Origin of the sequence: Alteromonas sp. B31-7, from assembly GCF_015767655.1 — a bacterium.
GTDB lineage: Bacteria > Pseudomonadota > Gammaproteobacteria > Enterobacterales > Alteromonadaceae > Alteromonas > Alteromonas australica.
The window spans coordinates 3,056,585-3,114,255 of sequence record NZ_CP065233.1; the positions used below are offsets into that span (position 1 = coordinate 3,056,585).

Annotated in this window: 59 protein-coding genes and 1 pseudogene (2 of these 60 running past the window's edge); 29 read left to right on the top strand and 31 right to left on the bottom strand. The window is 43.4% G+C overall.

What is annotated here, in order from left to right:
* A protein-coding gene (nth, locus tag IUA53_RS13185; protein WP_196897244.1) for an endonuclease III crosses the window boundary here: on the top strand, positions 1-365 show its 3' portion. It extends 268 nt beyond the left edge of the window; the window shows 365 of its 633 coding nt (coding positions 269-633); its start codon lies beyond the left edge, outside the window; it ends in the stop codon at positions 363-365.
* Between the two features lie 260 nt (positions 366-625).
* On the opposite strand, the gene IUA53_RS13190 is transcribed toward nth, so the two are convergent.
* On the bottom strand, positions 626-2,641 hold the full coding sequence (locus IUA53_RS13190; protein WP_196897245.1) for a serine hydrolase domain-containing protein: 2,016 nt from the start codon (positions 2,639-2,641) through the stop codon (positions 626-628).
* Positions 2,642-2,987: 346 nt separating this feature from the next.
* Here IUA53_RS13190 and IUA53_RS13195 point away from each other — a divergent pair.
* Positions 2,988-3,239 (top strand): annotated as a pseudogene (locus IUA53_RS13195) (endonuclease III); the annotation flags it as partial.
* A 67-nt stretch (positions 3,240-3,306) separates the two neighbouring features.
* Here IUA53_RS13195 and IUA53_RS13200 read toward each other — a convergent pair.
* Positions 3,307-3,963 (bottom strand): LysR family substrate-binding domain-containing protein, encoded by a 657-nt coding sequence (locus IUA53_RS13200; RefSeq protein ID WP_196897246.1) that lies wholly within the window; start codon positions 3,961-3,963, stop codon positions 3,307-3,309.
* 512 nt (positions 3,964-4,475) lie between these two features.
* On the opposite strand from IUA53_RS13200, the gene IUA53_RS13205 reads away from it, so the two are divergent.
* The 5 genes from IUA53_RS13205 (at position 4,476) to IUA53_RS13225 (ending at position 6,717) form a co-directional block, all read left to right on the top strand.
* The gene (locus IUA53_RS13205; RefSeq protein ID WP_196897247.1) at positions 4,476-4,862 is read left to right on the top strand and encodes a hypothetical protein; all 387 of its coding nucleotides are present in this window, start codon (positions 4,476-4,478) and stop codon (positions 4,860-4,862) included.
* Between the two features lie 171 nt (positions 4,863-5,033).
* Complete coding sequence (locus IUA53_RS13210; protein WP_012517125.1) at positions 5,034-5,291, top strand: DUF4160 domain-containing protein; 258 nt, start codon at positions 5,034-5,036, stop codon at positions 5,289-5,291.
* A 4-nt stretch (positions 5,292-5,295) separates the two neighbouring features.
* Positions 5,296-5,535, top strand: a complete 240-nt coding sequence (locus IUA53_RS13215) for a DUF2442 domain-containing protein (protein WP_196897248.1) — start codon at positions 5,296-5,298, stop codon at positions 5,533-5,535.
* Between the two features lie 532 nt (positions 5,536-6,067).
* Positions 6,068-6,457 carry a hypothetical protein gene (locus tag IUA53_RS13220; protein WP_196897249.1) on the top strand — a complete coding sequence of 130 codons (390 nt, stop codon included), beginning with the start codon at positions 6,068-6,070 and terminating at the stop codon, positions 6,455-6,457.
* 2 nt (positions 6,458-6,459) lie between these two features.
* A complete protein-coding gene (locus IUA53_RS13225) occupies positions 6,460-6,717 on the top strand; it encodes a DUF6429 family protein (protein WP_231401152.1) in 258 nt (85 codons plus the stop codon).
* A gap of 518 nt (positions 6,718-7,235) precedes the next feature.
* Here IUA53_RS13225 and IUA53_RS13230 read toward each other — a convergent pair.
* Positions 7,236-8,282: an IS110 family transposase gene (locus IUA53_RS13230; protein ID WP_196897250.1), complete on the bottom strand. Its 1,047-nt coding sequence runs from the start codon at positions 8,280-8,282 to the stop codon at positions 7,236-7,238.
* A 217-nt stretch (positions 8,283-8,499) separates the two neighbouring features.
* Here IUA53_RS13230 and IUA53_RS13235 point away from each other — a divergent pair, with 217 nt between their 5' ends.
* Positions 8,500-8,706, top strand: a complete 207-nt coding sequence (locus tag IUA53_RS13235; protein ID WP_073325472.1) for a hypothetical protein — start codon at positions 8,500-8,502, stop codon at positions 8,704-8,706.
* A gap of 423 nt (positions 8,707-9,129) precedes the next feature.
* On the opposite strand, the gene IUA53_RS13240 is transcribed toward IUA53_RS13235, so the two are convergent.
* Positions 9,130-10,284 carry an IS110 family transposase gene (locus IUA53_RS13240; protein ID WP_196897251.1) on the bottom strand — a complete coding sequence of 385 codons (1,155 nt, stop codon included), beginning with the start codon at positions 10,282-10,284 and terminating at the stop codon, positions 9,130-9,132.
* A gap of 128 nt (positions 10,285-10,412) precedes the next feature.
* Here IUA53_RS13240 and IUA53_RS13245 point away from each other — a divergent pair, with 128 nt between their 5' ends.
* Both IUA53_RS13245 and IUA53_RS13250 read left to right on the top strand, forming a co-directional pair.
* Complete coding sequence (locus IUA53_RS13245; RefSeq protein ID WP_044446579.1) at positions 10,413-10,607, top strand: hypothetical protein; 195 nt, start codon at positions 10,413-10,415, stop codon at positions 10,605-10,607.
* 115 nt (positions 10,608-10,722) lie between these two features.
* Positions 10,723-11,145: a GNAT family N-acetyltransferase gene (locus tag IUA53_RS13250; protein ID WP_044446581.1), complete on the top strand. Its 423-nt coding sequence runs from the start codon at positions 10,723-10,725 to the stop codon at positions 11,143-11,145.
* 108 nt (positions 11,146-11,253) lie between these two features.
* On the opposite strand, the gene IUA53_RS13255 is transcribed toward IUA53_RS13250, so the two are convergent.
* Both IUA53_RS13255 and IUA53_RS13260 read right to left on the bottom strand, forming a co-directional pair.
* On the bottom strand, positions 11,254-11,535 hold the full coding sequence (locus IUA53_RS13255; RefSeq protein WP_044056520.1) for a type II toxin-antitoxin system RelE/ParE family toxin: 282 nt from the start codon (positions 11,533-11,535) through the stop codon (positions 11,254-11,256).
* On the bottom strand, positions 11,532-11,816 hold the full coding sequence (locus IUA53_RS13260; protein ID WP_044056519.1) for a type II toxin-antitoxin system RelB/DinJ family antitoxin: 285 nt from the start codon (positions 11,814-11,816) through the stop codon (positions 11,532-11,534). Before IUA53_RS13260 ends, IUA53_RS13255 begins: the two co-directional genes overlap by 4 nt.
* A gap of 195 nt (positions 11,817-12,011) precedes the next feature.
* On the opposite strand from IUA53_RS13260, the gene IUA53_RS13265 reads away from it, so the two are divergent.
* The 6 genes from IUA53_RS13265 to IUA53_RS13285 all read left to right on the top strand — a co-directional run bounded on the left by IUA53_RS13265 (position 12,012) and on the right by IUA53_RS13285 (position 15,876).
* Entirely contained in the window at positions 12,012-12,608 is a 597-nt protein-coding gene (locus tag IUA53_RS13265; protein ID WP_044446622.1) for a DUF998 domain-containing protein, read from the top strand.
* A gap of 97 nt (positions 12,609-12,705) precedes the next feature.
* Positions 12,706-12,873, top strand: a complete 168-nt coding sequence (locus tag IUA53_RS20475) for a PLDc N-terminal domain-containing protein (RefSeq protein ID WP_420535573.1) — start codon at positions 12,706-12,708, stop codon at positions 12,871-12,873.
* 224 nt (positions 12,874-13,097) lie between these two features.
* Positions 13,098-13,547: an MBOAT family O-acyltransferase gene (locus IUA53_RS13270; protein WP_044449356.1), complete on the top strand. Its 450-nt coding sequence runs from the start codon at positions 13,098-13,100 to the stop codon at positions 13,545-13,547.
* Positions 13,548-13,584: 37 nt separating this feature from the next.
* The gene (locus tag IUA53_RS20480; protein WP_052806609.1) at positions 13,585-13,800 is read left to right on the top strand and encodes a GNAT family N-acetyltransferase; all 216 of its coding nucleotides are present in this window, start codon (positions 13,585-13,587) and stop codon (positions 13,798-13,800) included.
* Positions 13,801-14,036: 236 nt separating this feature from the next.
* Positions 14,037-15,446: a serine hydrolase domain-containing protein gene (locus IUA53_RS13280; protein ID WP_196897252.1), complete on the top strand. Its 1,410-nt coding sequence runs from the start codon at positions 14,037-14,039 to the stop codon at positions 15,444-15,446.
* Positions 15,447-15,546: 100 nt separating this feature from the next.
* Positions 15,547-15,876, top strand: a complete 330-nt coding sequence (locus IUA53_RS13285) for a CPCC family cysteine-rich protein (protein ID WP_196897253.1) — start codon at positions 15,547-15,549, stop codon at positions 15,874-15,876.
* Positions 15,877-16,007: 131 nt separating this feature from the next.
* Here IUA53_RS13285 and IUA53_RS13290 read toward each other — a convergent pair whose 3' ends face one another.
* Complete coding sequence (locus tag IUA53_RS13290; protein ID WP_196897254.1) at positions 16,008-16,541, bottom strand: hypothetical protein; 534 nt, start codon at positions 16,539-16,541, stop codon at positions 16,008-16,010.
* Here IUA53_RS13290 and IUA53_RS13295 point away from each other — a divergent pair.
* Complete coding sequence (locus IUA53_RS13295) at positions 16,495-16,830, top strand: glutaminase (RefSeq protein WP_231401153.1); 336 nt, start codon at positions 16,495-16,497, stop codon at positions 16,828-16,830. The genes IUA53_RS13290 and IUA53_RS13295 overlap by 47 nt on opposite strands.
* Here the strand turns inward: IUA53_RS13295 and IUA53_RS13300 are convergent.
* Positions 16,811-17,968 carry an acyltransferase family protein gene (locus IUA53_RS13300; RefSeq protein WP_196897255.1) on the bottom strand — a complete coding sequence of 386 codons (1,158 nt, stop codon included), beginning with the start codon at positions 17,966-17,968 and terminating at the stop codon, positions 16,811-16,813. The two genes, IUA53_RS13295 and IUA53_RS13300, sit on opposite strands and share 20 nt — an antisense overlap.
* 325 nt (positions 17,969-18,293) lie before the next feature.
* Entirely contained in the window at positions 18,294-18,833 is a 540-nt protein-coding gene (locus IUA53_RS13305; protein WP_414631092.1) for a transposase, read from the bottom strand.
* Between the two features lie 134 nt (positions 18,834-18,967).
* Here IUA53_RS13305 and IUA53_RS13310 point away from each other — a divergent pair, with 134 nt between their 5' ends.
* On the top strand, positions 18,968-19,312 hold the full coding sequence (locus IUA53_RS13310; protein ID WP_231401154.1) for a GNAT family N-acetyltransferase: 345 nt from the start codon (positions 18,968-18,970) through the stop codon (positions 19,310-19,312).
* Positions 19,313-19,457: 145 nt separating this feature from the next.
* Here the strand turns inward: IUA53_RS13310 and IUA53_RS13315 are convergent, their stop codons facing one another.
* The 3 genes from IUA53_RS13315 to IUA53_RS13325 all read right to left on the bottom strand — a co-directional run bounded on the left by IUA53_RS13315 (position 19,458) and on the right by IUA53_RS13325 (position 23,164).
* Positions 19,458-20,114, bottom strand: coding sequence for a hypothetical protein (locus tag IUA53_RS13315; RefSeq protein ID WP_044449352.1), 657 nt, complete (start codon positions 20,112-20,114; stop codon positions 19,458-19,460).
* A 1-nt stretch (position 20,115) separates the two neighbouring features.
* On the bottom strand, positions 20,116-20,622 hold the full coding sequence (locus tag IUA53_RS13320) for an RNA polymerase sigma factor (RefSeq protein ID WP_196897256.1): 507 nt from the start codon (positions 20,620-20,622) through the stop codon (positions 20,116-20,118).
* Positions 20,623-20,830: 208 nt separating this feature from the next.
* Positions 20,831-23,164, bottom strand: coding sequence for a CocE/NonD family hydrolase (locus IUA53_RS13325; RefSeq protein ID WP_196897257.1), 2,334 nt, complete (start codon positions 23,162-23,164; stop codon positions 20,831-20,833).
* Positions 23,165-23,248: 84 nt separating this feature from the next.
* Between IUA53_RS13325 and IUA53_RS13330 the strand changes: the two genes are divergently transcribed.
* Complete coding sequence (locus IUA53_RS13330) at positions 23,249-24,919, top strand: winged helix-turn-helix domain-containing protein (RefSeq protein ID WP_196897258.1); 1,671 nt, start codon at positions 23,249-23,251, stop codon at positions 24,917-24,919.
* Here the strand turns inward: IUA53_RS13330 and IUA53_RS13335 are convergent.
* Positions 24,916-26,084 (bottom strand): IS3 family transposase gene (locus tag IUA53_RS13335; RefSeq protein WP_196897259.1). Its coding sequence is split into 2 segments (ribosomal slippage): positions 24,916-25,832 and positions 25,832-26,084, totalling 1,170 coding nucleotides; the frame shifts between segments, so codons are not numbered across the junction. The genes IUA53_RS13330 and IUA53_RS13335 overlap by 4 nt on opposite strands.
* A gap of 63 nt (positions 26,085-26,147) precedes the next feature.
* Between IUA53_RS13335 and IUA53_RS13340 the strand changes: the two genes are divergently transcribed.
* A complete protein-coding gene (locus IUA53_RS13340; protein WP_196897260.1) occupies positions 26,148-26,609 on the top strand; it encodes a hypothetical protein in 462 nt (153 codons plus the stop codon).
* Between the two features lie 27 nt (positions 26,610-26,636).
* On the opposite strand, the gene IUA53_RS13345 is transcribed toward IUA53_RS13340, so the two are convergent.
* A complete protein-coding gene (locus IUA53_RS13345) occupies positions 26,637-28,295 on the bottom strand; it encodes a GGDEF domain-containing protein (protein WP_231401155.1) in 1,659 nt (552 codons plus the stop codon).
* 546 nt (positions 28,296-28,841) lie between these two features.
* Positions 28,842-29,054, bottom strand: a complete 213-nt coding sequence (gene cspE / locus IUA53_RS13350; protein ID WP_044056510.1) for a transcription antiterminator/RNA stability regulator CspE — start codon at positions 29,052-29,054, stop codon at positions 28,842-28,844.
* 440 nt (positions 29,055-29,494) lie between these two features.
* On the opposite strand from cspE, the gene gloA reads away from it, so the two are divergent.
* Both gloA and glpQ read left to right on the top strand, forming a co-directional pair.
* Positions 29,495-29,878 carry a lactoylglutathione lyase gene (gene gloA, locus IUA53_RS13355; protein WP_044056509.1) on the top strand — a complete coding sequence of 128 codons (384 nt, stop codon included), beginning with the start codon at positions 29,495-29,497 and terminating at the stop codon, positions 29,876-29,878.
* 18 nt (positions 29,879-29,896) lie between these two features.
* Positions 29,897-30,904 (top strand): glycerophosphodiester phosphodiesterase, encoded by a 1,008-nt coding sequence (gene glpQ, locus IUA53_RS13360; RefSeq protein WP_044446612.1) that lies wholly within the window; start codon positions 29,897-29,899, stop codon positions 30,902-30,904.
* Here glpQ and IUA53_RS13365 read toward each other — a convergent pair.
* The gene (locus tag IUA53_RS13365; RefSeq protein WP_052364303.1) at positions 30,901-31,773 is read right to left on the bottom strand and encodes a flagellar protein MotY; all 873 of its coding nucleotides are present in this window, start codon (positions 31,771-31,773) and stop codon (positions 30,901-30,903) included. The two genes, glpQ and IUA53_RS13365, sit on opposite strands and share 4 nt — an antisense overlap.
* Before the next feature lie 244 nt (positions 31,774-32,017).
* Here IUA53_RS13365 and rnt point away from each other — a divergent pair, with 244 nt between their 5' ends.
* The gene (rnt, locus tag IUA53_RS13370) at positions 32,018-32,653 is read left to right on the top strand and encodes a ribonuclease T (protein WP_044056506.1); all 636 of its coding nucleotides are present in this window, start codon (positions 32,018-32,020) and stop codon (positions 32,651-32,653) included.
* 166 nt (positions 32,654-32,819) lie between these two features.
* Positions 32,820-33,014 carry a bacterioferritin-associated ferredoxin gene (locus IUA53_RS13375; RefSeq protein ID WP_044056505.1) on the top strand — a complete coding sequence of 65 codons (195 nt, stop codon included), beginning with the start codon at positions 32,820-32,822 and terminating at the stop codon, positions 33,012-33,014.
* Between the two features lie 114 nt (positions 33,015-33,128).
* Here IUA53_RS13375 and IUA53_RS13380 read toward each other — a convergent pair whose 3' ends face one another.
* From IUA53_RS13380 to IUA53_RS13400, 5 genes are all read right to left on the bottom strand, one after another.
* A complete protein-coding gene (locus IUA53_RS13380) occupies positions 33,129-35,990 on the bottom strand; it encodes a TonB-dependent receptor (protein ID WP_231401156.1) in 2,862 nt (953 codons plus the stop codon).
* Positions 35,991-36,167: 177 nt separating this feature from the next.
* Positions 36,168-37,232: a FecR family protein gene (locus IUA53_RS13385; RefSeq protein ID WP_044056504.1), complete on the bottom strand. Its 1,065-nt coding sequence runs from the start codon at positions 37,230-37,232 to the stop codon at positions 36,168-36,170.
* A 1-nt stretch (position 37,233) separates the two neighbouring features.
* Positions 37,234-37,794: an RNA polymerase sigma factor gene (locus IUA53_RS13390; RefSeq protein ID WP_081869562.1), complete on the bottom strand. Its 561-nt coding sequence runs from the start codon at positions 37,792-37,794 to the stop codon at positions 37,234-37,236.
* A gap of 138 nt (positions 37,795-37,932) precedes the next feature.
* Positions 37,933-40,539, bottom strand: a complete 2,607-nt coding sequence (locus IUA53_RS13395; RefSeq protein ID WP_196897261.1) for a TonB-dependent receptor plug domain-containing protein — start codon at positions 40,537-40,539, stop codon at positions 37,933-37,935.
* Between the two features lie 315 nt (positions 40,540-40,854).
* Positions 40,855-41,205, bottom strand: coding sequence for a Grx4 family monothiol glutaredoxin (locus IUA53_RS13400; protein ID WP_044056502.1), 351 nt, complete (start codon positions 41,203-41,205; stop codon positions 40,855-40,857).
* A gap of 407 nt (positions 41,206-41,612) precedes the next feature.
* Here IUA53_RS13400 and sodB point away from each other — a divergent pair, with 407 nt between their 5' ends.
* The 4 genes from sodB to IUA53_RS13420 all read left to right on the top strand — a co-directional run bounded on the left by sodB (position 41,613) and on the right by IUA53_RS13420 (position 47,168).
* The gene (gene sodB, locus IUA53_RS13405; RefSeq protein WP_044056501.1) at positions 41,613-42,197 is read left to right on the top strand and encodes a superoxide dismutase [Fe]; all 585 of its coding nucleotides are present in this window, start codon (positions 41,613-41,615) and stop codon (positions 42,195-42,197) included.
* A gap of 153 nt (positions 42,198-42,350) precedes the next feature.
* Positions 42,351-44,273 (top strand): PrkA family serine protein kinase, encoded by a 1,923-nt coding sequence (locus IUA53_RS13410; protein WP_044056500.1) that lies wholly within the window; start codon positions 42,351-42,353, stop codon positions 44,271-44,273.
* A 56-nt stretch (positions 44,274-44,329) separates the two neighbouring features.
* Entirely contained in the window at positions 44,330-45,616 is a 1,287-nt protein-coding gene (locus IUA53_RS13415; protein ID WP_196897262.1) for a YeaH/YhbH family protein, read from the top strand.
* 1 nt (position 45,617) lies between these two features.
* The gene (locus IUA53_RS13420) at positions 45,618-47,168 is read left to right on the top strand and encodes a SpoVR family protein (RefSeq protein ID WP_196897263.1); all 1,551 of its coding nucleotides are present in this window, start codon (positions 45,618-45,620) and stop codon (positions 47,166-47,168) included.
* Here IUA53_RS13420 and IUA53_RS13425 read toward each other — a convergent pair whose 3' ends face one another.
* The 4 genes from IUA53_RS13425 to prmB all read right to left on the bottom strand — a co-directional run bounded on the left by IUA53_RS13425 (position 47,169) and on the right by prmB (position 50,967).
* On the bottom strand, positions 47,169-47,618 hold the full coding sequence (locus IUA53_RS13425) for a hypothetical protein (RefSeq protein WP_044056497.1): 450 nt from the start codon (positions 47,616-47,618) through the stop codon (positions 47,169-47,171).
* Between the two features lie 65 nt (positions 47,619-47,683).
* Positions 47,684-48,856, bottom strand: coding sequence for an MFS transporter (locus IUA53_RS13430; protein ID WP_231401157.1), 1,173 nt, complete (start codon positions 48,854-48,856; stop codon positions 47,684-47,686).
* A 68-nt stretch (positions 48,857-48,924) separates the two neighbouring features.
* Positions 48,925-50,022 (bottom strand): chorismate synthase, encoded by a 1,098-nt coding sequence (gene aroC, locus IUA53_RS13435; RefSeq protein ID WP_196897264.1) that lies wholly within the window; start codon positions 50,020-50,022, stop codon positions 48,925-48,927.
* A 9-nt stretch (positions 50,023-50,031) separates the two neighbouring features.
* Positions 50,032-50,967, bottom strand: a complete 936-nt coding sequence (prmB, locus tag IUA53_RS13440; RefSeq protein ID WP_044058775.1) for a 50S ribosomal protein L3 N(5)-glutamine methyltransferase — start codon at positions 50,965-50,967, stop codon at positions 50,032-50,034.
* Positions 50,968-51,109: 142 nt separating this feature from the next.
* Here prmB and smrB point away from each other — a divergent pair, with 142 nt between their 5' ends.
* Entirely contained in the window at positions 51,110-51,727 is a 618-nt protein-coding gene (gene smrB, locus IUA53_RS13445; protein WP_052364302.1) for an endonuclease SmrB, read from the top strand.
* A 35-nt stretch (positions 51,728-51,762) separates the two neighbouring features.
* Here the strand turns inward: smrB and IUA53_RS13450 are convergent, their stop codons facing one another.
* From IUA53_RS13450 to IUA53_RS13475, 6 genes are all read right to left on the bottom strand, one after another.
* The gene (locus IUA53_RS13450; protein WP_081869453.1) at positions 51,763-51,888 is read right to left on the bottom strand and encodes a DUF3149 domain-containing protein; all 126 of its coding nucleotides are present in this window, start codon (positions 51,886-51,888) and stop codon (positions 51,763-51,765) included.
* Between the two features lie 403 nt (positions 51,889-52,291).
* Positions 52,292-53,593, bottom strand: a complete 1,302-nt coding sequence (locus IUA53_RS13455; RefSeq protein ID WP_231401158.1) for a sensor histidine kinase — start codon at positions 53,591-53,593, stop codon at positions 52,292-52,294.
* A complete protein-coding gene (locus tag IUA53_RS13460; RefSeq protein WP_044056494.1) occupies positions 53,590-54,933 on the bottom strand; it encodes a sigma-54-dependent transcriptional regulator in 1,344 nt (447 codons plus the stop codon). The genes IUA53_RS13455 and IUA53_RS13460 overlap by 4 nt, the downstream gene beginning before the upstream one ends.
* Before the next feature lie 12 nt (positions 54,934-54,945).
* On the bottom strand, positions 54,946-56,154 hold the full coding sequence (locus IUA53_RS13465) for an ABC transporter permease (RefSeq protein WP_196897265.1): 1,209 nt from the start codon (positions 56,152-56,154) through the stop codon (positions 54,946-54,948).
* A gap of 9 nt (positions 56,155-56,163) precedes the next feature.
* Positions 56,164-57,477 (bottom strand): ABC transporter permease, encoded by a 1,314-nt coding sequence (locus IUA53_RS13470; protein ID WP_196897266.1) that lies wholly within the window; start codon positions 57,475-57,477, stop codon positions 56,164-56,166.
* 1 nt (position 57,478) lies between these two features.
* Positions 57,479-57,671, bottom strand: partial view of an ABC transporter ATP-binding protein gene (locus IUA53_RS13475; RefSeq protein WP_044056491.1) — the 3' end only. The gene runs 548 nt beyond the window's last position; 193 of the gene's 741 nt are visible here — the last part of the coding sequence; its start codon lies beyond the right edge, outside the window — the gene reads right to left on this strand; it ends in the stop codon at positions 57,479-57,481.

A 57,671-nucleotide genomic window follows, 5' to 3' on the forward strand; every position in this document is an offset into this window, starting at 1 on the left:
ATCGGCTGAGTGAGATTTTGGTTGAAAAACACAACGGTGAAGTACCGGAAAGCCGTGAAGCGCTAGAAGCCTTACCCGGCGTGGGAAGAAAAACAGCGAACGTGGTTTTAAATACCGCCTTCGGCTGGCCTACCATAGCGGTAGACACCCACATCTATCGCGTAAGCAACCGCACAAAATTCGCCATGGGTAAGACCGTCGAAAAAGTAGAAGAAAAGCTGCTAAAAGTGGTGCCTAAAGAATTTAAAGTGGATGTGCACCACTGGCTGATTTTGCACGGACGTTACACCTGTATTGCCCGTAAACCAAGATGTGGTTCTTGTATTATCGAAGATTTGTGTGAGTTTAAAGATAAAACTGAATAATAAAGATAGTTGAATAATATTCAAATGGCTTATTTGCATCAATTTACCGTAGCTTTTAACTAATACTTTTGCTCTTAAACATTTTCTGCCATGTTCTTGGAGCGAAGCCATACTTTTGTAAAAAGTGATTACGATAAATTTGCTCCGAACTAAAGCCGCGCTGTCGCTATTGTATCATTGAAGATTTGTGTGAGTTTAGGAGATCACTGCTTCCGCCGCGAAAATGAGGTAGCTAAGTCCTCTCTTGCCTGATACCACGGTTAGGGCATTCGCTCAAAGACCACGCCTTGCGTGCGACCATTACTTAATTCAAGCTTAGTCACCTTACCGATTTCGTTGCGAATAAAAATTAGATCAGTGTTAATCATGCTTGTTTCACTAAAGGTGTCTTGTTCCAAAGGTACTAATTCTAGGGTTGGTGACGTGTATAGTTTAACAGTCAGCTTATTTTTTTCATTGATGGCTATTGTATATAGCACCTCTAGTTCACTGGAAAAGTATCTACCTGTATATTCATTTAGTTGCTCATGCGTTGGGTCAAACGGTTCCAACTTTTTAAACTCATAGTCATCTGAGCTGGTCTTTATTGTCAGTGCGCTTGCACTTGCTTCGTTATTGTTCATTAAAAAGGTTAATTTGTACTGGCCGTCGTTAAAGCCAAATTCCTTCTCTGAATATGTAGTTAAAGGTTGAGCATCTCCATCGTCAAATGCGATTTTCAACTGCTCTTCGGTGGCTTTTATGTCTGCAACTACTCCAAGTAATTCTGACTTATACTTACCTGTTAATTTAGCCAAATAATTAGCAGGTAAATCAATGATCTTTGTCTCTCCTTCTTCAGCATTGCCTTCCGTTGATTCGACAAAATCTTTGCCAACAACCTCGTCAACAAACCTATTCCAAATACTCATATTAAACGCTGTATTATTGGTATTTAAAAACAGACCTTTGTCAATCTCTGGAAAGAATACATAGTTGGTATAATGCGCCATATCGGCTCCACTATGCATATACCGTAGCAGACCTCTGTAATCGTTTACGGATAAGCCCAATGCATACGTTTGCTCTTCACCATTATTAAGCACGCCTCGTGTTGTTAACTTGGTTATGACATTTTTTCCACCCAACTTACCCGTGATATAATTTTGTGACCACTTAGCCATATCCTCGACTGTAGTATAAATAGCGCCGGCCCCCACTGCGGAGTACAAATCGCCAACCTCTCTAAAGCCATTTTCATCGACGCCATAGCCCTGCGTTGCCCTGGGAATAATGTGGCCGGGGTCTCGTCTTACATAGGTATTGTTCATGTCGAGCGGTTCAAAAATATTTTCTTTCATCCACTTTGAAAATGTTTGCTCTGTAACTCGCTCAACAATGATGGATAATAAGGTGAACCCTGTATTGTTGTAATTCATCTTTTCACCAGGTTTGACTTGCAGCTCTACTTGTTTCTTTACAACCTCTAAGGCTTGATTTTTTTCAATAAACTCCTCGCCTGTCCAACCACGCATACCTAACAAATTGAAAATTTCTCGTAAGCCTGTGGTGTGTGTAAGCACATGTTTGATGGTAATTTTATCACTAAATTCTGGCAATTCAGGCAAGTGCTTTCTAAGATCATCAGTCAAGCTTAGCTTTCCTTGCTTCTCAAGGAGTAATATAGCCATTGCGGTGAACTGTTTAGAGACTGACCCTATATTAGTGGGCATATCAACTTCAAATGGAATAGTATGTGCGAGATTTGCCATACCTACCGATTGAATATGGGTAACGTTTCCCTTCTCAAAGACACCAAAAACCGCACCTGGCGTAGTTTGTTTATCATAAGGACTCAAGAGCTGTTCTAAGCGTTTATTAAGATCAGAGGCTATGACTTCATTGCGGATAAGCCTAATTGAGTACATACCGCTAGAATCTTTTTCGGACGCGCTCAGCAATATCTTATATTGTCCACTCATTTGGGTATCAATGATGAAGGGTTCATAACCAACTTTAGTTTCATTAAAGGCGTTGATTTCTAAACCATTGGGTGCAAATACCTGAATTTTAACGTCAATGCTGTCTTGCTCCACTTCACCGAAAATAAAGTGACTACCCTTTGTCTCTATTAAGTAACTGTGCGACTCACCATATTTTATACTTCTTTCAACAGAAGAGAGTTGTTGCAGGACTTGAGGTGGCTTAGAATTTAGGTTTGAATTAGTCTGATCGTTAATTTGATTGGCATAGGCCGATAGCGAGATTAAAGCGGTAAAAACGATGATAAGTTTCATTGAATAGTCCCTTACATTATATGACATCCGTGAGCGGCAATTAAATCAGACCTAGTAAAATTTACTCTAATCATGGTAGCACAATATTTAAACAGCTCAATGTGAGGAGAGTATTCTTATTTGTATAATATTACTCAGTGTTTTGCTGTTAGTAATGAGCGGTAGCATTAAATCTTTTATTAACCGGAAGTTGCTACTCATATATTTGGACCGCAATTGAGGTTGGTAAAACTAGAAACTTTTAGGCGTCAATAAACGTAAATATACTCCTACATTGTTAGCATTCAAAACTCATTTTGAGCAGTTCCTCACGCCAAAGGGCAGGTATTTCTATCTATCACCAATGTCTTTAGGCTGGCCCACCATAGCGGTAGACACCCACATCTATCGCGTAAGTAACCGCACAAAATTCGCCATGGGTAAGACCGTCGAAAAAGTAGAAGAAAAGCTGCTAAAAGTGGTGCCTAAAGAATTTAAAGTGGATGTGCACCACTGGCTGATTTTGCACGGACGTTACACCTGTATTGCCCGTAAACCAAGATGTGGTTCTTGTATTATCGAAGATTTGTGTGAGTTCAAAGACAAGACAGAGTATTGAGAGCCTACCTATAAGCCTATTACAGGCATTTATTTAAAATAAAGAAGCATCACTAAGATATCCGGCATTAACTCAAGTCGTTGATTAGCTTTTTATTTTGAATAGTCATTTTCACAAACTCCTCAACAATGATGCTGGTATTGTTTGTCATATATTGAATTTCAAGCGGAACTTTAATCTCTGCCCCCATCAATGGCACGAGTAGACACCCTTTTGTATAGAGGTTTGCAAAACAGGAAGGCGCAATGGCTATTCCCAACTCAGCCGAGACTTCCGTTAACAAAGTTTGCATATTAGAAGGTTGGCTAATGATGTTAGGGTTTATTTTTTCTTGATGAAATATTCCACTTATTTTATTGAAAAGCCCTACTGCGCTCATCCGGTTGAGTAATATTATGTTTTCATCTTTTAAATCAGATATCGCGATGTGTTCATATGTCGATAATGCATGCAGTTCAGGAACAACTACAACTAATCGGTCATTATAGATATTGAGACAATCTAGCCGCGTATTCATATTGCTAGGGATAGGGCGAGAAAATCCAACATCTATTTCATGCTTATCGAATGCGTTAATTTGCTCTTGTGAGGTCATCTCTACAAGCTGGACACGCACATTTGGAAATTGTGTGGAGAACAACCTAACCAATTTCCCTATAAAGCTAAAACACGCCGATGCTAAGTAGCCTATACGTATATGCCATATTTCGCATTCGTATTTCAATCAAACCAAAAATCGTCATGCTTAATAATCAACAAATAACGTTTTGCAACGTTGAATATTAATGGGTGGCTCGTAACAGAGTTTTTCAGTAGACCTGAGCGAATGGGCATACTCGAGCTTCTATCAAGCTTAGGCTTAACAACGTCAATAGGCCTACTCGCTATGATGTGCCAAGACTTAACCTTAGGTAACGCGCCGAGAAAGTAGAAAAAAGTGACTGAAAGTGAAGCGAAAAAATTTTAAGTCATCGTGAACACACTGCCTTAATATGCATGGCAGCTATACGTGCTTTACTGAATACCTATGTCAGGTTAACGCAAGAGTCGGGCTGCCTACTAAAATAAACAAGAAACTTTCCGTATTTAAATTTAATGACTTCAGTACGTGTGAATAATGATGTTGATCCCAAAACTTTTTAATGCAAAAGTGGGACTAATCATAAGGGTAATAGGTGGATATATTCCATCTTACCTAAAGGATTTTTTCCGCACATTAAGTTGTTAGGTGCCATCTTGGAAACAAGTTTAGATATTCACAATTATCAGAGTTGGTATTTGGAAAACCTTCAATATCAAGATAGGCTCTTGACTCTTACGCTAGGTGAGAGCTCTGGGGTTTCTGAAATGCATATGGAACCTAGGAAGTTTCTTGTCGTTTTTTCAGACACGATTCAATATCAAGTTTACGATGAATGTGATCATTCAAAAGATTTTCACGCTAACAGGGAAAGCGGCGTAGTTGGAGAATATCAAAGCTCCAGCCTTATAGAATATTTAAAGTCAGAAACAATAATCTATGACACTACGCCTGGTGAACTAAGACACTTTTCAGTTATGACTGGCAATGAGTTCATCCATGTAATAACAAGACAAGAGCCGGTAGTTTTGAATGTCACCTAACAAAAAAATCAAGTCACTCACTTCGTTCGCTGGGACGCAGACATGTGGGCTGCTTCGCATTATAGCCCACATGTCTGCGCCCCTTATTTAAAAGTTATGTGACTCACTTTTTCATTTCACGATAAACCGTATAGAATAGTACTTACGCCGTTTAAAGGAGCCTAACAAACGATGCCCGTAATTAGCCGGTTCTATGGGATTATAATCGCAATGTATTTTAACGACCATAATCCTCCCCATTTTCATGCTAAATATTCTGGTTACGAGGCACTCTTTGCCTTTGACGGTTCAATACTTGAAGGAGAGCTTCCTAACAGAGCCACGAAATTTGTTCAGGAATGGCTTTCAGAGCATCGAGCCGAACTAGAAGAGAATTGGCATAAGGCTCAAAATGGCGAACCGTTAAACTACATTGCACCATTGGAGTAAAACTATGCTTCACGTTAGAAACGCAAAATATCTCGACGGCTTTAAACTATGGGTAACATTTGACGATGGTACAGCTGGCGAAGTCAATTTAGAAAACAAACTATCTGGCAGTGTCTTTGAACCGCTAAAGGACTCTTCTTTTTTCTCTAAAGTTGCTGTTGACCCAGAATTAGAGACAGTGGTTTGGCCGAATGGTGCCGACCTGGCACCTGAGTTCCTGAAACGTCACATAACAAAGCGCTAAAGTTCACTCCCTCCGGTCGCTGGGACGCTAACATGTGGGCTGACTCACTTCGTTCGGATTTTAGCCCACATGCTAGCGCCCCTTAGCTTAAAGTTAGGCGTCATTCACTTACAGCATTAAAATGTGGGTTCAGACGTAACATTTCAGCATCAAGGTTGTTTCGCTAGGTTGTCTTTACGGCTTGCTTTTCGGTAGTTTCAACGGCTTTGGCAACGCGCCTTTCATCAACATCGCAACGCTAACATTCAACATCACCAGTTTTCTAAACTCGCTCTTTTATCCAGCAATGTCGTTAACATCTGGCTTTTCGCACAGGGTTGTTTTATCTTAAATTCAATAATTTAACAACGCGGTCTATTTGGCTAGTGGTGGCAGCAAAGCTGCGTACTTTCAGTTGTACGCCTAACAAAACGCTCAAGCCACTCCCTTCGGTCGCTGGGACGCTAACATGTGGGCTGACTCACTTCGTTCGGATTTTAGCCCACATGCTAGCGCCCCTTAGCTTAAAGTTAGCCTTCAATCGAGTGAAGCCATGAAATCAATATTAATTTTTGTGATTTTTAGTTTTATATCTGGGCTAGCTCTAGCTGGTTCATTTAAGTTTGGTGTTACGAAAGAATTTTGTGAGTTACATTTTAATGGTGATATGGCATTTGCTGGTGAGCCTTATAATGCAACGGATGTGATAGAAAGCGAATTACCCTTTAGGCGTGTAATATCTGAACTTGTCACAAGTGATATTGCCTATATTTGGTATGAGCATGGTGGTCGTGGCTACCACCAACATCTTGTGCGGTACAATGTTCTTAAGCCAAGTGAATTGCTAGAGAACTACACATTTTACGAAACAAAATATAGAAGTATACAAGAAATTATTGCAGACAAGGGGCAACTTAAAATTGGCTCTGAAAAAGAGCTGTGAAAATGGAAACAGCAGTGGAGACAGCAGTGGAAATAGATGAAGATAAAATCGATGAAGCAGCACTTGCTCTGTTTTACCTTACTCTGCACGACAAGTTTGGTAGGGCTTGGAAGCAAATAGATTGGAGTATCACCGACCGGCTTTATGAAAAAGGTTATATTCACGACCCTGTTGGCAAATCAAAGTCTGTTGTTTTAACTGAAGAAGGGCTCGCCAAATCAGAAGAGCTATTCAAAAAGTTATTCGTCAAAAGTGAGTGAGTATTGTGCGCATAGCTCAGCTGTTACTCTAGGATGTATCGGCGTGGCAACTAACACATATGAGCCTAGCTCGCGTCAATAAGTAATAGTATTTCTCTGGCTGCGTTAGCAGCCAGTCCAAATCTCTGCGCTAAACCTCCTAGCTTCATCTGTCATGGTCATCGTCAGGCATCGCCTGCGGCAAACACATATAGAGGCTCTCTTAGTGCGATCTCATCGCTGCCTGTTGCGATGTATTCCATTACGGGCACAGGGGCACTAGACATTCATCGGTTAACCTGATGCTGGCACTATTCAAACGTAGTGGCTGATTACTATTGCCAGTTAGGGGCAGGCTCAGCTCAGGTGCAAGCGATTTAGCACAGAGTATTGATGCGCAACAGGCGGATGTCTAATCAAAACGTGATGGCTGTGGACATTGGTATAGTTCATGCCTTACAGGTTATTCCCCTAAATAACCATGAACACCATACTCACCATTCGACCAGTTAGATGTTCAGCTCATCCGCCTGTGCGACTTACCCTGCTAAAAATCGTTCACTGTCGAATACCGTTTGATTCTTCAACATAAAGTACATACAACGACCGAGTTTATGCGCCAAAGCCGATAGTGCTTTTGCCTTGCTCATTCGCTTTTGTAACTTAGCTAAATAAGCCTGCGCAGGCGGATTACCCTTTAGAAAAAGTACCGCTGCTTCAGAAAACGCCCACTTAAGATGCGCATTACCAATTTTATTTCCCTGAGTACCGTAGCTTTTACCTGCTGACTCTGCTTTGCATTTAACTAGGCGAGAATAAGACGCAAACTTCTGAACACTGTCGAAACGCTGAATACTGCCTATCTCGTAAAGAATAGTCAGCGCAAGAACTCGTCCGACACCAGGTAATGAACGCAGCAAATAGTAGTCTCTGCCATTATCATGCTTAGTGAGCTTTTCTACATGACATTCAATGCTGCTGACTTCATGGTCGTAAACTTCAATCAATCGTAGATTCATATCAATACTGCGTTGAACTTGTGGATTGGAGAAATACCCACGCATTGCATCGCGACCTGTGGTGTAGCTTAAGTCTGACTTATCAGGGACTGGCAGGTTGTACTGTGACAACGCGTTCTTTATAAATGCCTTTAACTCGGCACTATGGCGCATAGCGTGCGTTCGTCTGCGTAACAAATCTCGAATAGCACGCTTCTCCTTTGGATAAACGTAAGCCAAAGGAAAATTACCACCTCGCATTAACTTGGCGATCTTATACGCATCAATTTTATCGTTCTTCGTCTTACCACCATGAATAGCCTTCATGTAGAGAGCGTGGCCGAGGATGAAATCAATATTATGATGTTCACAAAAATCACTGAGCCAGTACCAACAATGCATACATTCTGCGCCCACCACAATATTCCCGATGTAGGGTGCAAGAAGGTTTAAAAGCTGTTCGGGAGAATCCTTTATCTTCTTATGAACCAGTATCTCGCCGCGTTCATCTAAGATGCACACATAAAGCATTCGTGCATGAAGATCGATTCCGCAGTAAAAAGGATGTAAGTTAGTATAGAATTGCATTGAGTCTTCTCCATTTTGGGTTTGGTCGCCTTCCAGCTTAGCCAATAAAATTGGTTAAGCTGGGGAGAAGGCTCAATAAGTATCAATACGCTGTTGCCGCTGACTTCGTTCGCTGGGACGCCTATACGTGGGGCGGCTTCGCCATTATGCCCCACGCATCTGCGCCCCAAAGCTTAGCGTTATTTGCCACGTGGATATTCAATCAAGGAGGCTGTATATGTCTAAAAAATCGAGAGTCGTTCTATTACCACTTATTGCCAGCATTTCATTTGTATTTTCGTTCTGGATTTTGGAAGTGCGCAAGGCGCAAGAGTTTGCGGGTATCAGTAACGATGTAGCAGGAGGTGCGGTTTTGGGTTTGGGTATTGGTGTAATGCTCGTGCTACTTGCAACTGTACAAAACAAAAAACAGGGCTCTTTTTAGAGAGCGTCATACAACAAAACACTCAAGTCGCATCCAGCTGCGCGGGCTGCTGGGACAAAAACACAATGCGGCTTCGCTATTTTCGCATTGTGCCTTAGCTTAGCGTTGGTATGACTCCCCTTGTCAATAAAAACCGAGCGTATCCCTGACACTCTTTCAGTCCATAATTAGCTTTGTTTCTCACTCATAATAAATGAGCTAACGCACCGGATGAGGCAGTAATGTCGTCGGTTGTCATGCTGGTATTCGTGGATTATTCATCTCTCAATGAACAGCGCCTACCTTACTCACTCCGCCGTGGTCACCTTCTCATCAGTCTATGTTCGTGGTTCAATAACCGTTAAGTTATTGCCGTCATAACGCCCTCGTAGGTTGTGCCACATTCCGCGGCCTGATCCGAATGCGTTAGCTCAAACTCGTTTATCATGCAGGTACTCTGCTCAATCTTAATTTTGGATTGACCGGCGTGAGTACCACTTCCTTTGCAATAGCCCAGATGTATGCAGCCATTTCTCTGGCTATTGCGGTGATAATGAGGTTGTAATGCTTACCTTTTTTACTCATTCGCTGGTAGCGTTTGCACAGACGAAGCTGTGCTTTCCAGACAATATCGGCGATGTCTTTGGGCAGCCCTTCTTGGCGAATTTGAATATTAGTCGATACATTTGCTGGATATCGATAGCTGTGCGCCCCCTCAATTAACAAGCGCCTAGCTCTGCCGTTACCAGACTTCGTAATAGCGCCCAAATGACGCTTTCCACCAGAGGAATGTTCGCTGGGTACCAAGCCTAAATAAGCCATAAGCTTTCTCGGGTGGTCGAATCGGTGTAAATCACCAAGTTCCGCAACAACCCCAACAGCCACTAGCAGCCTCACACCACGCATGGCTTGGATCGCTTTAACGACAGGATAATACCGCCACTGGTGAACGTGATGGGTTAATTCATTATCTAGCCTTTCTAGCCGACGAATGCGCTCTTCTATGGTTTGCAACTGTTCTTGCAAGACAATTTGCTGCGCGGGATGAGGTAATATCAGCTCGGTCAGCCACCGCAGATGTTTCTTCGACCAATTAGCAGTGCCTTCATACCGAATATTGTTTCTCAGCAGTAACGCTTTGAGTTGGTATTTGGCTTCTTTTAAATCTTTCATCGCGAGCTCTCGAGCGCGGGATAAATCTCTTACCGCTTCATCTTCTGGCTCAGGCACATAAATGGGCGTGAGATCTTCCGACTTTAGCAACTTCACTAATTTAAGTGCATCACGGCCGTCAGTTTTGATTCGTTCTCCAGGCTTTTTGGGTATAAGGGAAGGCGCGACGACATAGCAACAGTGCCCTAAACTCGTTATCAGCCGATAAATCCAATAGCCACACGGCCCTGCTTCATACACCACGTGAATTGTCGCCCCAGGATATTTCGATTCAAACTGACGAATGAGCTTTTTGACGCTGACTTTTGAAGAAGGGATACGACCATAGTGCACAGCACTTGCCCCGCGCTGCTCTTCACAATAGGCAACTTCGTGAAACTCCTTATGCGTATCCAATCCGATAAAAATCATGCTATGTTTGTTCATGCTAGCCTCCAAATTGATTTAGTATTGAACAAACTAATTATGGCACTGGCTTTCTGAGCTAACCCACGAAAATGCGGAGGCTAGCATTTCTCAGGGAGTCATTGTGTCTATGTATACAAGGAGTTTTCGTGAGCGGCGTACATAGTTACTATTTAGTTGGGTGGATACTTTTATCCGCAATTTTAAATGAAATAATAGAAGATGAGAGCAAAGGGATAAAACTGCTTTGCTCACTTTTGTTATTCACAACTTTCTTATTTGCTTCTCTATTCCATTCTTTGAAGGTAAAAGTCGCAAAAGAGAAAGCAGCAAACGCCGAATAACGTAAACATAACAAATTTATTAAACATCATTACGGCCAAAAAACGGCCTCCATTGGACGCGCATAAAACGCGCGCCGTTTATAAAAAGCGTTATACCCTCTGAAGGATCGATAGAATGAAGGGAATTAATATAAGTACAAGCCACGATGACTTAGACATCGAATTAATCCACTCCTTTGTGGCGAACTCCTATTGGGCAAAAAACATCCCGCTTTCAACATTACAAAAATCTATAGACAATTCTCTTGTATTTGGAGCCTATGCAACCGGGGGAGACCAAGTCGGTTTCGCTAGAGTTATTACAGACAGAGCTACATTTGCATATCTAAGCGACGTTTTTGTAATAGAGAAGTATCGTGGTCAAGGGGTAAGCAAACAACTTATGGAAAACATATCATCCCATCCAGACCTACAAGGTCTCCGTAGGTTTATGCTAGCAACAAGTGACGCACACGGATTGTACTCGCAGTTTGGTTTTACAACTGTTGAAAACCCTGAGAAGTTGATGCAAATTTTAACGCCTGGCATATATGATTAGGCACGGGTATAGCAACCCAATCAACACACTCACTGCGTTCGCTGGGACGCATACACGCGGGGCGGCTTCGCCATTATGCCCCACATGTCTGCGCCCGTTATTGAAAAGTTAGTTGCCTACAGGAAATTTTTGCTTTTGGTGTAAAACTCGAAGAATGTGAATAATGTCGTCTTTTCTGAAATATGAAACAATCATTGAAAGCTCTGGAATTATTAACAATCTTCCCGGTATACCCTCTCTCTCTACTCCCATAAGAGGTTGCTGGTTCAAGTTTTCAACTTTCTTCTCTATTATTGCATCAGTTTGTTCTGCTGCTAATGGGTTAAATTCGTATAAAAATTCGAAAATAGCCTCACGATCGTCCAACGAACTTTTTTCCCATAAGATCATTTTTTGGCTTTATTCCTAATTTTCATTTTTCGAGCTTCCATGTCCAAGTTCGCTTCTTCATGACTGATGAACTTGCTTTGCCCACTCTCTAATTTACTGAACGCGGCATTAATCTCTTCAGTAAGCCACTGATCATGAGTAATTATTTTTCGTTGCTGTTCAGCGAGTTCTTCCGTAAGCTCTCTACAAGCGTCACTTAAAGTGCGTCCTTGGCTTTCGGCCATTGTCTGAGCTAGCCGTTTAGTTTCTTCATCTACTCTAAACTGAATACGGGTATCCATGGTAAACTCCTTATGAAATGTACACACAGATGTTAGCACGCCTATTTAATTTACGGCAACTAACAAACGCATTAACTCAGTCGCTGGCGTTCCTTGGGACAAAAACACGTAGGCTCCCTTTGCTTCGCTCAGTATTATAGCCTACGTATTTTTTCCCGTTTTACGGGCCGTTAGTGTTTCAAGGAGGAATTAAGTTTGAATAATATTTTGGCTTACGCGGGGATCATTGCTTCGATTTGGATTGTGTTAGGTATTTATATTGCCTCTCGCTTTTATCCAAACTACAGCCATTCAAAACAGTTTTGTAGTGAACTCGGCGCTTTTGGTAGCCCTACCCAAAAACTGTCGCCTGCAATAAATAACTACCCTTTAGGTGCGTTGTTCGTTCTTTTTGGGTATTACTTGATTATCACCCATCAGCCTCATTTACCCACTGTAGCCATAGGCGTAATGGTAGTTATCCACGGTGTGTGTACTTGGGTTTGTGGCTTCTTTCCGATGGACGCCGACGCATATACTCCTTCACCTTCCCCAAGTTGCAAAATACACACGTGGTCAGGCTTAATTATGCTCGTTTCATTCATCATTGCGCCGTTAATAGTGACTTTTTCTAGTTTTTATTCCATACCACTTCGATACCTTTCCGCTTTGTGTATCTGTGGCTGTTTGTATTTTTCTTATAAACTAACAAAAGCACTTGAACTTAAAAGTGTACCTGGCCTTTACCAAAGGCTTAGTTACGGGTTTCAAATTCTGTGGTTGTTAATTTATTCACTGTTTGTAGTAGCATAAAAACTAACATACGCATTAACACTCGCAGCGTTCGCGAGGGACAAAAGATAAGGAGTTCTTTTTTAACATGAGTATTTGGCAAATTATCATTTTTATTATGCTTTTCAGCCTAACCCTTTTACCAGTACTAATTGCCCTAACATCAGAGAAAGCTAAGGGGGTACAAAAATTAGTTTGGTGCCTCGTTTCACTATTCTTTTCATGGTTAGGCTTTTTAGTTTATTACTTCTTTGTTGTCAGAGGAATGAGTGAGCGCAACGTATAACTACCCAATCAACACACTCACTTCGTTCGCTGGACGCAGTTGCGTGGACTGTATTAGGAATTGCGGTAGGTGGCGGGGTCCGGAACTTATGTTAAATTAGTTGGAAAAACGGCGAAAACGCTAATTTAGAACTTTCCCAATAAAGGGGAAGTGGACAATTGCAGCAGGACAAAAGACAACTATTTTGTTGCCTCTGAATGAGGCGTTAACATATGGAATTCACCATGCGAAGCACATTGTCACTTTCACAGTACGTTAAAAAGCGAAATGGAGTTCCATTGGGTGCAAGTCACTCTATGAGAAACATGCTTTCACGTTCTTTCGGAGCAAAATCTTTCCCCATTTTTTGGCAGTATTGGAACCCCATCTGGAGCTACTACTTATCCCGCAATGTCATGCGACCGCTAGCCTCTTTTCTTCCTATTTCCCTTTCTATTCTTATCACATTTTTAGTCAGCGGAGCGCTTCATGATTTGGCGGTCTCAGTTGTAAAATGGAATATCAATGTATTTTTTACGCCGTGGTTTGGATTAATGGGCTTAATGGTTATAGCGTCACAAAAAGCAGGCGCATCTTATGGGCATCTTGCTTGGTTTATTCGGGCATCAATCAATGCGACTTTCATTATCGTTTCACTAGGGGTCACGTACTTCGTGGAAAGCTACTATGCCTAACAAGGCGCTAACATCTGGCTGACTCACTTATTCGGATGTGCTTGTTCAAAACAACTGCATAATTGCTCGCGCCAACATTAAAGAACTTCACCCCAATGGCACTGCTGAAATTGGCTATCGAGTCGGGCGAAATGTCACAGGTAAAGGAATAGGCTCACGGTGTGTTACCCATTTGGTCAATACTGGCGTCAATCTAGTGTTAAACCAGCTTTCCGCTGTTGTTTTAAATAACAACCCTGCATCGAGCGCATGAATGCGACATTAACGCGAGTTGGCTTCAGCCTTGCAACGCTGCATTCCCCGTGCTTTGTGGCACGTCATATCTCGTCTTTATAGAGGGTGTACACCCAGCACCCATTTTTTCTCTAGTAAATATGAGGCTTCCCTTCGCAATTACGGTTATATTGTTGATGACGATATATTTATCGACAAAATGTAAAAATGTACTGGGACTTCGCGAGTTTTTTAACACACATAGGTATTCATCAAATGGTTCGTAATCTTCTGTTAGCCGGTGCTTTATTCTTTAGCGGTTGCTCATTCGCGCTTACATTCGAGAATAAGCAGCAAGATAAAAACACGAGCATTCCTGAGGTCGCGAACAGGATTGCCATGCAATATCATCAGATGGGATGGTTCTCGGGTAATCTGCTGATTACAAAAGATGGCGAAAAGGTGTTTTTATCGTCCTATGGTTTTCAGGATATAGAAAACCAAATTAAGAACAGTGCTAAAACCCGCTTTAATCTCGGTTCAATCGTCAAAGACTTCACTAAGGTTCTTATTTTGCAGCAAATTCAAGCAGGTAAGTTAACCTTGAACGATAAGCTGGTTACTTTTGATTTGGGGTTCATGCAGGATAATATTGATGAAATCACCATTGAGCATTTACTCAATCATCGCGCCGGTTTTGCTGATATTTTTGTGGCCGAGTATCGCGAGAATCCGCTGGCCTTTGATACGCTCGACAAGAAATTAAAACTGTTAATAAACAGACCGCTTCTATTCGAACCGGGCACTGACCGTAGGTATTCTAATTATGGCTATGTCGTGTTAGGTGTCATTCTTGAAAAAGTTACGGGTAAACCATTCGAGGTATTACTGCAAGACGATATCTTTAATCGTATTGGGATGTCGTCCACGACGTTTAGGCCTCTGACGCTTCACCAACATCAATCTAAGCGATATGCCTACCAGTATGACAGCGTGATAAGACACGTTGGTGTAACTGAGCACCCAAGTCCTGATGGTGGCATTGAATCTACCGTTGAAGATGTGCAAAGGTTTTATCACGCGCTCTTTTATACCAATAAATTACTGGAAAACACAGATTCACTTAATCGTAGGTTATTTGACATGGATGGTTCCCATTGGGGTGCATATGGTGGAGGGCTGGGAGTGAGCGCTGCAGTAGATATTGACTTGCTCAATGGGTATGAAATCGTCGTGATGGCAAACACTGATCACTTAGTTGCAGAGTACATATCAGGTAGAGTGCTGTCTTTTCTTACACAAGGTGAATATGAGGCAATTAGACAACTAGAAAAAAACTTTGCCTTTGAGTATTACCAAAAGTATGGAAAACAGGGGTTTGCCAAGCACTTCCAGCAAGCTTACAGTGATAGCGGTTATACACGATTTATCGGTCGCACCGTTAATGAATTAGGCATGGAACTGATTAAAACAGAATCATGGGCTGAGGCGTTTGATATGTTTGAGTATTTGGTTTCACTGTTCCCAGAGGCCCCGCAGGTATACGACAGCCTGGCATTTGCTTATCTTTCGCAAGGCGATAAAAAGATGGCGAAAAGCACCTTTAGCCAATCGTTAGCCATTAATGCCGATTTTGAAAGCGATTATGTGAGCGATAATTATGGTCATAGCACGACTTCTCACTAAGGAATAGATAACGTGCGTCTTTCCATTTTTCGCGATGTTTTAACTCATAAACCTGCTTTACTGTTTAAGAATTTATAAGGCTCTGCAATGTTGAGTAAAAATGTTAGGTAAAATCGTCAGCTTCCTCAAAAACAGACGAATTTGGTGGTACGAGCCTAAACGTGCTGCTCTGCATGAGCAATGTCCGTGCTGCGATTACCTCTCGCTTCCTGAGCGTGGGGCCGATTTAATCTGCCCAATTTGCTTTTGGGAAGATGATGGGCAAGACCTAGATAATGTGGATGTACCTTCGGGCCCCAATCACGCTATAACCTTAAGGCAAGGGCGCAACAATTTTCACTCTTTCGGAGCGTGTGAAAAAGAAATGGTTAAGTACGTTATCCCTGATCATGAACGGTCTAAATTCACACATCAACCAAGACACCTATAACATGGCAAAACTGTCAGAGAATAGAAAGAAATAAGCCCAGCCTTAAGCTGTCTGCGTACCTCATTGGCGTTAAGGCTAGAAGAGTAGAACCACAGTGAGGCGGTTAGCGGTTAGCGGTTAGCGGTTAGCGGTTAGCGGTTAGTAGATTCAATATTATTAATAAATTGAGCCATATTGACTAAACGCTCTCCCACAATAACTCTAATGGTGTTTTTAACCCATGAAATCTCAATATTGTTGTAGTGTAATTTAGCCAGCAGCGTGGTGGTTACAACCAAAAGCAGTAGTGATGATAAAGAATAAAACCAAATCATGTGTTGCTCTAAGTGTGGAAACACGTCAATTCCCACCAGTACATCGAACCCTATAAATACATACGCCAGATAAAAAGGTACTGACATCAGTAACAGCTTCGTCAGCTGTAGTTTATGTGAACAGACTCGGTAAATATCTTTTTGCAGATGGCTAACCGGCTTGGCGTAATCAATTTTTGAAATTAGCACGATTTGACCAATGTTTCCCGCCAGCCCAACAATAGCAAAAATAGTTAAAACAACGGCCGATATGGTGGGCGCTGAAAGACTAAAGTCAGTAGCGATATACTGCCCCAAAAGAACAATGATAGCGAAGAAGGCGACACTCTCAATAATTCGCGCCCACTTCATATTGTCCACTTCCCCTAAATGTGCCGACGAACAGGTACTAAACCCAGACCAAAATCGTCAAGTTAATGCGTTGTTAGCTACAAGCGGTATGTACGACGAAGCGGGGAGTTTTGCCTTTAAGGTTGGTTTACCTGGGAAAAGCGGGGTTGGCGAGGGAGTAATTGCCCTGGTACCTGGTCGCTTTTCTATATGTATTTTTTCTCCCGCGCTAAACGCGGTGGGGAACTCTCATTTAGGTGTAGCTGCGCTTACGTCATTGAGCAAGCGCATTAATTGGTCGGTCTACTAACTATAATTTGCTTTTTCTTAACGCCTGATTTCCCCAGCTTGATGAAAGGCTGTTCTATTGTTAAAAATGTCAAGCAAGAAAAAATAACTACGATAATTGATACTATTGGAAGTATTGTCAAATATTCAATAAAAGACGCTGTTTTAAAGTCAACTAACTCTATCTCAGTGAACAGCACGTACAGAACAATCCCATGCAGCAAATATATGCTATAACTTGCTTCACCAAGTACTCTGCAGCTTTTCCACCGAAGAATACCGAAAATTGAATTTCCGTTAGTAATGAGAAAAAATAAGACAAATATTAGTATGGAATGTGCTAGGTCTAAAGTGCGGGGGTATAGGGTAATAATTAAAATAAGAAATAAGGTCGCGATGGATACAGACGTTGAATCATAGTTAAAATCGTTTCTAAGGGTTTTTAGTAAGTACGCTGTAAGCCCCCCAAATAAAAAGTAGAGAAAAAACTTAGAGCTTATTCCTAGCACTTCTAATGGGTAGAGAAATAAATAAAACACCCCACCAAAAAATATCATAAGAGTTAATATTTTACTTTTAAATACAAGTTGTATTAAAGGTAAAGAGAGGTAAAAAAGCCATACGTATTTCAAAGTCCAATCTACTGATGCAATTATTCGTTTTGAATCAGCAAATTCGTTAATTGACCGGCCATAGAATAATAGCCACAAGACGATATCTTTAAAAAAACTTTGCCAATCACCAATCTGAAAATTAGTGTTTTTGAGTGACAAAATCAAAACTATTATGAGAGCGAAAAAATATAAAGGCTGAATTCGAAATAATCTTGATTTAAAAAGAAAAAACCAATTAACTTTCTTTTTTGAAATAAGTCGGTCTATGAACAAAAAACCAGTAATCATGAAAAATAGTACCACTCCCACTTTACCAAAATTTTGATAAATATCACTTTCTGGGCGTCGCCAAACCCCATCGACTTTCCAATAATAGGTGATTACGAAATGATGAATAAAAACGGAAAATGCCAAAAAACCTCTTAGACCATCTAATGTTACCAAACGGCCATATTGAGGAGGAAGAATTGATGGAAAAAATCGAATAAAGGATTTTGCAGTTAGTATTGCGATGGCAAAACTAGAAAGAACAATAAACGCTTCCATGGTTACTTTTTTTAATCAAGTTTAATCAAATTAACTATAGCAGTATTTATAGTGAAAGTATAAGTCAAATTAACACTATCTACTCCCCTTTGTCGCAGTTATATTTTGGTGTGGTCTAGTGGTCGTTGGTTACGCTTATCGATGAAATTTGAGAACAGGGTAGCATTGGCGTTATTGATTTAGCTGACCATTGGTACTGAAATATTTATTGTGGAATGCAACTTACCCTACCTAAGAAAAAGCATCTTTGCTTTTTATGTTATGCACCAAAATCAAAGTCTCTTTGAATAGTGTAATCATCTACTATCGTTTTTGGCTCTAAATTTTAAAAAGGTGACGCTCTGGTTGAATTGGCAGTGAAAGAAGAGCCATGTTTATCCAAATACGCTAATGTTTTATGAATAATGTTGGGCTGTATAATGCAAGCAATAATCTTTACATGGGTCTTGTCACACGCCTCACAAACAGTAATATCTATATTAAAGACTCGCTTGAGTCTCTGTGCCCAACTCATGCTTCTTGCATGATACGGCTTATCACTACCTTCTACATTCTCGGCTAATTTCGGACTGTTCTTTCCTCTTTGTGAAGCCGTAACCTGCGCACGCTCATTGCTATTGGGCGCGAATACGCCATAAAAGCGAGTCAAGTTAAGTCTGGGCGGTGGCACGAGTGCCACTAGTTTGCCTATAAAATCCAGTGGAGTGAAAAATACGTGGGTGGTGCCGTCCTTGTAGGGCGTTTTGAGTTCATAACGCACCTTACCTGCATTCGTCATACTCAATCGTTGCTCACTGATGGCCGGTCGTGCAATATATCGGCAAAGTCGTTCTAGCTTGTCTGATTGGTGACTATCGGCGAACACGCCTGCATGACCTGGCTGATAACCACGAATGGGTTAAACAAACTACAAACCTACTCCTGTTCGGTGCTAGCGAACCGTTCAAGTTAATTGTCGCTTTATAGTCTATTCGGCTAAAAAAAGTAGTAGAGGCTAATTTGCCATGTATTGTGGCAGTGATAGACGAGACGATTATTGGGTATGCGTATGCTACGAAATGGAAGGAACGAAGCGCTTATCGCTTTTCTGTAGAGTCAACAATTTACCTTTCTAATGAGTTTCAAGGAAAAGGCTTAGGTACAGTGTTATACACGTCGCTCCTTAATAAGCTGAAAACTCTAGGAATAAACAGTGTCATTGGTGGCATAACCTTGCAAAATCCAGCGAGTGTTGGCTTGCATGAAAAACTAGGTATAGAAAAAGTTGCGCATTTTTCTAAGGTAGGCTTTAAATTTGATCAGTGGTTAGATGTTGGGTACTGGCAACTGAGCCTCAACGCCTAATCTCATGTGGTAAAAAATAAGCCCAGCCTTAAGCTGTCTGCGTACCTCATTGGCGTTAAGGCTAGAAGAGTAGAACCACAGCGAGGCGGTTAGCGGTTAGCGGTTAGCGGTTAGCGGTTAGCGGTTAGCGGTTAGCGGTTAGCGGTTAGCGGTTAGTAGATTCAATATTATTAATAAATTGAGCCATATTGACTAAACGCTCTCCCACAATAACTCTAATGGTGTTTTTAACCCATGAAATCTCAATATTGTTGTAGTGTAATTTAGCCAGCAGCGTGGTGGTTACAACCAAAAGCAGCAGTGATGATAAAGAATAAAACCAAATCATGTGTTGCTCTAAGTGTGGAAACAAGTCAATTCCCACCAGTACATCGAACCCTATAAATACATACGCCAGATAAAAAGGTACTGACATCAGTAACAGCTTCGTCAGCTGTAGTTTATGTGAACAGACTCGGTAAATATCTTTTTGCAGATGGCTAACCGGCTTGGCGTAATCAATTTTTGAAATTAGCACGATTTGACCAATGTTTCCCGCCAGCCCAACAATAGCAAAAATAGTTAAAACAACGGCCGATATGGTGGGCGCTGAAAGACTAAAGTCAGTAGCGATATACTGCCCCAAAAGAACAATGATAGCGAAGAAGGCGACACTCTCAATAATTCGCGCCCACTTCATATTATTGAGCGCTTTTACTTGCTTGTTCACTTTCATGTTGGTCAACATTGTTTGGTTAATCGTAATGGCTGCTGTATCGCTATTTTGCTGCTGCCACGTTTCTTTGAAGTTATCTAAATTCATATTAAACATCCTGTGATTCAAACTGTCTTTTTAATGTCTCTTTAATGCGGCTAATGCGTGTAGCAACATTGGTTTTACTCATTCCCAAACTATGTGCGATGCTGTCATACGGCTCACTTTCCAAATAAAGCAGCATGATGGCTTTATTTAACGTATCCAGTTGCCCTATGAATCGATATAGCAACATCACCTCCTCGCTTCGCTCTTCTTGTTGTGAGAAGTCAGCAATGTGAACTAGGCATTCTTCATCTTCACTTGCTCTGCCTACTCGCTTACTGTCTTTGCGGTAGTAAGAAATGGCGACATTTAATGCAATGCGGTACATCCAGGTAGAAAATTTGTGTTCGTTGTCGTAGTTATCATAAGCAAGCCACATGGTTGTCAGTATTTCTTGCGCAAGGTCTTGCCGCTCATCTCGATTTTGGCAATATGAATTCACAATTTTAAATACAATGCCCTTATGTTGCTCCATAGCTTCAGCAAAAAGCGTTTTCTTAGGTTTGTTCATTCACGCTCGCCACTCCATCCGTTACCAAAGTCCAATCACATACTCGTATTTATGAATATGTGGGCTCGCAACCCCTCTTTATACACTTCTCCACTACGTCTTTTTTAGCCGCCAGATACCTCTTATCAAATGTTGTTATCTCATTATTCGCAGCGGCCAAGAAATAATCACAACTTTTTTCATCCAACAGCCATGGGTGAAGTACGATTTATTCGCTCTTCACCCATGGCTTAAGGGGAAGATTGATTTGTGACGATAAATACCATTTCAGTGTTAATGGTTCACCCGCTTGTGAAATATCCTCGTGATTGACTGATTTCCCCGTCCCTAAGTTTACCTGAGCGTCCATATTCTTATTCACATTTAAAACCAAAACGAGTTTACTGCCTTTTTCGATAAGCTTTGACGTAAAACGTGCATTCACAATTGGAACGCGCCGCTTTTTGTGGGGAGTAAGCAACCTTCTGCTGCCCATATCGTCGGCATAACTCGCTCTACTGCGATAATTATTGAGGTGAAATACTTCGCCATTTCTGGTCACTTCATAATAATTAAAACCAATATCAACATCGTGCTTATTAACCTCAATATCGAAATAGCCTGTGATTGCCCCGGTTAGTTCCATATCTTGTTCGAACACGTCGGTTTCTATTTGTATCCCACCTTGCTTGTCGATGCGGCTGCCAATAACCTGTCTAGGCGCTAGGTTTCGTTGCTCGCTTCTGTCAGCTAAATCAATAACCTGTTCGATGTATTGCTGCGAGCGTAATGGCACAACGCGGCCTAGCGAATATGTTTGCATCTTATTCGGCGTGTTTGTTTGTATGTAAAAGCTTACCGTGTGTTGATTCAACTCACGCAGCGAGTCGGCAAACCGCCATTCATCCGCCCCCATAACTTGATAATTCACCTTACTTTGCACTAACGTTGGTTTTTTTGCTCCCTTCAAGAGGTGATCAAACCACGCGAAAACCACTTCTTCCGTGTCTTTTTCAAGTGCCACAGGGTCAAGCTTATAATTCCCATGATGCGAGCGGGGTTTATTTTGTGCCGACCAATGGTTATATGGGCCAATTAATAACGCGTGGTTGGCCTGGTCATTGTATTTATAGTGTTCATTTAAATAGTTAAGGGCTGAAATTTGCCCCCCTTCAAAGTACCCAGTAATGGTTAATACCGGGATGTCTATCGCTTTGTATTCCTCCTGATGGGGAACCATACGCTGATAAAAGGCATCATCTTCTGGGTGTGCTAACCATTTTTGTAACCAAGGGCTAGGCCTGTTTGCTATGTCATCAATATCTACCATGGGCCGACCGCTGGTGTATAACTCAGAGATAACCGCGTTTGTGCGCTGCCAATCGTTATAAACGCTATTGTCTACCGTCTTATTATTGGTTACATATAGCGGCCATTGAAAATTTCCGGTTAAGGCAATGTTATTTTCATAAGGTAAGCCAGTGATCAAATTTGCCGCCACATAAGGTGCCATTGCTTTCAGCCCTTTTGGCATATGCTTAGCCGTTGCCCATTGCGTAAAACCATTGTAGCTGCCGCCATACATAACCACATTCTTATTGCTCCACTGCTGCTTGGTTATCCAATGAATAAGCGCGGCCGCATCTTCTCCTTCGTGCTCCCAAGGAACAATAGCATTACTGCTTGAACGCTTGCCCCGTGAATTGGCTACCATACCAATGTATCCATGTGCAGCGGCGTGCATGGCCGTTTTTATATGCGCCTTTTCGTCAGCATAAATAGTGAATTGCAACGCTGTGGTATTAGGCATTTTTTGGCCTCGGCGCCTGACAATAGTGGCCGACAATTCGATGTCATTTTCAAGGGTTATCAACACGTCAGGTTGAATAATAAATCGCCTATCTTGCTCTTGCTTAATCACTTTATTGGCAACGGGGATCACCCTATTCAGCACATGATACAAATGGGTATTCACCGCAATATTCATCATGTCACTTTGTGACAATAAACCCTTACCCTGAAGCTGCTTGTATACGTTCACCACATAGCGTTCAGCATTGGGCACTGACCACCCAAGGGCCAACGACATCTGCACAAACTCCTCGTCACTGAGAGGTTCAAATTGATGTGTTATTAACCCCTGCAACCCCTGCGTTTCGTCAGCGAAGGCTGGCTGTGTTCGTGTTTTGTTTTTGAGTGCCAAACACGTTTGATGAAACAACTGATAGTGAATAAATTCGACACCAAGGTTAGATTGGGTAACCGTTTCATTGATGTGATCTAATTCATCCCTTAAAGACAGCAAGGCTATTCTGTTGAACAGGCTTTGCTTCACAATATCACTCTGGGTTAGAGAACGTGCAAATGCACGTAAATCTCTTTTCAGTTCTTCTGATGACAGTATTTTTTCAATGCTATCTGCCTGACTTAAATCGGTAGATGCGATAATGTCAGGCATTGTGTACGTGGTTTCAGGGTGTGTATCAGCGTAAGTATTTTGGGAAAAGTTTAGTGATATACTGATCAAATAGATCATCGCCGCCATGAGACTTATTTTTTTCATTCGTGTGCTATCTCTATAAAGTGTCATTGTGGTTTCACTGTATAAAGTGGGTAAGGTGAAGTCCTGACTATGAAATGAATAGTTATGACTTTTTGTGACTTCTTTGATTTAAAAGAACTTTTTTGGCAACAATGGAATAGTATGCGCTGGAAAATAAAAGGTTTTGAGTTTTGTGAACATCAACAAACCTTAACCAAAGAACATAGTGCGGTTCGACTAGAGCCAATGACAAGCGAACTTTTAGCTTACTTTTGTCGCCATCAAAACCTTGTTGTCAGTAAAGCACAATTATTGGAAGAGGTTTGGCGGGGTCGGTTTGTTAGTGATAATACCGTTAGCAAACTCGTCACTAAACTTAGAAAAGCGCTCAAAGATGATGCGCGTAATCCAGCGTTTATTGTCACCGTGCCCAAAAGAGGCTATCGATTTGTTGCAGGCGCAAGCCAAATCACTGCAGCTCACACCGGCGACACTCAACAAACGCCCCATTTACCTAAACAATCAAAGGCCCAGCGTTACCTCTTTATATTTCTGCTTTGCGCTATATGCATTCTGGCTTGGTTTTCTTTTTTGAAACCGTCTGTAGCACCCGCCGTTCTATCAGCGAAAGCCATAACATCGAATAAAGGCAGTGAGTATTTTCCAAGCTTTGCTGCCGATGGCGTCCGCCTCACCTACATGAACCATGATGGTGAAAAGTTTCGGCTTTATGTGAAAAACACCCTGTCTGGCGAACAAGTAGAAATTGAGCATGAAAAAGAAAAAGGCGTTGGGCCAGCCAGTTGGAACGACACGGGTACTCAATTGGTTTATTTAGTGGGTAACCCGGAAAGCTGCCAATATTTCATTCGCGAGTTTAATGGTATGTCGATGTCTGCCCCAAAGCTTATCTATACCTGTAACCCAGGCAGTTATGGCAGAATAAAATTCACCCACAACGACAATTTACTTATTTTTGCTGAGTCTCAGGCACAAGGCATGCCCTACTCTCTATATTCACTCTCCCTTGACGACAATACAACGCAATGGCTCCCTCAGCCTGATATTCACCTAGCCGGCAATAATCAATTTGATATCCACCCGACAGAAAATAAACTGCTTATTTCTTCACCTGACAAACAACAATGGGAAGGCTTCTATCAGCTCGATTTAGAAACACAGCAATTAAGCCTGTTATTTAAACTTAACGCCTATATTTGTTGCGGAATTTGGTCTCATGATGGTCAACATGTTGTGTTGATGGGAGAGCACCCTGCCCGAGACATTGTTCAATATACCCTTGATGGCAGCGAGAAAACCGTTCTATTTTCTGGCCCCCTTCAATTACATAGACCTGAGCGCCACAGTAACAGGTTGGACTATGTGTTCACCGCTTTTACGTATAACGTCAACGTAGATGAGTACAATTTGGCAGACAAACAGTCAGTGTCGATGCTAAACGATAGCGTTGATGAAAGGCTCGCCGTATTGTCGCCAGACGCTAACCACGCCGCCTATGTCAATTTAAGCTCTGGCAATGAAGAGTTATGGTTATTTAACCGTAATACGCAAAAGCGAAGCAAAATTACACACTTTGAAGATGGCAGACACTATTTAGATTTAGCGTGGTCACCGGATCAAATGAAAATAGCAGCGCTGACCTTAAACGCCATACATGTGATAGATGTGAAATCGGGGAAAGCCAAACCGTTACCGTTGCCGCAAAAAGAATATAGAGGGGTGACGTGGTCAACCAAATTCACACAACTCAGTTAAGCCGCTTTTCCTAAGTTAGCCATGTCAGCTTCATATTGGTTTGGACTTTTGTAATCCAGATATGAGTGCATTCTTTGGCTGTTATAAAACATAGTAATATATTGCAGGATATCCTGCTGAGCAGCATGACGGCTCTGGTAATGACGCCATTGCACTCGCTCTTGTTTTAATGTGCCGAAGAAGCTCTCTACAACGGCATTGTCCCAACAATCACCTTTCCTACTCATGCTACCTGTTACCTTGTACTGCGCCAGTAGCTGTCTAAATTGTCGGCTGGCATATTGCGAACCACGATCCGAATGATGTATCAGGCCAGCCTTGGGCTTACGTTGCCATAAAGCCATTGTTAAGGCATCACACACAAGCTGGGCACTCATCCGAGAAGACATACTCCAACCCACGACTTTGCGTGAGAACAGATCGATGACAACGGCCAGATACAGCCAGCCTTCCTGCGTCCAGATATAGGTAATGTCAGAGACATACGCCTGGTCTGGTTTTTGCGCATCAAAGTCGCGTGATAGCACGTTATCAAATACAGGTTGCTGATGGTCGCTGTTGGTCGTTACTTTGTATTTTCTACGTCGTCTGACGCTCACGTCGGCTTCTTTCATCAAGGCTCTCGTTCGCTGTTTTCCAACCGGATAACCGAGCGAATTCAGCGCGCGTTTCATTCGCCTTACGCCATAGGTAAAGTCACTGGCATCTGCTATCTTCTGTACCCATTCAATTAGCTCATCATGTTGAGGGTCTGGTTCGAGTTGCTCGTTTCGTCGCACTGCACTGTAGTAATTACGGCGACTGACTCCCAGAACCTGACACATCAGACTAATCGGCCAGGTCTTCTTATGTTGGGTAATGAAACCGTATTTCACTTGGTTTCTTTGGCAAAGAAGACCGTCGCCTTTTTTAGGATCTCTTTCTCCATTTTCAGGCGTTTATTCTCTGCTCGCAACTGACGAATTTCTTCCTGTTCCGGTGTCAACTTACCGTTGCCTCGAAATGCGTGAGCGCCTTCTGATTCTTGCTCTTTAAGCCAGCGGCCTAACATATTCGCGCTAATACCAAGACTACGAGCAGCCTCAGCAATCTTATAATTTTGTTCTGTAACCAGACTAACAGCGTCCAGTTTGAATTCTTTTGAATAGCTTTTTCGCGTTTTCATATACACTCCAGTTGAGATAATTATCCCTTAACTGGCTGCGTGAATCTATTGGAGCACGTCAGGGTGTCTTTTAAGTCTCCTAAGGTTCTTGCCTTTAGTGTGAAACTGGATGCTACATGGCAAGTAGTTGAGTACCATTTGGAAGATAACTCAATGGTGCGCTTACCCCCTAAATGGAAAAGTATTCAGTACCACGCACTCGCAGACAATTGGTTATGGGTAGACCAGGACGACAAATGGTACAGCGGAGGCAACGCTACTCCCTTTACAATGCCTAAAGAAAACGTCCCCGCCTTCTACGGTAGGCAATTTAACGTGAGAAAAAGTGGTCAACATATTGCCTTTTATGATAGGCAACAGAACCAAATTCAATTTTATAAAAACCAATCGGAAAAGCCCTTTATCACAATACAGAGCCAAGAGGGGCATTTTTCGTTGAACGGAAACATTGTACTCACCAGTCAAAAATCTTCTTCCGCTAACAGTAGCGACCTATACCAAACCTATCGCGTTCCAACACAGTAAGAGTACTGTGTGAGCAACATGAACCCGTTAAGCCAGTTTCTTATTTATTGATTTGTATTGGTACATACGTTTATCGGCAAGGAAAATACAGTCTTTGGCAGAATCACATTCCACACTGGTCGCAATACCAAAACTCACCCCTGCCCTACGCCAAGCCTGACTAAGTTCGTAAGACAATGCATCCATATGCGATCGGCAACTCTTGGTTAATTCCTCTAACTCAGGGGCGGATTGGGCATGTAAAATACTCACAAATTCGTCACCGCCCGAGCGAAATACGCTTCCCCGATGGCTGAATGACCGCTGCATAAGTCTGGCGGTTTCAACGATAAGTTTATCGCCCTCTTGATGGCCGTTTCTGTCGTTTACTGTTTTTAACCCATCTAAATCAACATAAACCACCACGTAATAGCCATTCAATTGCTCAATACACTCAGATAACGCAAAACGGTTACCCAGCTTGGTCATTGCATCGGTTCGAGACAGGTAGTAGTTTCGATTAAACTCTATTTGTTGCAGTTTAAACCACTCGGCTAAGCACAATAAAATGCAAATGCAATCTACCGACAACGCAACCACTACTGCCGACTCTGAATAGGGCAATTCACCAAAATAATGGCTGTGGGCACTAATGTAGTAGCCGAGTGACGCGCTATAAAGCAGGTTACCTGTTAAAAAATACTTTGCTCGAAAGTCTCTTATTTTAAGCATAGTCACGCCAATACTGAGAGTGAGTATCATCCATACCATCGCCAGCAAGTGGGAAATAAGAAACCCCGTAGTAAATGGTAAAAACCACATGGTGACACCCAAACCCACGCTTATCACACTAAAAACGCGTAGAAACCGAAAGAGCTTTTTATGGTTAGATGGACAATCAAAAAGGTCAGACACAAACTGCCCTGCACACGCAATGGCAAAAGGAAACAGCATCATTCCCCAGTAGGTACTGTTTGTGGGAATATTAAACAAGTCGTCAAGCAATCCCGAAGCTGCAGCCCAGCCAATGCCATGTAAACCTAAATAACCCGCACACGTAAGCGCCACCCGCTTTTTTGTACTCAAATACACCAGAATGGCTAATAGTGCCAGTAGTGTCATGGTGGTTATGGCGGCAATAGACAAACCATTATTATAAATTTGGTACTCATAAAACGTGGCTGGGTCGTAAAATGAAATGGAGACAGGTGTAGGAAATTGCTTGGCCTTGATGACTAACCATAACTCAACGGTTTCACTTTCATTCACCTGAATAGCGAAACTCTGGAAGTGCAAAAGATGGGGCGTAGCATCATCTGCTAACTGTGAAAAAACCTCAATCTGGGGGCGTGTCTGCGAGCCTGACACATAGGCAGATAACCCAATATCGATGAAATTAGCATTAATGACCACAAAATAACGCCCGTCAGCGGAGGGCTTTAACAATAGTTTAGTGATGTAGGAACCCGACTCCCCGCCTAACGAAGGGGCGATAGGTAGGTGCTCATAACCTGTTTGAAGTGGCTGTAGCAATGTCGCACTGGCTATATTCGCTAGCTCAATACTAGCAGGTAACTCTCGCCAAATATGGGAGTCTTGGAGGGTCACTTTGCCATTCTTTAAGTCAACGACTTCACCTAACACCGGAAATACCATGGCTAGGCTAAAAAAACACAGCGCCCTTAAACATTGAAGGTAAGAAAGCAAAAATTAATCCCTATCACCAATAAAGGTTCTCGCCCCTTTTATTAGGGACTTTCCATTGCGAGTTGGAATACAACTAAACAAAATATATACACAAGCTCGCAAAAGCACAATGCGGCTTATTCGCTTTTTAACTTATTGTGAGTTATTTAACGAGATACGTATTAAATTGCGTTGTTGGTAGGACAGATGCGTTAGGCATATATGCTTTCAACAGTGGTATTAAGCAACCAATGTAAAAAAACTTTCGTGTCTTTATTGTTTCGAAACTGAATAGATTTTTGACATTCTGTATCGGTAAATACAACGTTAAATTTATTTACTGAGATTGTCGAAATAGGGGGGAGTGTACGGAGCGAAGCGCCGTTAATAGAATGAGACATATAATTTTTCTTTTATAATAATATTGCTAGTTTTTTATTCGTTTTAAAATTCCTTTCAAAATTTTGTTCTTATCAAACCAAAAATAAATAAAAACGTAAGTACTGCACAAATTAAAAAGGCTAAGCAAAAAACTTAGCCTTTTGTCGTTGTATTTTAAAGTTCTATTTAAAGAACAACAACGTTTGCAGCTTGAAGGCCTTTTTGACCTTGTTCTACACTGAAGCTTACCGCTTGGCCTTCAGCTAGAGTTTTGAAACCGTCAGAAGCGATTGAACGGAAATGTACGAATACATCTTTACCGCCACCGTCTTGAGTTAGGAAACCAAAACCTTTTTCTTCGTTAAACCACTTAACTGTACCGTTAACTGTATCAGACATAATATAAACCTTTTTAATGAAAGTAATAATGGTGAATTTCACCGAAAAGCAATAGACATAACGTATTAGCTAGTAACGCAAATGTATATCTATTAAAACTTCGATTTAAAAAGAAGAATAAAGAGGGTACAACGCAGTAGTAGAAATAGCTTTGATTATCTAAAGCGCGGCCAGTGTACACAGATTGAATGTACAAGTCTAGCTAACTTGTGTTTTATTTTTCTAAATATCCCTTTTATCTGCCCTCCTGCAAACGATTTTTAAAAAACGCGCATAAAAACGGCAATATCCACAACAACACCGATAATAACAAATCCCTTCCTTTGACTCATTTTTATCATAAAAATCAATTAGACTTGGCTTATAACCTACCAATATTTGTCATTTTTCGTAAATTAGATTTACGTTAACCAGGTAAAATAACTGCGAAGGAAAAAATAATGAGAATGTTACACACTATGCTTCGAGTTGAAGATCTCGATGCCTCTTTGCATTTCTATACTGAACTTATGGGTATGAAACTACTACGCCGTTCAGACAATAAAGAATATGAGTACACACTTGCCTTTGTTGGCTACGGTGATGAAAGCCACGCCACCGTGCTTGAGCTAACTTACAATTGGGGCGAAAACACGTACGACAAGGGCAATGCCTATGGCCATATTGCCATTGAAGTGGAAGATATTTACGGGTTTTGTGGTGAATTGGAAAACCAGGGCGCTGAGGTTTATCGCAAGCCTGGGCCAGTAAAAGGCGGGCAAACCATCATTGCATTTGTACGTGACCCAGATGGCTACGCCATTGAACTGATCCAAGCCAAATAATCAACAAGGATATTGACCATGAGCTTAACCCGTTACATATTCATTGGCTGCTCAGCGCTAGTGAGTTCTCTAAGTGTTGCAGAGCCTTTCGACATCATTGCCCACAGAGGTGCCTCGGGGTTCTTACCTGAACATACATTGGAAGCGGCCACTTTAGCCTTCGCTCAGCGCCCTGACTTTATAGAGCAAGACGTCGTTATAACAAAAGACGGTGTGCCCGTAGTGCTGCACGACATACACCTTGAAACCGTGACAAATGTAGAAGACGTCTACAGTGATAGAGCACGAGACGATGGTCGCTTCTATGCGCTAGATTTCACTTTAGCGGAATTGAAACGCTTACGGGTTCATGAAAGACAAAATACCGATGGCTCGCCAGTTTTTCCAAACCGTTATCAGGGAACACAGGCCCATTTCACTATTGCCACATTAGCTGAACATATTGAGTTAATCTCGCAATTGAACCGCCAATTCGACACTGATATTGGTATTTACCCTGAAATCAAATCACCCGCATGGCACCGTGAGCAAGGCGTGGATATCAGCAAAATTGTGCTGGCTACATTAGGTGATTACGGCATGACAGATAAAAACGCTAACAGTTATCTTCAGTGCTTTGATTTTGCAGAAGTGAAACGATTACGTGATGAATTGGGTTACCAAGGCAATTTAGTCATGTTGATTGCCGATAATAGTTGGGGAGAATCTGCGACCGACTACACCTACCTTCGTACAGAAGCAGGCATGGCTGAAGTATCTAAATACGCGGATGGAATTGGGCCATGGCTCGGCCAACTTCTTAACACAGAAGCGCTAAAAGCAGGAAAAGTGGAAGCGCAGCCCTGGCTAGCCTTCGCGCAACAAAACAAGCTTATTATTCACCCTTACACCTTCAGGAAGGATGCTCTACCGCCTGGTTTCACCAGCGAGCAATTGCTTACTACGTTAAAAGATATTCTGGCGGTAGATGGTGTATTCACAGACCAGGTTCCCACGGTGAAAACCTGGCGAGAAAAGTCGAACTAACCCTTAGATAATCTTACTACCACGCGCCTGTTCTGCGCCCGAGCATCCCGGGTGTCGTTCGGCGCGATATGACGTTTTTCACCATGGCCAGTAAGCTGAATTCTGTCTTCAGGCACGCCAAGGGTTGTTAGGTAGGATTTTACTTCATTGGCGCGTCTAATCGACAATTGTTCGTTGTTCCAGCGCCCGCCATAACTGTCTGTGTAACCATCTAAAAGCACCAGTTCAAGTTCGCTGTCTTCTTTCAAATATTCACCTATCATGGTTAATCGCTTTTGCGAGTACTTTGATAGCTCAGTACTATTTTTTTGATAAGACAATACAGTGTACGCAATATCATCAAAATTATAGGGCAGCAGGTTTGATACACACTGCACAAATTCGTTGTAAACATGCGCAAAATTACTTGCGTTCAACGCCACGCTCACTTTGTCGTTTTTGTTGTACCAGTCGTTGTAGTAAATGGTGGGCCAAAATCCCTTTTCGAGTTCTGACAACATTGTCCAAGCAGCGTCTTGCGGTAAGTCACCGTTATATTGTTTACGAATTGTCATGTCTGCAATGGTTTTTGGTGCTACACCAGGCATCCACCGTGGCGGAACCGAATACACAGCGGCAACGTCAAAATGGTTGGGCAGCAAATGCATGTCTAACTCAAATTCCATATTGAGTTGTTTTGACGCGACGCTGGTAAACATTGCAGCTCCATACCCTGGTAATTCATGATTGAGGGTACACTGTAAACGAGAGGCGTCCGCGACTTCCCACGACGATGTTTCCACGGTAGCGGCATATTGGCGCATAGCCGCACTGACCGAAGTCGTCGCTACCAAGCAGAAGAGAAATAAGTATTTAAGTTTCACAGCCACACCTACTTAACAAGAATATAAAACCAAACGCAGGCCGTTAAAAGACAACGTCTAGAGAATATATCGCCCCAAGTGTAGAAAAGTTTAGCTCGATATACCATCAATTATACATCTGAACCGAAACGAATGCGAAACATCGCTGGATACACACTTATTTAATTGACATAATCCCTCACCTGCATAAGGGTACACTTAGCAAATTAGTGTATGTTCGTCATCGTCTAACATCAGTAAAAGAGCGTTTATGTCTGAGTCTTCACATGCTTTATCTCACCGTTTCAGAGGTTATTTCCCCGTGGTTATCGATGTCGAAACCGCAGGATTTAACGCAAACACAGACGCTTTATTAGAAATTGCAGCGGTAACAGTGAAAATGGATGAACAGGGTATTCTGCATCCTGATCTTACCTTTCACTATCATATTGACCCCTTTGAAGGTGCCAATTTAGAACCTGCTGCTCTCGAGTTTAACGGTATTGACCCAACTTGCGCATTGCGTGGCGCCATAGAAGAAAGCGCCGCCATGAAAGAATTATGTAAAGGCATACGCAAAGCGCAAAAAGACGCTAATTGCCAACGCTCAGTCATTGTGGCGCACAACGCCACCTTTGATCAGAGCTTTGTCAATGCCGCAATAGCAAGGTGTAATATAAAGCGCACGCCTTTTCACCCTTTTGTCTCCTTTGATACCACTAGCTTAGCTGGGTTGTCATTAGGCCAAACCGTGCTGGTGAAGGCTTGCCGTGCTGCGGGTATTCATTTCGATCAGAAAGAAGCGCATAGTGCATTATATGATGCTCAAAAAACGACGGAACTATTTTGCTACATGGTCAACCGCTACAAAGCATTAGGGGGCTGGCCCCTCACCGAAGCTTCCTGAATTTATCCTGATGAACAAGGCGCCTTTCGGCGCCTTTTTTATTGGTTGCTCGGTTTTTAGGAAAATGATGGTTTGGGGAAAATTCATGCAAAATCTTCGATGAGTGACTTGCTTTAACAATGAATAGCAATTATTATCATTTACAGACTTATTTGGAGTACGATGAATGTTTGTATGTATGTGCTACGGTGTGACCGATAAAACTATCCGCGCTGCTGTACAAGATCAAGGTGTGGGTAACATGCGTGAGTTGCGTGCGCAATTAGAATTAGGCTCACAGTGCGGCAAGTGTATACAAATGGCACAACAAATCATCGACCAGACCATTGTTGATGACTCGCTATTTAAAAACGTCGGCTAGTAATCAACGGTTGCCAATGCCGACTTACACGTCACCTGCCCTAGCATGGCATCATCACCACCCCAGAAAGCTTTCCTCTAAACATTCTGACCCACTTCCGCCTCGGTTATTTAATTAATTAAACGTATGTTCAAAGCCTAAATAATAAAACGCGCCGTTAATTCCGCCTGGAGATGTGGGCGGGTACAAGGCACCAACTTCACCTTTGAAGGGATTTTCTTCAGGGGTATTATCAAACAGGTTTTGCGCCCCCAAGGTGACTCTCATTGTTGGCGAATAGTACCAAGCCACTTGCGCATCAAATGTAAGGGTATCACTGCCGTAGATATCCATTCCCGCAGACGCATCTAAATGGTCTTCGTAGAAATCACTGAAATAATTCATTCGCCATATAAAATTAAGCCTGCCCTGACTTTGCTCTAGGGTAACGCTACCTCGGTGGGCTGGCAGGTTGTCTTCTAGCATACGAATACGCTGTGATGTGAGGTTAGGCCGCAACTGCATAACGCCGTCGACTAAGGTGGGGTATAGGGTCACTCGTTCAACTTGGGTATCTGTCCAGTTATAGGCAAGGATAAGTTTATTTTGCCAATCCCATAGGTTTTCTTCGTAATGTAAGACGAAGTCTATGCCTTGTGTGCGCGTACCAAAATCGTTCGTGAAGTATTTGGCCGCATTGTAATTAACTGCATCTTCTCTGCCTAACGCCGTTAAGGCGTCAATATCTTCTTGGGTAAGCGGAATCGCTGAGGTTGTGCTGATACGGTCGCTTAAACGTATTGTAAAATAATCCAGCGTGGCGAAGATATTTGCATTTAGCTGCATAACAGCGCCAAAGCTATAGTTCACCGACTCTTCAGGTTGCAGTGCACTAGCACCTAATTGTTGAGATATAAGGTCGGTGGGCGGCAACGTTGCCTGGTCTTCTAAGCCATTTGCAGCATAGGCGGTGGTCACGTTTATTACATTGCTTTGGCCTACCGTGGGCGCTTTAAAGCCTGTATTGATAGAGCCTCGAACGGCGGTGTAATCATTAAATTGATAGCGAGTACTCAACTTACCATCAAATGTGGATCCAAAGTCAGTAAAGTGCTCTACCCGTAACGCTAGTGCCAACTGCCAGGGATCGGTCACGAACAATTCCACATCCGAATATAATGCCCAGTTACTTCTACTCCAATGTCCTGCGGATTGAGGCTGATAACCTGGAAATCCATTCGAGCCGATTGAAAAGCCTTGGGATAACCCCGTATTTGGATCGTAGGCCAAAGGGCCGGCCTCAAACGACGCTTCATCACCGGCATGCTGAAAGTAGGTTTCTCTGCGCCACTCAGCCCCTAACGCTAAACTAACAGGCTCCGCCAACGGCGTGTCTATCAACTTAGTTAAGTCGAAATTAAACGTTCGCTCTATTTGACTCACAGAACCTGGCGAAAACGTCAGAGGCGTATCAGGCCCAAGCGAAGGGTTCACTGTGCCCGACAGCGTATAAGCAATATCCGAGTAGCCTAAGCTCCCGCTCACGTCTAGCGCCCAGCCATTGTTAAGGTCAATGCGCAAGCCGGAGGTCAGTGACGCATCGGTGATCGTGCCCCCAAATTGTGGCGTGAACCCGCCGGGAAACCACTCGTTAAAGGCAAAGCAATTTGCGCCAACCTCGGTACTATTATCGGCAATTTGCTGATAAAGCGGATTGTCCAACACATTTGCGCTATCCAACACGATGGTGGGGCACGCTATTCCCTGCCCTACGCCATCTAAGTCGCCCACCAACAGCGTTCGCACGCCTGAAACATCGTCGGTTTGGCTGAATACGCCCTCTCGAGTTTGTGGGTTGCGATAATAAAAACCACCCGCTATATCACGATGGGCGTAAGTAGAAAATGTATAACCTTCAACGTGATCTGAAAAACGCCAACCGGTATTTATCGACATTTTCACGTCTTCATTCACATCAAGCGCACCCCACACCTGGGCAGGGTTAGCTATTGCAGTATTTCCCATATCAATGAGTTCGGCTGCGTCGTCGCGCTGCACTGAACGGGAGGTCCCTTCTTGCTGGCGATATTCAACCGTGGCATTAAGAAACCCGTGATTTCCTAAAGCAAACCCTTGATTAGCTTGCAGCTGGAATAGCGCTCCATCTCCCTCAGAATATACCCCTGTTTTTAAGGCTACACTGCCACCTGAAGGGCTATCTTTAAGCGCAAAATTGATGACCCCTGCGATGGCGTCTGACCCGTACTGCGCCGAGGCGCCGTCTCTCAAAACTTCAACTTGTTTAAGCGCATAAGCTGGAATGACAGAAATATCTGGCCCTTGAGCTCCGTCAGACAATCCGCCACCAAGAAAGGTGATAACCGCCGATCTGTGCCTACGCTTACCATTTACCAGTAGTAGCGTGTGATCAGATGCCATACCGCGTAAATTCGCTGGCCTCACGAGGCTTGTTGCATCATTAATGGGTTGGTCGTTAACGCTTAGGGAAGGCACCATACTACTTAGCATAGAGAGTACATCGGAGTTACCCTGTGCAGCCAAGGCATCAGATCCAATAATATCCAATGGCACCGGTGAATCTACCACGCTTCTTGGCGTGCTTCGTGTGCCCACAACGGCAATCCGCTCTAGCTGATGTTCTCCATCGTCTTGCTTGTTCTTGGCCACTTCTCTGCCGTCCTGCGCCTTCACTTCCAACGCCGCTCTGGAACGTATACTTATTTCACCGGCTGCGCTGGTAACTACCGCAAGCGGCGTGCCTTCTAGTAGCAACACTAAGGCTTCATTAAGGGTAAAAGAGCCTGACAACGCATTGGCCTTGACTCGTTTGGCAATGTCGAAAGGAAATAACAAAGTGGTATTCGCTTGCTTAGCAAGTTCTGTTAACGCCGCATCGGCATCCTGTGCAGGAATAGAAAAGGTAATTGGGCCATCGGGTGTTGTGTTTTGCTGCGCTGAGCTAGATGTAATGCTCAAGCGGGCGCCCTTTAAAATCAATAAAGGTTGGGCAGACGCTGACGTGAAACCCAATCCCACGAGTAAAATTCCTGTGACTAGGCGATATATCTTTGTCTGTCTCATCATCGAGCCCAGGGTTGGTAGAAAGTCATTTAAGCGCAAGTGGCGATGGCCCTTTCTCGACACCGGTGCAACTTAACTTGAAGCCACAGAAAGCTGTATGCTGGTTTCGGTTATTTTTTCGTATTCTATATTAAAGCTGTTTTTAAGCGCCCCTAATAGGCCTTCTATGTCACCGACTTTAAAGTAGCCTGCAACACGCCGACGCTTTAGTCCCTCGTCGCTAATAGAAAAGCGTACAGGTGTGTAACGGCCTATTTCTTCTAACACAGACTCAAGAGGTTCACCTTTAAACACTATCATGCCTTTTTGCCATGCTAAATCGTCATCAATGTCATTTTTTGAAAGGTTCTCTTTCTCTTCAACTTTCCCCTTCACCACCGCTTTTTCACCGGCGTATAGCAATAACCCTTCTTCTGAATTGGGTTTATTACTAAACAAGGAACCTTGGCGGTTAAACGTATTGAACCTGTCTGCCACCAACACTTTACCGTCGGTAACAACCAATTCAAAAGCCTGATCATCTACGTACTGCATGTTAAATGCTGTGCCCACGGCGGTAACGGTATTGTTGCCCGCTGTTACCGTAAAAGGGCGTGACGTATCATGGGCAACATCAAAGTGAGCTTCGCCTCTTAGCAACACGATATTACGCGCGTTTTCCGTGAAATCTACGGTAACGATAGAGTCGGTATTCAGATGCAGCTTAGACCCATCTGCAAGCGTAATATTTTTTTGCTCGCCAACACCGGTTTCTACTTTTTCCGTGATGCTTGCAAGTACGGGCGTGTTATTAAGCCATGTTTGTTCAAGTAGCACCCCTACCGCCACGGCCATAACTAAAAAGGCGGCGGCAATACTCCACTTAGCTCGGGTACGAAGTCGTCGTGTTTGCTTTGCTTCTTTGGCAGCACTGGTAGGCTGTCTAGGGAACAAACCACTTAATTCGTTTAACACTGACATGTCATCCCACAAACTGGCCGCTTCAAGTAATGCTTTTCTATGGGCTTTACTTTCTTTCAACCAAGCTTCGAGGGCGTCTTTTTCATTACCTGTTAACTCGCGATCAAGACGACTAATCCAAAGACAAGCCTGCTCTTGAATATCTTCTTTACTGGAGAATTGACGAATATTGTTCATGTTAACTACGGCTGATGTCCTGATTGTCTTTTTTAGATAACGGGGCGGGCACGTTATCTTTTGCTAGTTCGGCTAAATAGCGGGAACATAACATTAAACCTTTGGCGACATGCTTTTCTACCGTACTTTCACTGAGTCCCACCAACTCAGCGATATCTTTCTGTCGCATGCCATAAACTTTTTTCAGTAAAAAGACCCGTTTCACATCCGCAGATAGCGTATCTGTGGCTCGGCAAAAGTGAATAAAACGCTCTTTACTTTCTACATTTTTTTCTAGGCTGTACCCCACCAGTTCGTGAGGCAAAAAATCCATATCATCTACAGTTTGTTTATTTTTATTTTCTGCTTTTGCAATATGGTTCAACGCTAAATTACGCGCCGTCTTTAGCATATACGTACGCTCGTAGCGTATCTCTTGTTTTAACTCGGCTTCGTAACTTTTTATAAAGGCTTCTTGAACGATGTCTTCGATATCATCAGCGCCAACAATAGCACTCACTGCACGCATAAGCTTAGAGCGATATTTAAGAAAGGTTTCGGCGACTGTCGACTTCGTGGTCATATTTTTAGGATGGTGTTTCAATTTGCTGAACGTAAGACACTTATCATGCCAATTAATGGTACTTTTTGCATTAAATTTAAAAGCCCTGTAAGAAAAAAACAAAAGGGAGCAACGCTCCCTTTTGTCCGGTTTCAGTTTTTAGAAGGTGTACATACCTCTCAGGTAATAGAAACCACCATTGATGCCGATGGGAGACGTAGTCGGATACAATGAACCTGCAATGCCTGCATATTGGGTATTTTCATCTGGGTATTCATCAAAGGCATTCTTCGCACCAACCGTCACGGTAAACTTTTCCGAAACATTGTATGCTACCTCTAAATCTACGGTAAATTCAGAACCTACCTTGTCGATAGGTAACGCTGAATCTAAGTGATCTTCAAAAATGCTACCGTAATAATTCAAACGTGCAAGCACACGCCAATCACCATTAGTGTGATTCGCTGTCGCGCTGTAACGCACTGCTGGCAGGTTATCTTCTAACATGCGGATACGTTCTTCTGAAATATTCGGTGATGCTTCATCCACTGTGGTCGATGTCCAGTTGTACGCAAGGGAGAACTTAGTATCGCCACCCAGCATTTCCATGCTGTAGTTAGCCACCACATCCACACCTTCAGTGGTTGTATCAAAGTCATTGGTAAAGAAGCTGATTTCAGAGAAACTAGACGCATCGTCGATACCTTGCTCTAGCAAGATAGCAATATCTTCATCGGTTAACTCAATACCCGATGCTGTACTGATACGATCGGTAACTTCAATATTGTAGTAATCTGCAGTAATAAATAGGCCACTATCGAAATTAGCCACAATACCAAATGTGATGCTTTCAGATTCTTCTGGTGTTAGCGCTTCCCCACCTTTTAGCACCGAGACAGGGTCGGTAGGCGGCAATGTTGCACGGTCAATAAGTTCGCCGTTAGTACCAAATGCGGTGGTCACGTTACGAACATTACTTTGCCCCAGCGTGGGTGCTTTAAATCCAGTTGAATAAGCACCACGAAATGCAATGTCTTCCAGCGCCTGCCATCGAAACGCAATTTTACCTTTGGTGGTATCACCAAAATCAGAATAGTCTTCATAGCGCAATGCTGCTGCTAACATAAAGTTCTCAGTCACGTAGGCTTCAGCGTCTACGTAAAATGCAATGTTGTGACGAGACACTTCACCTTGACTGTTAGCCGCTAAACCAGGGAAACCATTTGACCCTATGCCAAACCCTTGTGTGGCTAGTGGCCCAATTTCATAAGACGCAGTGTCACCCGCAATACTTTCATAGCTTTCATGGCGATATTGGAAACCGGAGGCAACAAATAAAGGTTCGTACAAGCCCATCTCGAAGGGCTTAGTAAAGTCGATATCCAACGTTTGTTCAGACTGAATATAACGGCCCGGACTAAATTCAAAAGGGGTATCTGGCCCTAACGACGGGTTAATCGTATTGCTTATGAGGAAATCAACTTCGTTTTCCCCAAGGTTTAGGCTTACATCGTAGGTAATGTCGTTTTCTAGCTCACCTTTGGTACCAAAGACCAACGACATGTCGGTTACCACACCACCGAACCTTGGAGTAAAGCCACCGGGTAGAATTTCGTTGAACGCAAAACAGTCAGGGTTATTCTGCACTTGATCGATGTAGGTTTGGTTATCAAGGACATTGTCACCAACACGAATATCGGTGGGGCAATTACCCGACATATCGCCCGTTAAATCGCCCACTAAAAGTAATTGATAACCTTCGTCTTCACCAATAACGCCATCACCATCAATATCGGCCGCTTCAATGCCACCATCGTAAACACCACCACGGTTGTGGGGGTTACGGAAATAGAAACCACCTTCCACTTCACGTTCAGCATAGTTACCAAACATATAGGCTTCGCTGGTGTCGGATAACGTTAAACCTAGGTTAGCAAATAACTTAACGTCGTATTTAATTTCAGGAGACCCCCACACTTGCGCTGGGTCAGCGACAAAGCTATTCCCACCGGCAATAAGCTCTGCGGCGTCGTCACGCTGTACGCTTCGAGAGGTGTCGTCGGCAGTGCGATATTCAGCCGACAGGTTAATAAACCCGTTTTCAGATAAAGGCATGCCTACATTACCCGCAAGCTGAATCATGTCACCATCGCCTTCGTAGTAAGAGCCATAACGCGCTTCAAACGAGCCCCCTTCTGAGGCATCGTTAAGAACAAAGTTAATGACCCCTGCAATAGCATCTGAACCGTATTGTGCTGCTGCTCCATCACGCAATACTTCAACTTGCTTTAGCGCTGCCGCTGGAATAACAGAAATATCAGGACCTTGTGCCCCATCAGATAAACCGCCGCCTAAAAAGGTAATCACGGCAGAACGGTGGCGACGCTTACCATTCACTAAAACGAGGGTGTGGTCCGATGCCATACCACGCAGGTTGGCAGGGCGTACTAAGGTTGAAGCGTCATTAATTGGTTGGTCGTTCACGTTGAATGACGGCACCACAGTTTGCATCATAGACACCATATCGGTAGCGCCCTGCTGCTTAAACTCTTCATCAGAAATAATATCAATAGGTACCGCAGAATCAGCAACGGAACGCGGTGCTGCACGAGAGCCTACGATGGCTATTTGCTCATAATCTTCTGCTTTGGCTTCCGTTTCCGCTTCTTGAGCATAAACAGGCGCAGTGGCCATAACAGAAAATGCAGCTGAAGCAGCAAGCACGGATCGGACGTTTTTTGTCAATAAAGACAAGCGTGTGTTCATAATGGTTTCCCGGATTTGCCCTGTAAGCCATTTTTATTGTTATGTGCAAATTCATTGCGAAAAATGTGCCCAGGGAGATGTTATTTTTTATACCTTCAACACTGACAACAAGACGTCAGCACTGCATTTTTATAGAGCGTAAGCCACTAAAAAACAAACAATTTTAGTGAAAAAAATTATTTATTTTATTGGCGTAGAGGATTTTATTTTCTGAGCTGTCTATAGGTATTTGAGGGAGATAAAAGTGAAGGTAAATGAGGGCTTTTTAATTGAAAAAACCGGCATAAAGCCGGTTTTTTAATACTATTTTTTAAACTAGTCTTCTTGCTTATTTTTTTCAGCAACTTCTTTAATAAGTGGCTGTAATTCGTTCTGCTGGAACATTTCAATAATGATGTCACAGCCACCCACAAGTTCACCGTCTACCCATAATTGAGGAAAAGTAGGCCAGTTCGCGTACTTTGGCAATTCAGCACGAATATCTGGGTTTTGCAGAATATCTACATAAGCAAAAGGTTCGCCACACGACATAAGCGCTTGAGACGCTTGCGCAGAAAAACCACAGCTAGGAAGCTTAGGTGAACCTTTCATATATAGAAGAATAGCGTTTTCTTCAATCTGTTGTTTAATTCGTTCAACAGTGGATTGCGTTTCAGTATTATCCATTGGATCCTCTCAGCGGAAAGTTGATTCACATAGATGTGGGAACCAACGTGTTGGAAATCAAGAGCAGATTACCACAAAATGGGGCGACTATTCATGGTCAGAAACGTGAAATTCCCCTACGCTATGATGAAAACGTGACTATGCGTGGCTGAAAAAAGGTGATCTGTTATTCGCGCCCCCCTCTACCTATACTGGGTCGATAAATGCGAAGAACAGGGTTGTATTCATTATTGCACCTAATTTTCATAAATTTGTCATTGAGTTATCAAAATTTACCCCTACATCTATGTCACGCTTTTGATATCATTAAGCGGACAATTAGTTGTAATATACGAAGGAATTAAGCTCGCCGAACAGGCATAGCGAGCTTCACGACGCAAAACACGAAACCAAAAACGGAGACCGATATGGCTTTTGAACTACCAGCATTACCATACGAAAAAAATGCACTTGAACCGCATATCTCTTCTGAGACGCTGGACTACCACTATGGCAAGCATCACGCAACCTATGTAACTAAGCTAAATGGCTTAGTTGAAGGTACAGACATGGAAAGCAAAAGCCTTGAAGAAATTATCAAGTCTTCTGAAGGTGGTGTATTTAACAATGCGGCGCAAGTATGGAACCACACGTTCTACTGGCACTGCCTAAGCCCAAATGGCGGCGGTGAGCCAACTGGCGACCTAGCTGAAGCTATTAACGCTAAATGGGGCTCGTTTGCAGACTTCCAAGCAGCGTTTAACGACAAAGCAGTTAATAACTTTGGCTCAAGCTGGACTTGGCTTGTTAAAACAGCAGACGGTAGCCTAGACATTGTTAATACTAGCAATGCAGAAACGCCTATCTCTGGCGAAGAATACACACCTGTATTGACGGTTGACCTTTGGGAACACGCTTACTACATCGATTACCGTAATGCGCGTCCTAAGTACCTAGAAAACTTCTGGGCATTAGTTAACTGGGAATTTGGTAACGAAAACTTCGCTAAGTAATCTCGAAGTTACGTTATTTAATATACCTTTAAAAGCCCGTTTACATTAACGGGCTTTTTCATGTCACCCGTCGAAAGTCTAGTGTAAATCCCTCCCATTTTTCCCAATACCGTCTAAGATGAAATTACGGGCAACCGTTTTTTAGGGGTATTTATGGGTATCTTCGAACATTATCAAAGTCGCTACGAAGAGCGAAAGCAGGAAGAGTTCAGCATCCAAGAGTTCCTAGATATTTGCAAGTCAGATGCTATGGCTTATGCAAATGCTGCGGAACGTTTACTCAAAGCCATTGGTGAACCTAACATGGTGGACACCTCCACCGATCCTGCACTGAGTCGCATCTTTTCTAATCGCGTTATTTCACGCTATCCAGCGTTCAATGAATTCTATGGAATGGAAGAAGCCATTGAACAAATTGTGTCGTATTTAAAACATGCCGCCCAAGGGTTAGAAGAGCGAAAGCAAATTTTGTATTTGCTTGGTCCTGTAGGCGGGGGTAAGTCATCACTCGCTGAAAAGCTCAAAGCATTAATGCAGCAAGTGCCTATTTATATATTGAAAGGCTCTCCGGTTAATGATCATCCTTTCTGCCTTTTCGACGCGCAAGAAGATGGTCACCTACTAGAGCAGGAATATGGCATCCCTTCCCGCTACCTAAAAACAATTATGTCGCCTTGGGCGCGCAAGCGCTTGCATGAATTTAATGGCGACATCACACAATTCAAAGTGGTTAGGGTTTACCCTTCCGTGTTGGATCAAGTTGGTATCGCTAAGACAGAGCCTGGAGATGAAAACAACCAAGATATTTCGGCGCTTGTCGGTAAGGTAGATATTCGTCGATTAGAACAGTTTGCTCAAAATGATCCTGATGCATACAGTTACTCGGGCTCGTTGTGTAAAGCCAACCAAGGGTTGATGGAATTTGTTGAGATGTTTAAGGCACCTATTAAAGTGCTCCATCCTTTATTAACAGCAACACAAGAAGGCAACTATAACCCGACAGAAGGCTTTTCGGCGCTTCCATTTGACGGGCTTATTCTCGCTCATTCAAACGAGTCAGAATGGCAGACATTCAGAAATAATAAAAACAACGAGGCATTTTTAGACCGTGTCTATATTGTCAAAGTGCCTTATTGCTTGCGAGTAAGCGAAGAAATCAAAATATACCAAAAATTGCTTGATAGCAGCGAGCTCAGTGGTGCGCCCTGTGCCCCCGATACACTCGCATGTTTGGCGCAATTTACCGTATTGTCTCGCCTAAAAGAGCCAGAAAACTCCAGCATTTTTTCTAAAATGCGGGTGTACGATGGCGAAAGCCTTAAAGACACCGACCCTAAAGCCAAATCGTATCAAGAGTACCGCGATTATGCTGGTGTCGATGAAGGTATGGAGGGGCTGTCCACCCGTTTCGCATTTAAGATTTTGTCGCGGGTATTCAACTTCGATCATCAAGAAGTGGCTGCCAACCCCGTTCATCTTTTTTATGTGCTTGAACGACAAATAGAAAGGGAACAATTCCCGCAAGAAATTAGCGAGCAGTATTTAGAACACCTTAAAGGGTTCCTGATACCTAAGTATGTTGAGTTTATTGGTAAAGAAATTCAAACCGCCTATTTAGAATCTTACTCTGAGTATGGACAAAACTTATTTGATCGCTATGTCACCTATGCTGATTTTTGGATACAAGACCAGGAATATCGCGATCCAGAAACGGGGCAACTGTTTGACAGAGGCTCATTAAATGCAGAATTGGAGAAAACTGAAAAGCCCGCGGGTATCAGCAATCCCAAGGATTTTAGAAATGAAATCGTTAACTTTGTACTGAGAGCAAGGGCCAATAACGGTGGTAAAAACCCAGCGTGGACAAGTTACGAAAAATTGAGAACCGTGATTGAGAAAAAAATGTTCTCTAACACCGAAGACCTACTACCGGTTATTTCCTTTAACACCAAAGGTTCTGCTGAAGAGCAGAAAAAGCATGATGATTTCGTTAATCGCATGACAGAAAAAGGCTACACCCAAAAGCAAGTCAGGCTTTTATGTGAATGGTATCTGCGGGTGCGTAAGGCATCGTAACCCTCGCTGAGGGGCGACGCAAATTTGGCTGTTCACTCATTGATTAGCAGGTGCTTATGGCGCATTTTATTGACAGAAGGCTCAATAGCAAAGGGAAGAGTACCGTAAACCGACAGCGCTTTTTAAAACGCTACAAACAGCAAATTAAGCGCGCGGTTTCCGATGCAGTTGGTAATCGTTCAGTTACCGATCTTGATACCGGGGAGAAAATCAGTATTCCCACCCGGGATATTTCTGAACCCATTTTTCATACAGGTAAAGGGGGTAAAAGAGAAACCGTTCACCCTGGAAATGACCAATTTGTAGCGGGCGATAAAATTAATCGCCCCCCGTCGGGTCGGGGTCAAGGAGCGGGAGAAGGTGATGCCAGTAACGATGGCGAAGGGCAAGACGAATTTGTTTTTTCAATTTCAAAAGACGAATATCTGGATTTACTCTTCGATGATTTAGCCCTGCCCAATTTGAAAAAGAGTCAATTCGACAAAATTGTTCAACACGAAACCTATCGCGCGGGCTACCAAACCGATGGCGTCCCTTCTAACCTAGACATTGTTCGTTCTTTAAAAGGCGCGGTAGCGCGTCGTATTGCCCTCACCGCCAGCGACAGACGTCAATTGCGTGAACTTGAAGTACAGCAAAATGCATTAGAAGAAGAACATCAAACCCATACGCCCCACTATGCTGAATTATGCCACCAAATTGCAAAGCTTAGTGCGAAGATTAAGAAGGTGCCCTTCATAGATACCTTCGATCTTAGGTTCAAAAATTACGATAAGCGACCCGTACCTACCAGCAAAGCTGTGATGTTTTGCTTAATGGATGTTTCAGGCTCGATGGATCAAGCCACAAAAGACATGGCAAAACGCTTTTACATATTACTTTATCTCTTTTTAACGCGAACCTATGAGAATGTTGAAGTGGTTTATATTCGGCATCACACACAAGCGAAAGAAGTGGATGAACAAGAGTTTTTCTACTCCCAAGAAACCGGCGGCACCATAGTATCTAGCGCACTTAAACTGATGAATGAGATTGTGCAAGAACGCTATCAGGATAGCGACTGGAATATTTATGCTGCACAAGCTTCTGATGGCGACAACTGGGCCGATGACTCTCCTTTCTGTAGCGAATTATTGAGCAAGGATATTTTGCCGAGCTTACGCTATTACGCTTACATAGAAATTACTGAACGCCAGCATCAGAGCTTATGGCGGGAGTATGAAAAGGTCGCCCAATCTTTCGATAATTTTGTGTGTAAGCACATTCAATCACAGAGCGATATTTACCCCGTATTTAGAGAGCTATTTAAGCGTACAGAGCAATCGAATACGCAAGGAGCTTAACATGGCTGTGTTCCCCACCTATAAAAGCAACCCGTCTGACCTTCCACTTAGCCAGAGCGCCCACAAATTAAGCGACGGACCAGACTGGTCGTTTCCCTTGCTTGAGCAATACGAAGCTGAAATCGACCGTATTGCAAAAGACTTCAAACTGGATACCTACCCCAATCAAATAGAGGTGATTACTGCCGAACAAATGATGGATGCCTACGCCAGTATTGGTATGCCGCTAAATTATACGCATTGGTCTTTTGGGAAAAAGTTTATACAAACCGAGCAACAGTACCGCCGCGGGCACATGGGATTAGCCTATGAGATTGTGATTAACTCAAACCCCTGTATTGCCTATTTAATGGAAGAGAATACCATTACTATGCAAGCACTGGTTATGGCACACGCCTGTTATGGCCACAATTCCTTCTTCAAAGGCAATTATTTATTTAAAACGTGGACCGATGCTGGTTCTATCATCGACTACCTTGTATTTGCTAAAAATTACATTGCTAAATGCGAGCAAAAAAATGGCATAGAAGAAGTTGAAAGTATTTTAGATTCTTGTCATGCACTGATGAATTACGGTGTTGATAGGTATAAACGGCCTCAGAAAATTTCCTTGCAAGAAGAGAGAAATCGCCAGCAAGAAAGGGAGAGTTACTTACAATCACAAGTGAATGAACTTTGGAGAACCTTGCCGGACTCTCCTCAACACAAGCAAAAAACGTCCCATCGCTTTCCAAAAGAGCCCCAAGAAAATCTGCTTTACTTCATTGAAAAGAATGCGCCTTTGCTAGAGCCATGGCAGCGGGAAATCGTACGCATCGTGCGAAAGGTTTCACAATACTTTTATCCGCAAAAGCAGACGCAAGTCATGAACGAGGGTTGGGCGTGCTTCTGGCATTACCACATACTCAATAAAATGTATGACGAACGCTTGGTGAGCGACCGCTTCATGATGGAGTTTTTACATAGCCACTCAAGTGTGGTCATGCAGCCTGAATACAACAGCCCATATTATTCAGGGATTAACCCCTATGCTCTGGGTTTCGCTATGTTTATGGACATTAAACGGGTGTGCCAAAATCCTACGGACGAAGACTATACTTACTTGCCCTCTATCGCAGGAAAAGACTGGCTAGAGACAGTGCACTTTGCGATGGAAAACTTTAAGGATGAAAGCTTTATTAGCCAATTTTTGTCCCCTAAGCTCATGCGAGATTTCAAACTATTTGCGGTAGAAGATGACAGTCAAAGTGATCATTTACGGGTGTCAGCCATTCATGATGGACGTGGCTACCAAATGCTTAGAGAGAAGCTTTCCGCACAATATAACCTAAGTAATTTGGAGCCAAACATTCAGGTTTACGGCGTTGATATTCGGGGTGACCGCTCACTAACTCTAAGATACATCGCACAAAACAACATTCCCTTAGCGGAGTCTAAGGATGAAGTGATGCGCCATTTACATCGTCTTTGGAAATTTGACGTTATTCTAGAGCAAGAAATGAGTGATGGCAGTGTCAAGCGACTTTCACATTGTCGCCGCCCAACCAATTAATTAGCGCTGCCCCATAACTCGCCTATTCCAAAGGTTTGGCGGGCTAGTATCCAAAGTAGCCAGAAAGTCGCAGGCTTCGGCTTGGGTATCGAAAAAGCACGTTCGATACCCCGTTGCTTTGTTAGGGATCATTTGCTCTAGCTGGTAACGTTTAATAGGGTTAGGCTGATGCACAAACAAGGTGGCTTTAATGTTGTGTCCATAACACCAGGCTCCTAAAGCAGAAAAGGCTTCAGCTGACTCTTTGCTAGACATTTCCCACTTATCGAGCAAAACAAGATGAAACCAAGGCATACCCTCAAAGCCGTAGACTTTATCTTTTATTGCTTTCACATAATGGGTGGTAATGGGTTTAGCCCATTGACCCGTAAATTCACTGAAAATGACGTTGTCTATTGTTTCAATGGTAAAAGATGAGCGTGCAAAATTTCGATGCAATCTATCCGTCATACAAGCCTATTCTTAAAAAACTCCACAATTTAAACTTTAGTCTACACTGTGCACTTTTGCCCAATTTATGTGTTTTTTTGTTCATCGAATGCTTTTTTAGCACATAGCAAGAGCGACAGTGCCCCTACCGCTGCAAATATCGCCGCGGTTGTGAATGTCTCAAATGCATTTGTGCCCTGCTGCCACTGTTGGCCAGCCATATAATTTCCCAATGCACCGCCAAAACCAAACGCCACACTGATATATACCGCCTGCCCACGGCTATGAAAAGAAGAAGGTAAGTACTGATGGATAAAATGCACCGACACCGCATGGGTTAACCCAAAACTGAGCGCATGCACTAACTGACTAATAAAAATAACCGTGGCTGATTCAGCCATAACCCCTAATGCAAACCAACGTATTGCTGTTAGGGCGATACTGGCAAAAAGAAGATTCCAAACACCGTATGTGCGTATTAAGCGACCTGCTATTAAAAATATTCCCACCTCAGCTAAAACACCCAGGGCGATAAAGAGGCCTGTTTGTTGGCCGCTGTAGCCTAAATCCCGCAAATACAGAGCAAAAAAACCATAATAGGCGCCAAAGGATATTTGTAGACATACCGAAGCAAAAATGAATACGGCGAAAGGACGCTGCCGCATATACTGCCATATGTGACCCGGTGCAGCTTCAGCTTTCGATGCAGCCCCCGGGGCGGAGATAAAAAGCGTGATCAGAAACAAACACGCTAAAACGCCGATACTCACCACCACTGGCGTGTCGGTGGAATACACGTCTAACGCCTTGCCCACCGCAATAGTTAAGCAGATAAAGCCGACACTGCCCCACAGACGAATTTGACCATAATTGGCCTTGCTCTTAGACACGGCTTGCATGGTGATCACTTCCAGCTGAGGTAACACTGCGGTCCAAAACATCATCATTAAACCAAAGGAAAGTGTTAACCCCCAAAACCCAGAAAAATAGAATACCGAGGAGAAAGTAAGCACCGTGAGAAAAGTGCCGAGCCTGAGCACACCTAACGCGTTACCGGTTTTATCAGCAACATTTGCCCATATTCCCGGGCCAAGAATTCGCGCTAATGTGATAACAGCAAACAGCTCACCAATTTCCGCAGAAGAAAACCCTCTACCGTCTAGAAAAATACCAAGATAGGGCACGAGCACGCCCAATTGACCAAAATACAGCCAGTAGGTGAGCGCTAGCACAATAAGATTACGGTTGTTTATGGACACTGCACAACTCCATATGCAAAAACGCCACAGGTGAAACACCTATGGCGCAAAAACAAAAAGACAACAACTTATGCTTGACCGGGAATAGCCCTAGTGGACGAACTTACCCCTGCATTTTGCGCTCTATGGCGAAGTAGATGATCCATCAATACAATTGCCAGCATGGCTTCTGCAATAGGTACTGCACGAATCCCTACGCATGGATCGTGGCGGCCTTTGGTGACAATATCGATTTCTTCATTGTCTTTATTAATGGTTTTCCCCGGCACTGAAATACTCGACGTGGGCTTTAGTGCCATGTGTACTTCAATATCTTGCCCTGTGGAAATACCGCCAAGTACGCCACCTGCATGATTAGAAGAGAACCCTTCAGGTGTCAAAGTATCGCGATGCTCACTGCCTTTTTGATTTATGACGTCAAAGCCATCACCAATTTCCACGCCCTTAACAGCGTTAATGCCCATCATGGCGTGGGCAATTTCAGCATCTAGTCTATCAAATACAGGTTCGCCTAGGCCTACCGGTACATTTTTCGCGACCACTGATACTTTCGCACCAATGCTATCGCCCGACTTTTTAAGGTCGCGCATGTATTCATCTAACGCCTCTAATTTGCTTTCATCAGGACAAAAGAATGGATTGGTATTTGTGACGCTATGGTCGACCTTGTCTACGGCAATAGGGCCCAATTCAGACAAATAACCCAGTACTTCAATACCATGAACTTCCTTGAGATATTTTTTCGCTATGCCCCCAGCGGCAACCCGAATTGCGGTTTCACGCGCCGATGAACGCCCACCACCACGGTAATCACGGCTACCGTATTTTTGGTCGTAAGTGTAATCTGCATGGCCGGGGCGAAAGCGGTCTTTAATATTGCCGTAGTCTTGACTGCGCTGGTCTTTATTTTTAATTAAAAGACCGATACTGGTACCCGTGGTTTTTCCTTCAAACACGCCAGATAATATTTGTACTTTGTCATCTTCTCTACGCGCCGTGGTATAGCGAGATGTCCCCGGTTTACGTCTGTCTAAATCGACCTGAAGATCCTCTTCAGTAATTTCAAGGCCCGGAGGGCAACCGTCAACCACACCGCCAATGGCAATGCCGTGGCTTTCACCAAATGTGGTTACAGTGAAAAGTTTTCCGAAGCTGTTACCTGACATAATTAACTATTAATCCTTACTACTAAAATACGTTACGAGTGTGTCTTTACCCACGGCAAAGATACCTGAACCACCGTTTTCAAATGCTAACCAGATAACCTCTAATCCAGGGAATCTATGGTTCATGTGCACTTCGCTATTGCCGACTTCTACGAATAGCCAGCCACCATCATTGAGGTAAGTGGGTGCTTCACGCAGCATGATATCCACCAATTCTAACCCATCTTCCCCAGCTGCCAGTGCGAGTTCCGGCTCGTGATGATATTCATCAGGCAAATCAGCCATGTCTTCTGCGTCAACGTACGGAGGGTTAGACACAATAAGGTCGTACTTTTGCCCCGTTAAACTCGCAAAAAGATCTGACTGAATAGGGTAAACACGATGGCTTAGCCCATGCTCTTGGATATTGATATCTGCCACTTCTAAAGCATCGGAGCTAATATCTACCGCATCAACCTGTGCATCTGGATATGCATGCGCTAAGGCGATAGCTATACACCCACCCCCTGTACACATATCTAGGATACTGGAGGGTGAAGCTTCCACAAAAGGCGCAAATTCGTTTTGAATGAGTTCGGCAAAAGGAGAACGAGGAATAAGTACCCGTTCATCAACATAGAAGGGCATTCCGCAGAACCACGCTTCGTTAGTGATGTAGGGAAGTGGCATGCGGGTTTGTACACGTTTTAGCACAAGTTCGGCTATTTTTTCCCGCTCACTTTTGGTTAAACGTGAAGCAAGTACGCTTTCTCCAACTTGTTCCAAAAGAGGATGAGGCAAATGCAGCGCTTGCATCACAAGGCTGGTGGCTTCATCCCACGCGTTATCTGTACCATGACCAAAATACAGGGCCGCATCATTAAAACGGCTGGTCGCCCATCGCGTCATATCTAGCAAGGTATGTAGATCTTCAATGGCTTCTTCTAGGTAAAACTTATCGGTCATGGTGTTTGGGTACATCAAAAATTTCAAAGCTGGTATCATACCCAAACTTACTGCCGATTCACATAATTAACTATGTACTCAAACGTACTAAATTATGCGTTTAGCAATGTTTTAGCCCTATTAGTTTGCGTAATTATTCTGAATGAAAACGTTTAAAAAAGAACTCAAGGCCTTTAAAAAGCAAATTTCTGATCCTAAATCGAACACAGAAACCCAAGGCCAAACTGAGGATGAGACATTTTCATTTGCCGATGCCATGCAAGGGGTTAAGCCCTTAACGCAAGATAAAGTAGAGCCAGATAAGCGGGTTGAACTGTTTGAAAAGTCACAGCAGGTATCTGGTCGAAATATAAAGCACAGCAAGCAATTGGCCGCGAGTTTCCACTTTTCTGATATGTACCAAGCTGCTTTGCCTCAAGAGGGGCCCATGCGCTTTTGCCAAGAAGGTGAATCCACCCACATTTTAAAGCAATTGCGACGGGGCGATTACTCCCCCGAAATGACGCTGGATTTACATGGGTTAACCCGAGAGATGGCAAAAGCGGAATTAGCCGCACTCATTCATACCGCGAGAAAAGAATCAGTAGATTGTGTTTGTGTGATGCATGGATTTGGTCAGGGCGTATTGAAAGCCGCTCTACCCCATTATCTTGTTCAGCACCCACATGTTCGTGCTTTTCACCAAGCACCGCAAGAATACGGCGGCCAAGCTGCGCTTTTGGTACTTATCAATATGCCGCGCCAAAACCATCAACGTTAGCCTTTGCACCTAGCCAGTAAAGCGGGTGATAGTGTTTACTTACTTTGGTCGGCGCTGTTGTGCATGAAAAGATAGGTGTAATACACCATCATACCTACAATAATGCCTATACCTAATAGCGATCCCCAAACCACAGGGTCTTTAATCATTGCCCACATCATAATTGGTCTCCTCTTCAACTAACGTCATAGTAGAAGAAGGCGGAGCCGACATTTATGATCTAGATCAAGGGGATTATCTCGAAGGCCGGTTTCATTTTGCGTTGTTGATCTGCATCAATTTTTGAGGGACGCGATACCTGTGACCACGCTTTATTAGCGAAAGACTACTTAAAAGAAAATGCATTGGGTCTCCTACCCTACCTGTTGTGCCGATTTTTCCATGAAAAAACGGGCGAGAGGAGACCGTGAAAATAATTCGCAAAAAGTTATTGCAAATCATTATCATTTTCATTAAAGTAGATCCTGCCTGTTCGACGTTGGGTAAAAAACGGTCTTGGCTTAGCGTCGTAGGGGGAAGACGCCTGTCTTCCCCCTTTTTTTTAAAATCTACTGTAACCTAGGTTTACCTGCCTGCATCGCCGTCGAAAATAACCCTTACGCATAGCCCTTTTTGCTGCCTGTTTTGGATAACAAGGTGGCCGCCATGGGCATCACATATTTCACGGCACAAGGCCAACCCCAATCCGCTGCCATTCGCTTTGGTAGAATAAAAAGGTACAAGGGCATTTGTCATCACCTGTTCGCTCATGCCCTTTCCAGCATCTAACACTTCTAATACCACGTGGGAATTCTGCTGTTTAATGACTAAGTGGATGTCCCTTGGTGAACCACCCGCTTCATGGGCATTTTTCAGCAAGTTAATAAGTAATTGCTCAATTTGCACGGCATCGGCGTGCAAATTCACCGGCGTTGGCATATCCAGGGTAAATTCATATTGCTGTTTTAACTGTGCTATCACACTTGTCCACTCAATGGGGGCAAATACAGGTGTGGGTAACTTAGCGAATTTTCCGTAGCCTTGGACGAATTGATTAAGATGTGCAATTCTTTCTTCGATGGTAAGAAACACCCGCTCTAAACGGGGGTCTTGGTTTTGATTGGCGACGATTTTTCCGCTATGTAGCAAACTGGATATTGGCCCTAACGAGTTATTGAGTTCATGGCTAATCACGCGGATCACTTTTTTCCAAACTGATACTTCTTGACGGTTTAGCTCGCGGGTCATTTGCTTGAGAATATAAAGGGTGTGCTGCTGGTTATTAAGTAAAAATGTGCCCTGCGCCAAATGCCAGGTTTCGACACCCTTTTCATCTTGCGGTAAGGTGAACAACCCTTCGCGGCTGTCTAGCATGACTTCACTTAAGGCACGGGGTTGCTTTGAAAGCAAACGGGGCAAAGAAAGCCCTTCAAGGCGCTGATTAACTGCAAAAAAGTCTCTGGCTTGATGGTTGCTAAACACCACGTCGTTTTTATCGTTCACTAATAGCAATACATCAGGTGAGCTTTGCAATACTTTATCGAGCATTAATTCCCGCTGATGCAACCATTGCTTTTCTTTGCGAAGTGATTGCGCGGATGCATTGTAAAGGGCGCAGAGATGAGCGAATTCGTCGGTGGTGGAACATGCCAATGTGGCGGCATATTCCCCGTCTTTGAAGTTGAGTAACCCTACCTCTAACGCTTGAATATTCTGGCTCATCGATTCAGTGGCCTTGTACACAACAATGGCACATAGCCCAAGCGCTCCCAGCACACAAAGTATCTTCACCCCTAGAGACAGCGGGGCCAGATAGAGCATAGGCGACAACCCTATAGCCGTCGCACTCAGTGACGCTGCTACCAGCTTGGTTCTAATAGATTTCACGATTTATAGCTTATTTTGTATTTATCGAGTCGCCGGTAAAGCGCCTGTCGCGACAGCCCTACATGTTTCGCCACTTGCGCAATTACCCCATTGTAGCGCACTAAGGCGGCTTGAATTTCCGCTTCGGTAGGCTCGCTTCCGGCTTTAACCAAAACGGTGTCTTCGCTATGGCTACTGGGTAAACCAAACGCGTCGGCATTTAACGGGCCATGCGGATGTAAGATATCCACTCTGCGGCATGCATTTTCTAGCTCTCTCACGTTACCGGGCCAAGGGTATTGAGTAATGGCCTGCTTTCCCGTTAAGCTAATTTCCCGGTTAGGCAAAAAGTGTTGAACCAGCGCCAACGCATCGTCACCCCGCTCGCTAAGTGGGGGCACATTAATTTCGATAACATTAAGGCGATAAAACAAATCCTCACGAAAATGCCCGTTTGCGATATCACTGGCTAAATCTGCGTTCGTGGCCGAGATAATACGAACGTTGGTATGCTGAGTTTTTACCGAGCCTAATTTTTCAAACTCGCCGGTTTGCAATACGCGCAACAGCTTGACCTGCCCCGATAAGGGTAAGGTACCAATTTCATCTAAAAATAGCGTGCCCCCGTTAGCGGCTTCAAAGCGCCCTATTCTGGACTTGTTCGCACTGGTAAATGCGCCGGCTTCAGCTCCGAACAATTCAGCTTCAATCAGTTCTTGAGGCAGCGCACCCGCATTGACCTTAACAAAAGCCGCATGACGCAACGGGGATTGAGACTGTATGAGTTCGGCGATTTTTTCTTTGCCGCTACCGTTTGGCCCTGTTATAAGCACGGGTACATCGGACTTGGCCACCTGCAACGCCATATCTACCACTCGCTGCATTGCTGCGCTTTCATACACCAATCCCACACTGCGAGCGGCCTGTTTAGCGCTATCGTAAAGGGTAGACTGCTGTTTCACTGATTGATGAGTGGCCGAGGCTTCACCGAGGGCGATTAAGTTGTTTACAGTGGTGATTAACTTCACATCATCCCACGGCTTTGGGATGTAGTCTGCAGCGCCGGCTTTCACCAACGCCACCGCATGCTCCAATTCGGTCCATGCGGTAATAAGGATAATCGGCAATAGAGGGTTTAGCTCTCTTAGCGCAAAAAACAGCGTTTTGCCTTCTTCGCCAGACGTGGTATCGGCGCTGAAATTCATGTCCTGAAGCACCAGGCTAATCGCTTGATAGTTTACGATTTGTAACGCCTCTTTCGGTGTACTAGCCGTAACAACCTGGTAGCCGTGGATTTCTAAAAGTAATGACAAGGCTTCCAACACCGCAGCGTTGTCATCAACAATTAAGATTTTTTTCATTCATCTGCGCTCTTAAATACTACGAGTGGCGATACTCGGTGAAATATTGGCGGCACGCATTGCCGGCACAATAACGGCGAGTAAGCTCATTACGCATATTCCCACAGCCGTACCGATAACAAATTGCATTTCTAGGGCATTAATGGAATAGGCGTTCATTAATACGCGCCCCAAAAAGAACGCCGCAAATGACCCTATTACCAAACCTACCGTGCATATCATGGCATTTTCTACTAAGAAATAGCGAATAATATCCGACTTTCTCGCCCCTAATGCCCGACGTGTACCAATTTGCTTCGTCCGTTTACTAATATTGAATTGCGTAAGGCCAAAAATACCCAGCGCCGTAACTAGTACTAAAATAACCACTAAAACCATCAACATACGCATCATCAGCACATCGGTGGCATCGTAACTGTTTTTGCTTTCCTCCAGTCCCCTAATATTGATTATCACCCTCTGGTCATACTGACTTAGCATTTTGTCTTCAATCACCTTCATCACACTGTCGCGCTCAGACGCCTCGGTTCTCACCATCACGCGGTGAAAATTTTGCACATTAATAAAAGGAATAATGCTGGTTCTGCTACTTCGATCGCCTCTCGGCCAGGGGCTTTTCATTGTCTCAACCACGCCAATAATTTCTAGCGGCCGGCTCGACACATAAATAGTTTTACCCAGTGCCGATTCACCTTCAAACATCTCCTGCGCATAGGCTTGAGATACAATAACGGTGTTGGGACCATGTCCGTCAAAATCGCTTCCAATAACCACCTCTTCCGGCCGAAAATTCCGCCCTTCCAGCAAGGTAACCCCAAAGGTGTCAAGTGTATGTTCATCGGCGTAATAGTAGGCCAGTGACAATGATTTCGATTCTTCTGGCGGTGGGCGTAGATGACTTGAGGTGGACGAACCGCCCCCGGTTAACGGCACCGCTTGAATAAACACGGCATCTATCACGCCTGGAATACGGCGAATCATGTCTTCATCTCGTTCTGCTTGTTGGTGCAAATCGATGTCTTTGCCAAATGTCATAAGACCAAAGCTAAATATCTCCTGCTGCACAAAGCCGGTATCTTCTTTTAAATACGACAGGTGATCGTTAATCATAAATGCGGCATTGCTGACCACAGCCGTTGTCAGCGCTATTTGTAAAAACAATAAAATAGCCCCCACTTTTGAGCGACGCAGTGCATTAAATATAGGTTTAATTTCTAGCATGATACGCTCCTATTGGCTTTTGAGGTAAATGGCAGGTTGGGTTCTACACACCAGCCATGCAGGGTACAAACCCGCTATGAAACTTGCCATTAAGGCAATGGTAGGCGCCGCTAACAGCATAGAGACATCCATGGTAGCTAGGGCTTCATAATATCTGTTGGTAGTACGAACGCCCCACAGACCAAGTTGCGCAATCACAATACCCAAAATGCCACCGGCTAAGCCAATAACAGACACTTCCACAATATGCTGCGCAAATATGTGCTTCTTACTGGCGCCAAGGGCGCGGCGTACGCCAACCTCAGGCGCTCGTTTTAGAAATTTAGCCAGTAATAAGCCCAATATATTCGCCACACAGACAAGCAAGAACATAAAGCTCAAGCCAACGAGAATACGATTGTCCTCTGAGACCACCTGATTATATTTTAACCATTCGGTGACGTTACGAAGGGCGTATTGCAAATTATCGCGATTAAACCGGCCTTTCGATTGCTGATCTTCCATATAGGCCATTATCAGCGCACTAAACGCTTCTTTTTCGGCGGCCGTATTAAGCTGTACCCAAAATTGCACCCAGACCAATTCAGATTGCAATAAGCTTTGGTAGCCATTTAAGGTTTCGTGTTTCCACCCATTGGTATTTCCCCACGTCCCTATTTCTTCTAAAGGCGCAATAGAAAGAGGCACATAAAGTTTTTCTGGACTATTAAACGCACCGTTATTTAAGTCGTAATACTTAATGTGGTGATCCCAGTCTTCAACCACACCGACAATACGATAGCTTTTATTGTCTAAATAGATGGATTTGCCCACTGAGTTCTGGCCATTGAATAAGCGGTTGTTAATGGATTCGGAAATAACCACGACATAGGGTTTGCTTTGTTGTTCTTCCTTCGACCAAGGCGCCCCAAAAATGAAGGGCCGCTCAAAAATTGAGAAAAACTCTTGATAAACAAGACGGGCAGGTTCCATGGTAGGCTTAACGTCAGGGGTATTTAGGTGCACCGAAAAACCACTACGAAAACTCGGGCTTCTAGGAAAGTCTGCGTCTGCGTTGTAGAGGTTTATGGCATCCTGATAAGTCAGTTGGTAAGGAATATTATCATCTGTATGCCATTCGCCGCCTTCATCCATAATGTTTAACTGAGGAAAATGAATGGCCTGACTTTTGTGAGGGATAGGATCCATCGACATCATGTGAAACACAGAAAGGCTTGTCATGGTTAAGCCAATACCTATTGCAATGGCAAACACCATTAATACGCTGATTACAGGCGTACTCTTGATACTTCTGATGCTTAAATCGATATAGTGAAGAAACATATCAGCCTCCCACTACGCTTTCGTGGGCGCTTTTTTCAGGGGCTGAGGCAGACGTTGCTGGCTTCCCTTGATAAAAGGTTAAATCGGCCAATTCCCCGTCTACCACTTGAATGTTGCGAGGGGCTCTACGGGCCAATTCAGGGTCGTGGGTGACCATAACGATAGTGGCGCCATTTTGGTTAATCTCTTCTAAT

Bases quoted from the DNA above. Each gene is read 5' to 3' on its own strand.
- IUA53_RS13190 (WP_196897245.1), bottom strand. From the start codon at position 2,641: ATGAAACTTATCATCGTTTTTACCGCTTTAATCTCGCTATCGGCCTAT.
- IUA53_RS13210 (WP_012517125.1), top strand. From the start codon at position 5,034: ATGCCCGTAATTAGCCGGTTCTATGGGATTATAATCGCAATGTATTTT.
- IUA53_RS13215 (WP_196897248.1), top strand. From the start codon at position 5,296: ATGCTTCACGTTAGAAACGCAAAATATCTCGACGGCTTTAAACTATGG.
- IUA53_RS13220 (WP_196897249.1), top strand. From the start codon at position 6,068: ATGAAATCAATATTAATTTTTGTGATTTTTAGTTTTATATCTGGGCTA.
- IUA53_RS13225 (WP_231401152.1), top strand. From the start codon at position 6,460: ATGGAAACAGCAGTGGAGACAGCAGTGGAAATAGATGAAGATAAAATC.
- IUA53_RS13230 (WP_196897250.1), bottom strand. From the start codon at position 8,282: ATGCAATTCTATACTAACTTACATCCTTTTTACTGCGGAATCGATCTT.
- IUA53_RS13235 (WP_073325472.1), top strand. From the start codon at position 8,500: ATGTCTAAAAAATCGAGAGTCGTTCTATTACCACTTATTGCCAGCATT.
- IUA53_RS13240 (WP_196897251.1), bottom strand. From the start codon at position 10,284: ATGAACAAACATAGCATGATTTTTATCGGATTGGATACGCATAAGGAG.
- IUA53_RS13250 (WP_044446581.1), top strand. From the start codon at position 10,723: ATGAAGGGAATTAATATAAGTACAAGCCACGATGACTTAGACATCGAA.
- IUA53_RS13255 (WP_044056520.1), bottom strand. From the start codon at position 11,535: ATGATCTTATGGGAAAAAAGTTCGTTGGACGATCGTGAGGCTATTTTC.
- IUA53_RS13260 (WP_044056519.1), bottom strand. From the start codon at position 11,816: ATGGATACCCGTATTCAGTTTAGAGTAGATGAAGAAACTAAACGGCTA.
- IUA53_RS20475 (WP_420535573.1), top strand. From the start codon at position 12,706: ATGCTTTTCAGCCTAACCCTTTTACCAGTACTAATTGCCCTAACATCA.
- IUA53_RS13270 (WP_044449356.1), top strand. From the start codon at position 13,098: ATGCGAAGCACATTGTCACTTTCACAGTACGTTAAAAAGCGAAATGGA.
- IUA53_RS13280 (WP_196897252.1), top strand. From the start codon at position 14,037: ATGGTTCGTAATCTTCTGTTAGCCGGTGCTTTATTCTTTAGCGGTTGC.
- IUA53_RS13285 (WP_196897253.1), top strand. From the start codon at position 15,547: ATGTTAGGTAAAATCGTCAGCTTCCTCAAAAACAGACGAATTTGGTGG.
- IUA53_RS13295 (WP_231401153.1), top strand. From the start codon at position 16,495: ATGATAGCGAAGAAGGCGACACTCTCAATAATTCGCGCCCACTTCATA.
- IUA53_RS13290 (WP_196897254.1), bottom strand. From the start codon at position 16,541: ATGAAGTGGGCGCGAATTATTGAGAGTGTCGCCTTCTTCGCTATCATT.
- IUA53_RS13300 (WP_196897255.1), bottom strand. From the start codon at position 17,968: ATGGAAGCGTTTATTGTTCTTTCTAGTTTTGCCATCGCAATACTAACT.
- IUA53_RS13315 (WP_044449352.1), bottom strand. From the start codon at position 20,114: ATGAATTTAGATAACTTCAAAGAAACGTGGCAGCAGCAAAATAGCGAT.
- IUA53_RS13320 (WP_196897256.1), bottom strand. From the start codon at position 20,622: ATGAACAAACCTAAGAAAACGCTTTTTGCTGAAGCTATGGAGCAACAT.
- IUA53_RS13325 (WP_196897257.1), bottom strand. From the start codon at position 23,164: ATGAAAAAAATAAGTCTCATGGCGGCGATGATCTATTTGATCAGTATA.
- IUA53_RS13330 (WP_196897258.1), top strand. From the start codon at position 23,249: ATGACTTTTTGTGACTTCTTTGATTTAAAAGAACTTTTTTGGCAACAA.
- cspE (WP_044056510.1), bottom strand. From the start codon at position 29,054: ATGTCTGATACAGTTAACGGTACAGTTAAGTGGTTTAACGAAGAAAAA.
- gloA (WP_044056509.1), top strand. From the start codon at position 29,495: ATGAGAATGTTACACACTATGCTTCGAGTTGAAGATCTCGATGCCTCT.
- glpQ (WP_044446612.1), top strand. From the start codon at position 29,897: ATGAGCTTAACCCGTTACATATTCATTGGCTGCTCAGCGCTAGTGAGT.
- rnt (WP_044056506.1), top strand. From the start codon at position 32,018: ATGTCTGAGTCTTCACATGCTTTATCTCACCGTTTCAGAGGTTATTTC.
- IUA53_RS13375 (WP_044056505.1), top strand. From the start codon at position 32,820: ATGTTTGTATGTATGTGCTACGGTGTGACCGATAAAACTATCCGCGCT.
- IUA53_RS13385 (WP_044056504.1), bottom strand. From the start codon at position 37,232: ATGAACAATATTCGTCAATTCTCCAGTAAAGAAGATATTCAAGAGCAG.
- IUA53_RS13390 (WP_081869562.1), bottom strand. From the start codon at position 37,794: ATGACCACGAAGTCGACAGTCGCCGAAACCTTTCTTAAATATCGCTCT.
- IUA53_RS13395 (WP_196897261.1), bottom strand. From the start codon at position 40,539: ATGAACACACGCTTGTCTTTATTGACAAAAAACGTCCGATCCGTGCTT.
- IUA53_RS13400 (WP_044056502.1), bottom strand. From the start codon at position 41,205: ATGGATAATACTGAAACGCAATCCACTGTTGAACGAATTAAACAACAG.
- sodB (WP_044056501.1), top strand. From the start codon at position 41,613: ATGGCTTTTGAACTACCAGCATTACCATACGAAAAAAATGCACTTGAA.
- IUA53_RS13410 (WP_044056500.1), top strand. From the start codon at position 42,351: ATGGGTATCTTCGAACATTATCAAAGTCGCTACGAAGAGCGAAAGCAG.
- IUA53_RS13415 (WP_196897262.1), top strand. From the start codon at position 44,330: ATGGCGCATTTTATTGACAGAAGGCTCAATAGCAAAGGGAAGAGTACC.
- IUA53_RS13420 (WP_196897263.1), top strand. From the start codon at position 45,618: ATGGCTGTGTTCCCCACCTATAAAAGCAACCCGTCTGACCTTCCACTT.
- IUA53_RS13425 (WP_044056497.1), bottom strand. From the start codon at position 47,618: ATGACGGATAGATTGCATCGAAATTTTGCACGCTCATCTTTTACCATT.
- aroC (WP_196897264.1), bottom strand. From the start codon at position 50,022: ATGTCAGGTAACAGCTTCGGAAAACTTTTCACTGTAACCACATTTGGT.
- prmB (WP_044058775.1), bottom strand. From the start codon at position 50,967: ATGACCGATAAGTTTTACCTAGAAGAAGCCATTGAAGATCTACATACC.
- smrB (WP_052364302.1), top strand. From the start codon at position 51,110: ATGAAAACGTTTAAAAAAGAACTCAAGGCCTTTAAAAAGCAAATTTCT.
- IUA53_RS13450 (WP_081869453.1), bottom strand. From the start codon at position 51,888: ATGATGTGGGCAATGATTAAAGACCCTGTGGTTTGGGGATCGCTATTA.
- IUA53_RS13460 (WP_044056494.1), bottom strand. From the start codon at position 54,933: ATGAAAAAAATCTTAATTGTTGATGACAACGCTGCGGTGTTGGAAGCC.
- IUA53_RS13465 (WP_196897265.1), bottom strand. From the start codon at position 56,154: ATGCTAGAAATTAAACCTATATTTAATGCACTGCGTCGCTCAAAAGTG.
- IUA53_RS13470 (WP_196897266.1), bottom strand. From the start codon at position 57,477: ATGTTTCTTCACTATATCGATTTAAGCATCAGAAGTATCAAGAGTACG.